56 protein-coding genes and 1 tRNA gene are annotated in these 55305 nt (G+C 64.6%); 21 read left to right on the forward strand and 36 right to left on the reverse strand.

Annotated features, from left to right (window positions below; translation table 11 throughout):
• From AAG821_RS16475 to AAG821_RS16510, 8 genes are all read right to left on the reverse strand, one after another.
• The coding region (locus tag AAG821_RS16475) for a molybdopterin-dependent oxidoreductase (RefSeq protein ID WP_341916346.1) at positions 1–1770 on the reverse strand (1770 nt) is incomplete at its 3' end.
• Position 1771: 1 nt separating this feature from the next.
• Entirely contained in the window at positions 1772–2107 is a 336-nt protein-coding gene (gene nirD, locus AAG821_RS16480) for a nitrite reductase small subunit NirD (RefSeq protein WP_341915898.1), read from the reverse strand.
• Between the two features lie 15 nt (positions 2108–2122).
• The gene (gene nirB / locus AAG821_RS16485) at positions 2123–4570 is read right to left on the reverse strand and encodes a nitrite reductase large subunit NirB (RefSeq protein ID WP_341915883.1); all 2448 of its coding nucleotides are present in this window, start codon (positions 4568–4570) and stop codon (positions 2123–2125) included.
• Between the two features lie 59 nt (positions 4571–4629).
• Positions 4630–5430 (reverse strand): ABC transporter ATP-binding protein, encoded by an 801-nt coding sequence (locus tag AAG821_RS16490; RefSeq protein ID WP_341915884.1) that lies wholly within the window; start codon positions 5428–5430, stop codon positions 4630–4632.
• 14 nt (positions 5431–5444) lie between these two features.
• Positions 5445–6767 (reverse strand): CmpA/NrtA family ABC transporter substrate-binding protein, encoded by a 1323-nt coding sequence (locus AAG821_RS16495; RefSeq protein ID WP_341915886.1) that lies wholly within the window; start codon positions 6765–6767, stop codon positions 5445–5447.
• Positions 6768–6778: 11 nt separating this feature from the next.
• A complete protein-coding gene (ntrB, locus tag AAG821_RS16500; protein WP_341915887.1) occupies positions 6779–7645 on the reverse strand; it encodes a nitrate ABC transporter permease in 867 nt (288 codons plus the stop codon).
• A 31-nt stretch (positions 7646–7676) separates the two neighbouring features.
• On the reverse strand, positions 7677–8966 hold the full coding sequence (locus AAG821_RS16505; RefSeq protein ID WP_341915889.1) for a CmpA/NrtA family ABC transporter substrate-binding protein: 1290 nt from the start codon (positions 8964–8966) through the stop codon (positions 7677–7679).
• Between the two features lie 359 nt (positions 8967–9325).
• Positions 9326–9913 (reverse strand): ANTAR domain-containing protein, encoded by a 588-nt coding sequence (locus tag AAG821_RS16510; RefSeq protein WP_341915891.1) that lies wholly within the window; start codon positions 9911–9913, stop codon positions 9326–9328.
• A 200-nt stretch (positions 9914–10113) separates the two neighbouring features.
• On the opposite strand from AAG821_RS16510, the gene AAG821_RS16515 reads away from it, so the two are divergent.
• The gene (locus AAG821_RS16515; protein ID WP_341915893.1) at positions 10114–11118 is read left to right on the forward strand and encodes a formylglycine-generating enzyme family protein; all 1005 of its coding nucleotides are present in this window, start codon (positions 10114–10116) and stop codon (positions 11116–11118) included.
• Positions 11119–11132: 14 nt separating this feature from the next.
• On the opposite strand, the gene AAG821_RS16520 is transcribed toward AAG821_RS16515, so the two are convergent.
• Positions 11133–11208 (reverse strand) — tRNA-Met (locus AAG821_RS16520).
• A gap of 108 nt (positions 11209–11316) precedes the next feature.
• Positions 11317–12480: a tRNA 2-thiouridine(34) synthase MnmA gene (gene mnmA, locus AAG821_RS16525; RefSeq protein ID WP_341915894.1), complete on the reverse strand. Its 1164-nt coding sequence runs from the start codon at positions 12478–12480 to the stop codon at positions 11317–11319.
• Between the two features lie 370 nt (positions 12481–12850).
• Here mnmA and AAG821_RS16530 point away from each other — a divergent pair, with 370 nt between their 5' ends.
• The 6 genes from AAG821_RS16530 (at position 12851) to AAG821_RS16555 (ending at position 18762) form a co-directional block, all read left to right on the forward strand.
• Complete coding sequence (locus AAG821_RS16530) at positions 12851–13273, forward strand: hypothetical protein (RefSeq protein ID WP_341915895.1); 423 nt, start codon at positions 12851–12853, stop codon at positions 13271–13273.
• Positions 13274–13320: 47 nt separating this feature from the next.
• Entirely contained in the window at positions 13321–15483 is a 2163-nt protein-coding gene (locus tag AAG821_RS16535) for a GNAT family N-acetyltransferase (protein WP_341916348.1), read from the forward strand.
• Positions 15476–15934 carry an ASCH domain-containing protein gene (locus tag AAG821_RS16540; protein WP_341914694.1) on the forward strand — a complete coding sequence of 153 codons (459 nt, stop codon included), beginning with the start codon at positions 15476–15478 and terminating at the stop codon, positions 15932–15934. Before AAG821_RS16535 ends, AAG821_RS16540 begins: the two co-directional genes overlap by 8 nt.
• A gap of 80 nt (positions 15935–16014) precedes the next feature.
• Entirely contained in the window at positions 16015–16470 is a 456-nt protein-coding gene (locus AAG821_RS16545; RefSeq protein WP_341914697.1) for a MarR family transcriptional regulator, read from the forward strand.
• 39 nt (positions 16471–16509) lie between these two features.
• A complete protein-coding gene (locus tag AAG821_RS16550; RefSeq protein WP_341914699.1) occupies positions 16510–17352 on the forward strand; it encodes an SDR family NAD(P)-dependent oxidoreductase in 843 nt (280 codons plus the stop codon).
• Positions 17353–17538: 186 nt separating this feature from the next.
• Positions 17539–18762: an amidohydrolase family protein gene (locus tag AAG821_RS16555; protein WP_341914701.1), complete on the forward strand. Its 1224-nt coding sequence runs from the start codon at positions 17539–17541 to the stop codon at positions 18760–18762.
• Here AAG821_RS16555 and AAG821_RS16560 read toward each other — a convergent pair.
• Positions 18755–19504: a sulfite exporter TauE/SafE family protein gene (locus AAG821_RS16560; protein WP_341914703.1), complete on the reverse strand. Its 750-nt coding sequence runs from the start codon at positions 19502–19504 to the stop codon at positions 18755–18757. The two genes, AAG821_RS16555 and AAG821_RS16560, sit on opposite strands and share 8 nt — an antisense overlap.
• Positions 19505–19736: 232 nt before the next feature.
• On the opposite strand from AAG821_RS16560, the gene AAG821_RS16565 reads away from it, so the two are divergent.
• Positions 19737–21629 carry a tetratricopeptide repeat protein gene (locus AAG821_RS16565; RefSeq protein ID WP_341914705.1) on the forward strand — a complete coding sequence of 631 codons (1893 nt, stop codon included), beginning with the start codon at positions 19737–19739 and terminating at the stop codon, positions 21627–21629.
• On the opposite strand, the gene AAG821_RS16570 is transcribed toward AAG821_RS16565, so the two are convergent.
• The 3 genes from AAG821_RS16570 to AAG821_RS16580 are packed head-to-tail and all read right to left on the reverse strand — an operon-like array spanning position 21626 to position 23058.
• The gene (locus tag AAG821_RS16570; RefSeq protein ID WP_341914706.1) at positions 21626–21988 is read right to left on the reverse strand and encodes a DUF1304 domain-containing protein; all 363 of its coding nucleotides are present in this window, start codon (positions 21986–21988) and stop codon (positions 21626–21628) included. The two genes, AAG821_RS16565 and AAG821_RS16570, sit on opposite strands and share 4 nt — an antisense overlap.
• Positions 21985–22665, reverse strand: a complete 681-nt coding sequence (locus tag AAG821_RS16575; protein WP_341914707.1) for a hypothetical protein — start codon at positions 22663–22665, stop codon at positions 21985–21987. The genes AAG821_RS16570 and AAG821_RS16575 overlap by 4 nt, the downstream gene beginning before the upstream one ends.
• A gap of 33 nt (positions 22666–22698) precedes the next feature.
• Positions 22699–23058: a carboxymuconolactone decarboxylase family protein gene (locus AAG821_RS16580; RefSeq protein ID WP_341914781.1), complete on the reverse strand. Its 360-nt coding sequence runs from the start codon at positions 23056–23058 to the stop codon at positions 22699–22701.
• Between the two features lie 117 nt (positions 23059–23175).
• On the opposite strand from AAG821_RS16580, the gene AAG821_RS16585 reads away from it, so the two are divergent.
• Positions 23176–24417: a DUF4010 domain-containing protein gene (locus AAG821_RS16585; RefSeq protein ID WP_341914709.1), complete on the forward strand. Its 1242-nt coding sequence runs from the start codon at positions 23176–23178 to the stop codon at positions 24415–24417.
• Between the two features lie 6 nt (positions 24418–24423).
• Here the strand turns inward: AAG821_RS16585 and der are convergent, their stop codons facing one another.
• Genes der through AAG821_RS16600 form a run of 3 tightly spaced genes read right to left on the reverse strand, consistent with a single transcriptional unit; the run spans position 24424 to position 27866 of the window.
• Positions 24424–25842 carry a ribosome biogenesis GTPase Der gene (gene der, locus AAG821_RS16590; protein WP_341914711.1) on the reverse strand — a complete coding sequence of 473 codons (1419 nt, stop codon included), beginning with the start codon at positions 25840–25842 and terminating at the stop codon, positions 24424–24426.
• Between the two features lie 10 nt (positions 25843–25852).
• On the reverse strand, positions 25853–27184 hold the full coding sequence (locus tag AAG821_RS16595; protein ID WP_341914712.1) for a PQQ-binding-like beta-propeller repeat protein: 1332 nt from the start codon (positions 27182–27184) through the stop codon (positions 25853–25855).
• Positions 27185–27215: 31 nt separating this feature from the next.
• Entirely contained in the window at positions 27216–27866 is a 651-nt protein-coding gene (locus AAG821_RS16600) for a tetratricopeptide repeat protein (protein ID WP_341914714.1), read from the reverse strand.
• A 244-nt stretch (positions 27867–28110) separates the two neighbouring features.
• Here AAG821_RS16600 and AAG821_RS16605 point away from each other — a divergent pair, with 244 nt between their 5' ends.
• From AAG821_RS16605 to AAG821_RS16620, 4 genes are all read left to right on the forward strand, one after another.
• Positions 28111–28773, forward strand: coding sequence for a hypothetical protein (locus AAG821_RS16605; protein WP_341914717.1), 663 nt, complete (start codon positions 28111–28113; stop codon positions 28771–28773).
• Between the two features lie 27 nt (positions 28774–28800).
• Complete coding sequence (locus AAG821_RS16610; RefSeq protein ID WP_341914718.1) at positions 28801–28971, forward strand: hypothetical protein; 171 nt, start codon at positions 28801–28803, stop codon at positions 28969–28971.
• A 125-nt stretch (positions 28972–29096) separates the two neighbouring features.
• A complete protein-coding gene (locus AAG821_RS16615) occupies positions 29097–29954 on the forward strand; it encodes a dienelactone hydrolase family protein (RefSeq protein ID WP_341914720.1) in 858 nt (285 codons plus the stop codon).
• 56 nt (positions 29955–30010) lie between these two features.
• A complete protein-coding gene (locus tag AAG821_RS16620) occupies positions 30011–30379 on the forward strand; it encodes an SET domain-containing protein-lysine N-methyltransferase (RefSeq protein ID WP_341914721.1) in 369 nt (122 codons plus the stop codon).
• A gap of 58 nt (positions 30380–30437) precedes the next feature.
• Here the strand turns inward: AAG821_RS16620 and AAG821_RS16625 are convergent, their stop codons facing one another.
• Together AAG821_RS16625 and hutH are read right to left on the reverse strand one after the other, a co-directional pair.
• Positions 30438–30707, reverse strand: coding sequence for an HU family DNA-binding protein (locus AAG821_RS16625; protein WP_341897678.1), 270 nt, complete (start codon positions 30705–30707; stop codon positions 30438–30440).
• A 352-nt stretch (positions 30708–31059) separates the two neighbouring features.
• Entirely contained in the window at positions 31060–32583 is a 1524-nt protein-coding gene (gene hutH, locus AAG821_RS16630) for a histidine ammonia-lyase (protein ID WP_341914723.1), read from the reverse strand.
• Between the two features lie 303 nt (positions 32584–32886).
• Here hutH and AAG821_RS16635 point away from each other — a divergent pair, with 303 nt between their 5' ends.
• From AAG821_RS16635 to AAG821_RS16660, 6 genes are all read left to right on the forward strand, one after another.
• A complete protein-coding gene (locus tag AAG821_RS16635; protein WP_341914725.1) occupies positions 32887–33717 on the forward strand; it encodes a phytanoyl-CoA dioxygenase family protein in 831 nt (276 codons plus the stop codon).
• 74 nt (positions 33718–33791) lie between these two features.
• A complete protein-coding gene (locus AAG821_RS16640) occupies positions 33792–34760 on the forward strand; it encodes an ABC transporter substrate-binding protein (RefSeq protein WP_341916350.1) in 969 nt (322 codons plus the stop codon).
• A 55-nt stretch (positions 34761–34815) separates the two neighbouring features.
• Positions 34816–35592: an ABC transporter permease gene (locus AAG821_RS16645; protein ID WP_341914729.1), complete on the forward strand. Its 777-nt coding sequence runs from the start codon at positions 34816–34818 to the stop codon at positions 35590–35592.
• Positions 35589–36368, forward strand: coding sequence for an ABC transporter ATP-binding protein (locus AAG821_RS16650; RefSeq protein WP_341914731.1), 780 nt, complete (start codon positions 35589–35591; stop codon positions 36366–36368). The genes AAG821_RS16645 and AAG821_RS16650 overlap by 4 nt, the downstream gene beginning before the upstream one ends.
• A gap of 21 nt (positions 36369–36389) precedes the next feature.
• The gene (hutC, locus tag AAG821_RS16655; RefSeq protein WP_341914733.1) at positions 36390–37154 is read left to right on the forward strand and encodes a histidine utilization repressor; all 765 of its coding nucleotides are present in this window, start codon (positions 36390–36392) and stop codon (positions 37152–37154) included.
• Positions 37155–37157: 3 nt separating this feature from the next.
• Entirely contained in the window at positions 37158–37574 is a 417-nt protein-coding gene (locus AAG821_RS16660) for a GNAT family acetyltransferase (protein WP_341914735.1), read from the forward strand.
• Here the strand turns inward: AAG821_RS16660 and AAG821_RS16665 are convergent, their stop codons facing one another.
• The 7 genes from AAG821_RS16665 to AAG821_RS16695 all read right to left on the reverse strand — a co-directional run bounded on the left by AAG821_RS16665 (position 37575) and on the right by AAG821_RS16695 (position 42985).
• The gene (locus tag AAG821_RS16665) at positions 37575–38081 is read right to left on the reverse strand and encodes a DUF1993 domain-containing protein (protein WP_341914737.1); all 507 of its coding nucleotides are present in this window, start codon (positions 38079–38081) and stop codon (positions 37575–37577) included. It lies immediately after the preceding gene.
• Positions 38082–38164: 83 nt separating this feature from the next.
• On the reverse strand, positions 38165–38719 hold the full coding sequence (locus AAG821_RS16670) for a PAS domain-containing protein (RefSeq protein WP_341914738.1): 555 nt from the start codon (positions 38717–38719) through the stop codon (positions 38165–38167).
• Positions 38720–38852: 133 nt separating this feature from the next.
• Positions 38853–39239, reverse strand: coding sequence for an ArsC family reductase (locus AAG821_RS16675; RefSeq protein ID WP_341914740.1), 387 nt, complete (start codon positions 39237–39239; stop codon positions 38853–38855).
• Positions 39226–40287, reverse strand: a complete 1062-nt coding sequence (locus tag AAG821_RS16680; protein WP_341914742.1) for a sulfotransferase — start codon at positions 40285–40287, stop codon at positions 39226–39228. The genes AAG821_RS16675 and AAG821_RS16680 overlap by 14 nt, the downstream gene beginning before the upstream one ends.
• A gap of 73 nt (positions 40288–40360) precedes the next feature.
• Positions 40361–40759: a RidA family protein gene (locus tag AAG821_RS16685; RefSeq protein WP_341914744.1), complete on the reverse strand. Its 399-nt coding sequence runs from the start codon at positions 40757–40759 to the stop codon at positions 40361–40363.
• A gap of 14 nt (positions 40760–40773) precedes the next feature.
• Positions 40774–41955, reverse strand: coding sequence for a formate-dependent phosphoribosylglycinamide formyltransferase (purT, locus tag AAG821_RS16690; protein ID WP_341914746.1), 1182 nt, complete (start codon positions 41953–41955; stop codon positions 40774–40776).
• Between the two features lie 118 nt (positions 41956–42073).
• Positions 42074–42985 carry a LysR family transcriptional regulator gene (locus AAG821_RS16695; RefSeq protein WP_341914748.1) on the reverse strand — a complete coding sequence of 304 codons (912 nt, stop codon included), beginning with the start codon at positions 42983–42985 and terminating at the stop codon, positions 42074–42076.
• A gap of 99 nt (positions 42986–43084) precedes the next feature.
• On the opposite strand from AAG821_RS16695, the gene AAG821_RS16700 reads away from it, so the two are divergent.
• Positions 43085–43495, forward strand: a complete 411-nt coding sequence (locus tag AAG821_RS16700; RefSeq protein WP_341914750.1) for a RidA family protein — start codon at positions 43085–43087, stop codon at positions 43493–43495.
• A 7-nt stretch (positions 43496–43502) separates the two neighbouring features.
• Here AAG821_RS16700 and AAG821_RS16705 read toward each other — a convergent pair whose 3' ends face one another.
• The 10 genes from AAG821_RS16705 to AAG821_RS16750 form a co-directional block, all read right to left on the reverse strand.
• The gene (locus AAG821_RS16705) at positions 43503–45131 is read right to left on the reverse strand and encodes an ABC-F family ATP-binding cassette domain-containing protein (protein ID WP_341914752.1); all 1629 of its coding nucleotides are present in this window, start codon (positions 45129–45131) and stop codon (positions 43503–43505) included.
• A gap of 50 nt (positions 45132–45181) precedes the next feature.
• On the reverse strand, positions 45182–46741 hold the full coding sequence (gene guaA / locus AAG821_RS16710) for a glutamine-hydrolyzing GMP synthase (protein ID WP_341914754.1): 1560 nt from the start codon (positions 46739–46741) through the stop codon (positions 45182–45184).
• Positions 46742–46787: 46 nt separating this feature from the next.
• Entirely contained in the window at positions 46788–47291 is a 504-nt protein-coding gene (locus AAG821_RS16715; RefSeq protein ID WP_341914756.1) for a tetratricopeptide repeat protein, read from the reverse strand.
• Between the two features lie 116 nt (positions 47292–47407).
• Positions 47408–47884: a tetratricopeptide repeat protein gene (locus AAG821_RS16720; RefSeq protein ID WP_341914758.1), complete on the reverse strand. Its 477-nt coding sequence runs from the start codon at positions 47882–47884 to the stop codon at positions 47408–47410.
• A gap of 33 nt (positions 47885–47917) precedes the next feature.
• A complete protein-coding gene (locus tag AAG821_RS16725; RefSeq protein WP_341914760.1) occupies positions 47918–49195 on the reverse strand; it encodes an RsmB/NOP family class I SAM-dependent RNA methyltransferase in 1278 nt (425 codons plus the stop codon).
• Between the two features lie 6 nt (positions 49196–49201).
• Positions 49202–50665, reverse strand: a complete 1464-nt coding sequence (gene guaB / locus AAG821_RS16730; RefSeq protein ID WP_341914761.1) for an IMP dehydrogenase — start codon at positions 50663–50665, stop codon at positions 49202–49204.
• A gap of 11 nt (positions 50666–50676) precedes the next feature.
• On the reverse strand, positions 50677–51390 hold the full coding sequence (locus AAG821_RS16735) for a transglutaminase family protein (RefSeq protein WP_341914763.1): 714 nt from the start codon (positions 51388–51390) through the stop codon (positions 50677–50679).
• A 104-nt stretch (positions 51391–51494) separates the two neighbouring features.
• Positions 51495–52184, reverse strand: a complete 690-nt coding sequence (locus AAG821_RS16740; RefSeq protein WP_341914765.1) for an RlmE family RNA methyltransferase — start codon at positions 52182–52184, stop codon at positions 51495–51497.
• Entirely contained in the window at positions 52181–53218 is a 1038-nt protein-coding gene (locus tag AAG821_RS16745; protein ID WP_341914783.1) for a Ppx/GppA phosphatase family protein, read from the reverse strand. Before AAG821_RS16745 ends, AAG821_RS16740 begins: the two co-directional genes overlap by 4 nt.
• A 146-nt stretch (positions 53219–53364) precedes the next feature.
• Complete coding sequence (locus AAG821_RS16750; RefSeq protein ID WP_341914767.1) at positions 53365–54399, reverse strand: Ig-like domain-containing protein; 1035 nt, start codon at positions 54397–54399, stop codon at positions 53365–53367.
• A 146-nt stretch (positions 54400–54545) separates the two neighbouring features.
• Between AAG821_RS16750 and AAG821_RS16755 the strand changes: the two genes are divergently transcribed.
• Positions 54546–55250 carry a cytochrome b/b6 domain-containing protein gene (locus AAG821_RS16755; RefSeq protein ID WP_341914769.1) on the forward strand — a complete coding sequence of 235 codons (705 nt, stop codon included), beginning with the start codon at positions 54546–54548 and terminating at the stop codon, positions 55248–55250.
• The last annotated feature ends 55 nt before the right edge of the window (positions 55251–55305 follow it).

Genomic DNA, 55305 nt, shown 5'->3' on the forward strand with positions numbered 1-55305 from the left:
ATAGTCGTGCGAAATCTGTTCCGCCGGCGCACGCCAGGCCGTGGCGATGAAACGGGCACGGCGGTCCGGCGTATAGAATTGCCCATCGGCAAAGAAGCGGCGCTCGCTGCGCGGCACCTCGCCCTTCGGGCAGGGCCATTGCACCGGCAGCAGCGCGTCATACGCCTCGGCCGTGATATCGGCCAAGGCGGAAATGTCGAAATCGCGTGTACCTGCGTTTTCGACGCCACTCAGAGCGGCGAATTCGCGGAACACCTCCACCGGCGCGGCATAATCAAACGCATCGGCCCAGCCCATGCGTTTGGCCACTTCGGCGAAGATCCACCAGTCGGCGCGCACCTCGCCCGGCCAGGGCTGGAATCTGCGCTGGCGCGAGATGCGGCGCTCGGAGTTTGTCACCGTGCCGTCCTTCTCGCCCCAGGCGGCGGCCGGCAGCAGCACATGGGCATGGCGCGCGGTGTCGGTGACGGCCATGACATCGGAGACCACCACGAAGGGACAGTCTTTCAGGCCGGCTTGCACATCATCGGCATCGGGCAGGCTGTCGACCGGATTGGTGCCGGCGATCCACACCGCCTTGATGCGGCCGTCCTTCACCGCGCGGAACAGATCGACGGCCTTGAGACCCGGCCTGTCGGCGATGCGCGGCGAGCGCCAGAAATCCTGCACGATGCGGCGATGCTCGGGCTCGCCCAGTTCCATATGGCAGGCCAGCTGGTTGGCGAGACCGCCCACTTCACGGCCGCCCATCGCATTGGGCTGGCCGGTGATCGAGAACGGCCCCATGCCCGGATAGCCGATGCGGCCCGTCAGCAGATGGCAGTTGAGGATGGCATTGACCTTGTCGCTGCCCGCGCTCGACTGGTTGACGCCCTGCGAGAAGCCGGTGACGACGCGCTCGGTGCGCGCAAAGAGATCATAGAAGCGGCGCAGCTCGGCCTGGCTCAACCCGGTGATCTCGGCGATCTCGGCCAGCGACAGCGCGCGCGCGGCATGCAGCGCCGCGTCCAGCCCGTTGGTGTGATCCTGCACGAAGGCGGCGTCCAGCTTACCGGCCTCCTGCAGATGCACCAGCAGCCCGTTGAACAGCGCCACATCGGAGCCGGGATTGAGCGCCAGATGCAGGTCGGCCGAACGCGCCGTCATGGTGCGGCGCGGATCGATCACCACGACGGTGAGTTCAGGGCGCGCGGCCTTGGCTGCCGCCAGGCGCTGGAACAGCACCGGATGGCACCAGGCAAGATTGGAACCGACCAGCACGACCAGATCGGCCTGCTCCAGATCCTCGTAGATGCCCGGCACCGTATCGGTGCCGAAGGCGCGCTTGTGGCCGGCCACGGCAGACGCCATGCACAGCCGCGAATTGGTGTCGATGTTGCCCGAGCCGATGAAACCCTTCATCAGCTTGTTGGCGACATAGTAATCCTCGGTCAGCAGCTGGCCCGAGACATAAAAGGCGACCGAGTCCGGGCCATGTTCGGCAATCGTCGCGCTGAACACGGAAGCGACGCGATCCAGCGCCGCATCCCAGCTGACGCGAACGCCATCGACAACCGGGTGCAGCAGGCGGCCTTCGAGGCCGAGCGTTTCGCCCAGCGCCGCCCCCTTCGAGCAGGTGCGGCCGAAATTGGCCGGATGCGCGGTATCGCCCTTCACAGCGACGGCGCCGGTTGCCGCATCGCGTGTCACCTGCAAACCGCAGCCGACGCCGCAGTAAGGACAGGTGGTGCGCGTTGCCCCCGCTTCCTTGCTATGGGCGGCGCCCGTCATGTCATGCCGCCTTGACGGCGAGGCCGGGCCAGGACAGCAGGATGCGATTTTCCTGCAGCTTCACCGCGATGGTGCGGGTGCAGCCCTGATCGGCGCCCTGGGCTTCGCCGGTCTTCAGGCTGATCACCCAGTTGTGCAGCGGACAGGTGACGGAGTCGCCCTGCACGATACCCTGCGACAGCGGCCCGCCCTTATGCGGGCATTTGTCATCCAGCGCGAAGAGCCGATCATCCATGGTGCGGAAGATTGCGATATCGCCGCGCGCCGTCTTCACCACACGGGCGCCGCGCTTCGGGATATCCTCCAGCATGCCGATATCGAGCCAGTCGTTATCCATCTTCATGGTGCGCCCCTACTCTGCCGCACTGGCCAGCCGCAGATCGGCCAGCGGCTTGAACTCATGCCCGAAGGCGCCCTTGACCCGCTCGGCCCAGGGATCGATCTGGGCAAAGACCTGCGCATGCACGAAGCGGTCATACAGCGCACGGCGGCCTGCGGCGTCTTCGACGATCCGCTGCTTCACGCTGTCGAGGCCGACGCGATGCAGCCATTTGTGGATGCGGTCGAGGTAATGCGCCTGCTCGCGATACAGCTGCATCAGCGCGCCGGTATATTCCAGCACCTCGGCCTCGGTCTCCACCTTGCACAGCAGGATGGTCTGCTTGACCTCCAGGCCGGCGGCGCCGGCGATATGGAACTCGTAGCCGGAGTCGACGCAGATGATGCCGATATCCTTGATGGTGGCTTCGGCGCAGTTGCGCGGGCAGCCCGAGACGCCGAGCTTGACCTTGTGCGGCGTCCAGCTGCCCCAGGTGAATTTCTCCAGCTTGATGCCAAGCCCGGTCGAATCCTGGGTGCCGAAGCGGCACCATTCGGTACCCACGCAGGTCTTCACTGTGCGAAGCCCCTTGGCATAGGCATGACCCGAGACCATGCCGGCGGCATTGAGATCGGCCCACACGCCCGGCAGGTCTTCCTTCTTCACGCCCAGCAGATCGATGCGCTGGCCGCCGGTCACCTTCACGGTGGGGATGTTGAACTTGTCGGCCACATCGGCGATGGCGCGCAGTTCCTTGGCGCTGGTGACACCGCCCCACATGCGCGGCACCACGGAGTATGTGCCGTCCTTCTGGATGTTGGCATGGGCGCGTTCGTTGATGAACCGCGACTGGTTGTCGTCGACATATTCGCCGGGCCAGGTGGCCAGCAGGTAGTAGTTCAGGGCCGGGCGGCATTTGCTGCAGCCGCAGGAGGTCTTCCACTCCAGCTCCTGCATCACCGCCGGAATCGACTTCAGTTCCTTGGCCACAATCAGCCGGCGGATATCGTCATGGCTGAGATCGGTGCAGCCGCAGGCAGCCTTGGAGGCCTTGGGCGCGTAAGAATCGCCGAGCGTCAACCCGATCAGCTTCTCGACCAGGCCGGTGCAGGACCCGCAGGAGGCCGAGGCCTTGGTGACGGCCCGCACTTCCTCCAGGCTGGTGAGGCCCTTGGAGGTGATCGCGCCGGTGATCTTGCTCTTGCATACGCCGTTACAGCCGCAGATCTCTGCCTCATCCGGCAAGGCTGCAACGGCCGCCATAGGGTCCAGCGGGGTACCTCCCGCAAAGCCCTGGCCGAAGATCAGCGTTTCGCGCATCTCGGCGATATCGGCATTCTCGCGCAGCAGCTGGAAGAACCAAGCGCCGTCTTCCACTTCGCCATACAGCACGGTGCCGATGATCCTGTTGTCCTTAAGCACCAGCCGCTTGTAGACGCCGCGGGCGGCATCGCGCAGCACGATCTCCTCGCGATCCTTGGCCTCGGCGAAGTCGCCAGCCGAGAACAGGTTGATGCCGGTGACCTTCAGCTTGGTGGCGGTGACCGAACCGTTATAGGCCGCGGGCTCGTCCACCAGCGTCTTGGCCAGCACGCCAGCCATGTCATACAGCGGCGCGACCAGGCCATAGGTGGCGCCACGATGCTCGACACATTCGCCCAGCGCGAAGATATCGGGATCGGAGGTGCGCATCTGGTCATCGACCACGATGCCGCGATTGACCGTAAGGCCGGCCAGCTTGCCAAGCTGGGCATTCGGGCGGATGCCGACGGCCATCACCACCAGAGAAGCCGGGATCACGGTGCCGTCTTCCAGCTCCACACCCTCGACCTTGCCGTTGCCGACGATGGCCTTGGTGTTGGCGCCGGTCATCACCTTGATGCCACGTTCCTCGATGGCCTTTTTCAGCAGATAGCCGGCCGAGGCATCGAGCTGCCGTTCCATCAGCGTCGGCATGATATGCACGACGGTGACATCCATGCCCTGTTCGGACAGGCCGGCTGCGGCCTCCAGGCCGAGCAGGCCGCCGCCGATCACCACGGCGCTGCCACGCGCCTTGGCGGCCAGGATCATGGCGTCGACATCGTCGAGATCGCGATAGCTCAGCACACCGGGCAGATTGTGGCCCGGTACCGGGATGATGAAAGGCACCGAGCCGGTGGCGATCACCAGCTTGTCGTAGGACTCGGTCAGGCCGTTATCGGTGGTGATCGTCTTGGCCGCACGGTCGATGCCGGTCACTTTGGTGCCCTTGTGCAGGGTGATGCCGTTGTTGATGTACCAGCCATCGCCATGGATGACGATTTGTTCGTAGCTTTTCTCACCAGAGAGCACCGGTGACAGCATGATGCGGTCGTAATTCACCCGCGGTTCGGCGTTGAAGATGGTGATGTCATACCGGCCGGGTGCTTTTTCCAGCAGGTTTTCCAGCATGCGCCCGGGTGCCATGCCGTTGCCGACGATCAGCAGTCTCTCAGCCATTGCTCTTACTCCTACTCTCGCGTCGCATGCCCTTCACGACGTCCTCCCGGTTTTTCTTTTTAGGCCGCGTGCACGGCCGGGGCGCGATGCCGCGCATACAGGAACTCCATGATCTCCTTGCGGCAGCGCACATATTCCGCATCGCCGGCCAGCGTCAGGCGGTTGCGCGGGCGCGGCAGATTGACACTGAGAATCTCGCCGATGGTGGCGGCCGGGCCATTGGTCATCATCACCACGCGATCCGACAGCAGCACCGCCTCATCCACGTCATGCGTGATCATGATCACGGTGTTCTTCAGCTTGGCATGCAGCTCCATGACCGTGTCCTGCAGCGTCGCGCGGGTCAGGGCGTCCAGCGCGCCGAAGGGTTCGTCCAGCAGCAGCACCTTCGGCTCCATTGCCAGCGCACGCGCGATACCGACGCGCTGCTTCATGCCACCGGAAATTTCATGCGGCCGCTTTTCCAGCGCATGATCCATGCCGACCAGGGCGAGGTTATGCCGGGTCCATTCATCGCGCTGGGCCTTGGTCTTGGTCTTGGAATGCACCTTGTCGACCGCGAGACGCACGTTGTCGTAAACCGTGAGCCAGGGCAGCAGAGAATGATTCTGGAACACCACGGCGCGATCCGGACCCGGATCGGAGACTTCCTTGCCCTGCAGTAGCACACCGCCGGTGGTGGCGCGCGTCAGGCCGGCCACGATGTTGAGCAGGGTCGACTTGCCGCAGCCGCTGTGGCCGATCAGCGCGACGAATTCGCCGCTGTTGATCTCCAGTTCAATGTCGCGCAGCGCGATGAAGGGGCCATTGGCGCCTTTGAAGGTCATGCCGACATTCGAGATGCTGAGATAAGCGGACATGGCAAACTCCTCGGTTACCGGCGCGCCGTGGCGCGGGATGACGGTGATGTGGTCGCGGCGGCAGCCTTGGCCTCACGCACCGCCGGAATGACAGGACGGGCGGACGAGACATAGGAGCCGTCGAAGAAGAGATCCGGACCCATCGGGATCGGTGCGCTGGCCTGGGCGAGCGTCCAGGGGCCGGCATGCAGGCCTTCAGGCTTGCGGTCGATCAGCGGGAACGGCTTGTCCAGGGCGGCGGCAGCTTCGCGATAGAGATCGGTGCGATAAACCGCGTCGGCAGTGGCCGCGATATCGGTATCGGCATCGATCAGTTTCCAGCGCCGCATCTCGGTGAGATACCATTCGGCCTGGCTGCGCCAGGGGAAGTTGGCGCTGTAGCGGCCGAAGACGAAGAAGTCCGGCATATGCTCTGGCGCGGCATCGAGGCCATAGCGCACCACGCCCAGCATGCCCAGACGAATGGCTTCGGCGGCATGCGGGCCGATATACTCGGGCTTGGCCATGATCTCGACGCCTTCCAGGCGGTTTTCCGGCCGGTCGAGCCATTCGGCGGCCTCGATCAAGGCCATCAGCATATGCTTGTGCGTGAGCGGATTGCGCTCGACCCAGTCGCGGTTGGTGCCGATCACCTTTTCGATGCGGTTGTTCCATATCTCGTAGCCCGAGATCAGGATGCGGCCGACGCCGCGCAGCACGGCCAGCGAATTCCACGGATCACCCACGCAGAAGCCGTCGATCTCGCCCGCAGCGAGCCGGTCGGTCATCTGCGGCGGCGGCACGATCACCAGATTGACGTCGCGGTCCGGATCGATGCCGGCCGAGGCCAGCCAGTAGCGCAGCTGGATCTGGTGCGATGAATAGTTGAACACGGTGGCAAAGGTGAGCGTCGGCCGCCCGGCCTTGCGGTCGGCGGCAATCACGCGGCGCAGCACATTGCCGGCTTCATGGCGATTCTGCAGCAGGGCCGGCTCGGCCTCGAGCAGGCGGTCCCAGAGTTTCGATGAAATCGTGACGGCATTGCCGTTGAGATTGAGCACGAAGGAGGTGATCTGCGGCTTCTTCCAGCCGCCGGCCCCCAGCGTTGCCGCCAGTGGCATCGGCGCCAGCATATGGGCGGCATCCAGCGCGCCCAGCGCCACCTTGTCGCGCATATTGGCCCAGCTGGGTTCGCGCACCAGCGTGACATCCAGGCCGTGGCGTTCGAAGAAGCCCTTCTCTTTGGCCACGATCAGCGGCGCGCAGTCGGTCAGGGCGATGAACCCGATACGCATGGCCGTGAGGGTCGCCGGCGTGGCGGCCCTCACGGTCTTGGCTTTGGTGGTGCGACGCGGCATGCTGCTGCTTCCTACTGCGACGAATAGCCGCCGACGCGGTTGCCGATGAAGCCGATTAGGCGATCGAGCATGAAGCCGACCAGACCGACATAGATCAGCGCCAGGATGATCTCGCTGATCAGCGAGCTGTTCCAGGCATCCCAGATGAAGAAGCCGATGCCGACACCGCCGATCAGCATCTCGGCCGCGACGATGGCAAGCCAGCTGAGGCCGATGCCGATCTTCAGGCCGGTGAACATGAACGGCACGGTGGCCGGCAGCATCACCTTGAAGAAGAATTCAAGGCCGTTGAGCCGCAGCACCCGCGAGACGTTGCGGTAATCCTGCGGGATATTGCGGATACCGACCGCGGTGTTGAGGATGATCGGCCACACCGCCGTAATGGCGATGACGAAGATGGCCGAGGGATCGGCATGGCGGAAGGCGGCCAGCGACAGCGGCAGCCAGGCCAGCGGCGGCACCGTGCGCAGCACCTGGAAGATCGGATCGAGGCCGCGGAAGGCCAGCGTCGACTGGCCGATCAGCACACCAAGACCGATACCCACTGCGGCAGCAATGGCAAAGCCGACCGCCACGCGCTTCAGGCTGGAGGCCAGATGCCAGAACATGCCCTTGTTGAGGCCGCCCTTGTCGAAGAAGGGATCGACGATCAGTTCCCAGGTATCGGCCACCACCTTGGACGGCGGCGGCAGCGTCGCCTTGGGGCTGGAGCAGGCGATCTCCCAGATCACGCCAGCCAGCAGCAGGAACAGCAGCGGCGGCAGGATGCGGGTGGCGACGAACATGAGTCCGCTCATCACGCGCGGAGCCAGGGCGGCGAGAATGCTCTCGCCGCCCCCCAGTTCCGCCTTGCTCAGGACATCGGTCTTGACTGCCATGGACAGCTCCTTGTCGTGGGCCGACATTGGCTTACACGCGGGTGATCGCCAGGCTCTTCAGATACGCGGCCGGATCGGCCGGATCGAAGACCTTGCCATCGAAGAAGGTTTCCTTGCCGCGCGAAGTCGACTTCGGAATGTCGGCATCGGCAACGCCGATCGCCTTGGCGGCCTCGCGCCACAGGTCTTCGCGATTGGTGGCGGCGATCAGCGCCTTGGTGTCGGTATCCGCCGGCAGATAGCCCCAGCGGATATCCTCGGTGAGGAACCACAGCTCGTGGCTCTGGAACGGATAGGAGGCGAAGTCGCGCCAGAACTTCATCACCAGCGGGCTTTCCGGACCCACCGTGACTTTGCGGCCGAGACCGTAATCGATGCGGCCCTGCTGGCGATCGAGGATGTCTTCCACCGGCACCTTGAACCAGTCGCGGCCGCCGACGATCTTGCACAGCTCCGCCTTGTTCTCCTGCTTGTCGGCCCACTGCTGGGCTTCCAGCACGGCCATCAGCATGGCGCGGGTCGCCTTCGGATTCTTCTCGGCCCAGTCGGCGCGGATCGACAGCGATTTCTCCGGATGATCCTTCCACAGCTCACCGGTGGTCAGCGCGGTGTAGCCGATATCCTGGTGCACCAGCTGCGACGGCCAGGGCTCGCCGACGCAGAAGGCCTCCATGGTGTTGACCTTCATGTTGGCCACCATCTGCGGAGGCGGCACGGTGATGGTCGAGACATCCTTCTCGGGATCGATGCCGTTGGCGGCGAGCCAGTAGCGGATCCACAGGTCATGGGTGCCGCCCGGGAAGGTCATCGCGCATTTGATGTCCTTGCCGGCAGCCTTGGCCTTGCGGAAGGCATCGCCCAGCGACTTCGCATCGGAGGTGACCTTCAGATCGGCATAGGCCTTCGACACCGAGATGGCCTGGCCATTGGTGTTGAGGCGGGCCAGCATGGCCATCGGAATCTTGGTCTTGGTGATCTTGCCCGCCGCGATCAGATAGGGCATCGGCGTCAGGATATGCGCACCGGTGATGCCGCCGCCGGCCTCGCCCAGTTCAATATTGTCGCGCGTCGCGCCCCAGGAGGCCTGCTTGTCGATCACCATGTCGGGCAGGCCGTATTTGGCGAACAGGCCCTTCTCCTTGGCGATGATCAGCGGCGAGGAATCGGTCAGCGCGATATAGCCGAGCTTGGTGCCCTTCACTTCCGGGCCGGCGGCCTGCGCAAACGCGCCGGCGGGCAGCTGGATACGGGCGGCGGCGAGCAAAGCGGCGGTGCCGGCGGCACCCTTGAACAGCTGGCGACGATTGAACTTCTTCTGCATGGTCGACCCCTCTTCCCTGTTTGACCGACGTTGCGGCCATAAAAAAAGCGCCCCTCAATGCTGGGTCTCGAGCCGAGACCGCATTGCGGGACGCCATTGTCCATTCCGGAGACCGGGATCAGCGCGGGCCTGGGGAGGCTTTCAGCCGGGAGCCGGTCAAACCCGCTGCGCCATTGCAGCGGGAGGTTCGCTTCCTATCTAGCAGGAAGCGTGCCAGCCCCCGCCGCAGTGCAACAATCCGGATTCTGGAAATCTTTTCAATGATATGAGGGTGATGCCCGATTCGAGGCAGAAATGCTGCGCTGCACATAATTCGGGCGGATGCCCCGGAAGGCTGCGCAGCCGGTAATCAGGCCCGCCTATTTCTTCTTCAGCACATCGGCAAAGGCGAGCAGCGCTTCGGCCACATCGACCAGGCGCTGCTGGCGGTCCATGGCGAGCTTGCGCAGCGCCGCATAGGCCTCGTCCTCGCTGATGTTGCGCTCGCGCATGAGAAGCCCCTTGGCGCGCTCGATCAGCTTGCGTTCAGATAGGGTGGCCTTGGTCTTTTTCAACTCGTCGCGCAGCGCCTGGAACTCGCGGAAGCGCGCGATGGCGACATCGAGGATCGGCTTCACGCGCTTCACGTTCATGCCGTCGATGATGTAGGCGGAAACCCCGGCCTGCATGGCTTCCTGGATCATCGTCTCGTCGCTCTGGTCGACGAACATGACGATCGGGCGCGGCTGGTCGGCATTGATCTGGCGCATGCTGTCGATGGTGTCGCGCGACGGGCTTTCCATGTCGACGATGATGACGTCGGGCGCGATCTCCTGCACGCGTTTGGCCGACAACTCGCGCGGCGCCAGCTGCGCCACCAGCGAATAGCCCTTGCCCTGCAGCGCCTCGGCCAGCACCACGGCGCGTTCGGGGTCTTCGTCGATCAGCAGGATACGGATTACGGGCAATGGGGGCTCATGTGATGCTGGCGGACAGGTCTTTACCCCATCCCGAAGCAAGATGCGTACCGAAACTATGGCCGAAGCACTGCGCGCGGGAAAAGTTAAGCTTCGGCAATGTCGGTCGCCCACAGGGCCTGCATTTTCCAGCCCGTATGGCTTGCCTGCCGGCGCCTTGTTGCGCAATACCGGAGTTGCAGGAGAATGAGATGAATAGCTCAGAGCGAGTGCCGTTGCGTGAACGTGAAACTGCCACTCCGACCCGGGTCGACCGCCCACGGTTGAAGTTAAAATGGCTTGCGGCTGCAGCCGTCGCCGTGATCGCCGTCATCAGCCTCGGCCTGTGGTCGGCCTATACGCCCGCCGGCTTCAAGCCCGCCGCACCGACCGGCTTCCGGGACTGTCCGGACTGCCCGCTGATGGTGGCAATGCCCGCCGGGGTGTTCGATCGCGGCTCGCCCAAGTCCGAACAGCCGCGCCGCACCAACGAAAACCCCGTCATCACCGTACGCATCTTCAAGCCCTATGCCATCGGGGCGTTCGAAATCACCCGCGCAGACTGGGCAATCTATGCCAAGGACACCGGCTATGCCGCGGCAACCACCTGCGTGCTGCACCATGGCAGCCAGCAGGCCTATCCTGCCGGCGATGCCTGGCGCAATCCCGGCATCCAGCAGACCGAACAGGATCCGGTGGTCTGCGTCAGCTGGCAGGAGGCCCGTGCCTATGCCGACTGGCTGTCCAAGCGCACCGGGCAGGTCTATCGCCTGCCGACGGAAAGTGAATGGGAATACGCGGCCCGCGCCGGCACCAAGTCGCCCTATGGGTGGGGCGACGCGCTGGGCACCAACCGGGCAAACTGCCGTGGCTGCGGCAGCCGCTGGGACAATGTGAGCACCGCGCCGGTCGGCTCCTTCCCGCCCAACCGCGCCGGGCTGCATGACATGGCTGGCAATGTCTGGGAAATGGTCGAGGACTGCTACCTGGAGAATCTCTACACGGCGCCGGTCTATGGCAATGCCGCCCGGGTGACCGGCTGCCAGAACGCCACCCTGCGCGGCGGCTCATGGGATGTCGAACCGCTGTTCGTGCGCTCGGCCGCCCGCGCCGCCATCCCGATGACGGCCCGCATGAGCTATGTCGGCTTCCGGCTGGTGCGCGAAATCGATCCCGCCGACAGCGCGATCGTCATTCCGCAATGGCGCAATTCATAGGCTGAGGGGGCGGATGGTGGCTGGAGGCGGATTTGAACCGCCGACCCAGGGCTTATGAGTCCCTTGCTCTACCAACTGAGCTATCCAGCCACACCCGGACTTCCCGCCGCCGAAGATGCCGGCGCCGGGAGGCGCATGAAATACGGGCAGCGCCCCGATCTGTCAAGCGGCCCACCGCTGCCGCACAAGCCTTTGTTTCTATGCGGCTAATCCGGCGGTTTGAGCCGTGTCAGCACTGCCCTCAGTCCTGGCGATCCAGCCGCCGCCGAGCAGGCGTTCGCCGGCATAGACCACGCCGGCCTGGCCCGGCGCCACGCCATATTCGGCGCTGTAGAGCTCCAGCCGCGCGCTGCCGGCTTCACTGGCGAAAATCCGCGCCGCGACCGCCGGCTGCGCCGAACGCAGCTTCACCATCACATCGAGGCCATCGGTGGGGATCGCCTCGCCCAGCCAGTTCAGCTCGCGCAGGCCCACGGCCTTGCGCGCCAGCGCCTCACGCGGGCCGACGATCACACGGCGCGCCTCGGCGTCCAGCCGCACGACATAGAGCGGCTCGGCGGCCGCAATGCCGATGCCCTTGCGCTGGCCGACGGTGAAATGGATCACGCCGTCATGGCGGCCGAGCACGCTGCCATCCACATGCACGATCTCGCCCGGCTCGGCGGCCTCGGGCCGCAGCTTGGCCACCACGCCGGCATAATCGCCATTGGGCACGAAGCAGATGTCCTGGGAGTCCGGCTTGTCGGCCACGATGAGGCCGAAGTCTTCGGCAAGCTGGCGCACGGCGGGCTTTTCCATGCCGCCCAGCGGGAAGCGCAGATACTCCAGCTGCTCCTGCGTGGTGGTGTAGAGGAAATAGCTCTGGTCGCGGCGCGGATCGCTGCCGCGCAGCAGCCGGGCGCGGCCAGTCTCGGCATCGACGGTGCGCTGCACGTAATGGCCGGTGGCGAGGCAATCGGCCTGCAGGTCGCGCGCGGTTTCCAGCAGGTCGCGGAACTTGACGCGCTGGTTGCAGCGGATGCAGGGGATCGGCGTTTCGCCGCGCACGTAACTGTCGGCGAATTCGTCCATCACCGCCTGGCGGAAACGGCTTTCGTAATCGAGCACGTAATGCGGGATGCTTAAGCGCTCGGCCACCATGCGCGCATCATGGATATCCTGGCCGGCGCAGCAGGCGCCTTTTTTCGCAATCGCCGCGCCATGATCGTAAAGCTGCAGCGTGATGCCGATGACATCGTAGCCTTCGCGCTTCAGCAGGCCGGCGACCACGGAGGAATCGACGCCGCCCGACATCGCCACCACCACGCGGGTGTCGGCGGGCGCCTTGGGGAAACCGAGGGAATTGAGGGCGGTGTCGGTCATGGTCACGGGGTTTGCGGGCAACGCTTTTCGCGCGGGGCGGACTATAGCGCCCGGCGGCAGGGGGGCAAGGACAGATCGGGGTCGGTTCGGGTCGGTTCAGGTCCGTTGGGGTTCGTTGAGGTTCATTCGGGTTCGCTGGAGTTCGCTATGCTTCGCTGGGGTTCGTGGCGCTTCGCCAGTGTTCGCTGGGCTTCGCTGGTGTTCGCCACGCTTCGCTGGCCTTCGCGCGCGGGCCAAGCCCTTGATATTCCTCGCGCGGGTTTTGAATACAGGACTATGCAGGCCGGACGCCTGCAGACAAACCATTGGACAGGCCGGCCGCCATATAAGAACATACCATGAACTCTGCAACTTGGCAAGGAGATTGCCCATGCCTGCCGCCGCCAGCCCGCGCGCCCCACTGCCCTGCAAGCATCTGTCAGTGACCATCCAGCAGCCGGCGGCAGCGGTTTACGCCTTCCTGAAAGACCCGGCCAACTGGACACACTGGGCCAGTGGCCTGGGCGAGTTGCAGCAGGATGCGGCGACCGGCACCTGGACGACGCGGCAGATCGCGGGCGTGATGACGATGGCATTCACCCCGCCGAATGAGTTTGGCATTCTCGATCACAGCGTGACGACGCCGGAGGGCACGGTGATCCATGTGCCGCTGCGCGTGATCGCCAATGGCGATGGCGCCGAGGTGATCCTCACGCTGTTCCGTCAGCCGACGATGGATGACGCGACGTGGACGAGAGATGAGGAATGGGTGTGGAGGGATTTGGAGAAACTAAAACAAATACTTGGGGATTGATCATGTTTGCTATGCTAGCCCCAAGAATTCCGGGGGAATACATGCGCATGTCGATTGAAATCAAGTCAGCGCTTGCTGAAGTTGCTCCCTTTATTGATGAGGTCATTGCAAGAGCGGACAGCGATAAGAATGCACTAGGCTTTCTCCCCCACACCATCTACCTAGAGGCCGCCTACTTAGGAAAATTATTGGTCGCCACTTATAAAGATGGTGATCAAGAACATTATGCTGGACACTTGTTGTTTGGTGGTGTCTTCCCCCAAGCGCGAATATTTCAGTTGTATGTTGGGCCCTCGCATCGAGGCCGAGGAATTGCCCGTGAACTCTTAAAATTCCTTACAACGCGCCTATCGGAGAAATCTTGGCTGAGCGTAACGGCGAAGGTAGCTTCCGACCTTCCTGCTAATAAAGTTTGGGAGAAATTAGGCTTCGTCATAGCTCTTGTAAAAGCGGGCGGCATTACGCGCGGTCGAATGATTAATGTTCGCGTCCTCGATTTAAAAACCCCTAGCTTATTCGACTATCTGCAACCACAAATCCCCGCAGAGTTCAGGCTGGCTCATAAACTGTCGCCCAACAAGCCGCTATATCTATTGGATCTGAATGTCTTCTTTGATGTCATAAAGCAAAGGCCGATGGGCCCAGAATCAGGCAACGTTTTTCGCGCTGGATTTGAAAATAATGTCCGATTAATGGTCGCGGAAGAATTTGTCGAGGAACTGAAGAAAACCAGCTATGACCCGACAAACGATCCAATTCTAACCATTGCCCTCCAACAAGGCCGCCTACCTCACCCACCAGAATCTTTTCTTAGGCCCACATCTGATGAGCTACTCGGGATAATCTTCAAAGAGAGGCGTTCAATTAGCGCGCTCACTTCGCAAGATAAATCCGATGCAATTCATATTGCCACTGCGATTTACCACAAAGCTTCGGGCTTCATAACAAATGAAGTCGCAATACTAAGAGCCGCCCCAATTCTTCTAAAAAAATATCAGATAGAAATTCTTGGGGCGGCCGAATTTTCCGGTCTCACCACGGATAAGGAAAATCCACAGAATATCCACGTCATCAGCAGCGATGACGAGGGATTCCTTATCAAGAAAACTGTGAAAACTGAAAACATCAAGGATATTGAGACGTTTCTTTCCGGAAAGAACGTCTCGCAGTCTCATTTAGAAGAGGCGCGAATTACAGGCCACGATGCTCCGGAGAAGGTCTCTGTATATGAAACCGATAGAGTCATATTTTACGCACATTGGTACTCTAACCGTGGCCCACAACCTACAGCAGATGTTTTTATATGCGCTGATGAATCGCATCACGATATAGAGGCTGTGGTTGAGCATATTCTAACATCTACCGCAGACAATTTGAGCCGAAGCCAACCGTGCTTAGTGCGCCTGTATGTTAATGAAGGGCAGAGCACGACAAGGCAGCTTGCAATCTCTCACGGCTTCACGTTGCCAGAGGGCGAAGCAAACAGTAGCCACAAACTGCAAAGGCTATGTGTAAGGAGAGCCATTACTGAGAAAAATTGGGAATCCACCCGTCACCAAATAGAAACACGATCTGGCATTCAGTTGCCAGAGAACATGCCGAACTACACTTCTCATTCCCAACTCATTGAAATCCTGCTGCCGGGAAAGAGGAGCACACAGATCAGTCTGTCTGACCTCGAGAGGTATTTTTCTCCTGCTATCTTTATGCTCCCTGGCAGGGACGGCGTTATCGTATCCATTAAACATGATTTCTCTGAAGACATGTTCCGGTCTGGCCCACAGTCATCTCTATTAAGCCCACCTCAAGCTATTCTGCGTCGAGAGCGCGTGTATGTTAGCAGCGGCAGAACTAGAAATGTCTTCACCGAGGGCGCCCCTATACTCTTTTACGAGTCACTTGATGGGCGCGGCAGGGGCAGCGTTATTGCCATCGGACGCATTACCCAAGTCCGAGTAATGAAGAAACATGAGGCCGAGCCCTCAATCAAAGCTCGGGGTGTACTAAACTCACGCTTATTGGACCTTATCAGTTCCGATCCTCACGTTACGGAAGTCACGTTCGACAACATCCTTGTACTTGATAAGCCAGTTGAATTGCCGACGTTGAGAAGAATTGGCGTCGCCGACGGCGCCAACTTAGTTAGGGCCAAAAAAGTGGCGTTTACCAAAATTTTGGAAATACTGAACGAAAGTACGAGTCATGACTGACTATCACGACATTCTGATATCACTGCATCCGGAATATACCGATGCCATGCTTGCTGGCGTAAAGACGGTGGAGTTGCGCCGCCGTCCCGTCCGTGTAGCGCAGGGCGGCAGGGTTTGGATTTATACGACAACCCCTCGAGCAATCGTGGAAGCCGTTGGCATAGTTAAACAGGTAGTAGTCGCACATCCCTCTCGAATTTGGTCTCGCTATAGAGAAGAAACTGCGATATCAAAAAAAGACTTCGACAAATATTTCATTGGAGCAGGCGTTGGATGTGGGATCGTATTTGAATCAATTTACAGTTTGAATCAGAGCGTTTCGTTGGCTGAACTTCGTCGAAGGTTTAAATCATTTCATCCGCCTCAGTTTTATAAGTCTTTGACTTCAAATTCTGCCGAACTCCGATATCTTGAGAATCTACAAAATCTTCCTACTCGGAAAGCAGCTTAGCCCTCATCAATGTTATGAGTTATTAATCACCATTAAATTAATACTTGCATCCGGAAGCAGTTCGGCATATACCCTGCCGCATGTCCACCGATGATCCCGCCCTCCCCGCCCTGCTGCGGCTGTTCCGTGCCCAGGCCTATCTGGAATCGCGCCTCTCGCCCGAGCTGGGCTCGGTGCATGGCCTGGCGCTGAACGAGCTGCTGTTCCTGCTGCAGATTGCGCGCGCGCCGTTGCAGCGGCTGCGCCGCGTCGACCTGGCGCAGCGGCTGCACACCAGCCAGTCCACCATCACGCGCATGGCCCTGCCGCTGGAGAAATCCGGCCTGGTCAAGCGCGAGGCCGATCCGCGCGATGCCCGCGTCGCCTATGTGACGCTGACGCGCACCGGCCGCACCCGCATCAATGAAGCCGAAGCCACCTTCCGCCGCATGGCAGACGACGTGTTCCGCGACCGCTGGAGCGAGAAGGATATCGCGCAGCTGTCATCCCTGCTCGGCCGCTTCACGGCTGCCTTGCCCGGCGATATCGCCGAATAGACCAGACCGCCGAACAGACCAGACAGAAGGACCCGCCCCATGAAACTCATCCCCGATCAGGTGGCCGTCATCACTGGCGGCGCCAGCGGCATCGGCTATGCGCTGGCCGCCACTCTCGGCCGGCGCGGCCTGCGCATCGCGCTGCTGGATGTGGAACAGGCGGCGCTGGATACGGCCGCCGACCAGCTGCGCCAGGCCGGCATCCGCGTCGAGGCCCTGGCCTGCGATGTGAGCGATGCCGCCGCCATGCAGGCCGCCGCCCATGAGATTGCCGCCCGCTGCAACCGCGTCGACCTGCTGGTCAACAATGCCGGCGTCGGCGGCGCCCTGGGGCCGCAATGGCTGAGCCAGCCGCAGGACTGGCAGTGGGTGTTCAACGTCAATGTGTTTGGCGTCGCCAACGGCATCCGCGCCTTCGTCCCCGAGATGCTGAAACAGCAGGGCCGGCCCGGCCATGTGGTGAATGTGGCCTCCATCGCCGGCCTCACCGCGCCGCCCTTCCTGTCGCCCTATGTGGCGGCCAAGCATGCGGTGGTGGGCATGAGCGAGAGCCTGGCGGTGGAGCTGCAGTATATGGCGCCGCAGATCCGCGTCTCGGTGCTCTGCCCCGGCGGCGTGCAGACCCGCATCCTGCAGTCGGAGCGCAACCGCCCGGCCGAGCTGGCGGTGGAGTCGCGTGTGCCAAGCGCCACGCTGGGCCGCATCAAGGCCACCTTCGAGGCGCTGATGGCCAATCCGATGCCGGCGGACGAACTGGCGGCGATTGCCGTGGCCGGCATCGAGCGCGACGACTTCTACATCCTCAGCCATGCCGAGCATGCCAACGACGCCCTGGCGCGGCTGGCGAATGTGGAAAAGGCCGTGCGCGCCATCGCGGCGTAAGGGGGCTGCGCAGACGGGCGGCGCAGGCGGGCGGCGCCGCTGTCTTCGCATCCCAGACGATAGCGCCGCGATACCATCGCCCCTGCCCCTTGCCTTCCGCCGCGCGGTGGCGCCAGCATTGGTTTGCCGGCGGCCGCGAGGCCTTTGAGTCGCCGGCGTGAGGATTCTGTCGGGGGAAGATCATCCATGCTGCGTCTGTTGTCGTCCGCCGCGCGCTGCGCGGCGCTGCTCTGTGTTGCCGCTCTGCTGGTATCCTCCATCGCCGAGGCGCAGCCGATGCGCCGCCAGGGCGGCGGCATGCCGCCGGGCGAGGCGCCGGCGGGACCGCCGGGCGGCATGCCACGCGGCCCCGAAGGCCAGAGGCCGCCCGAAGCGCCGCGCGGCGATGTACCGCGCTGGATCGACACCCATGTGCATCTGGTCAGCGGCGTCACCAACACCACCGGCGACTGGGTCGGCGCCGTGCGCGTCGCGATTGCCGACATGGACAAGAACAACATCGGCACCGCCATCGTGATGCCGACGCCGCAGCCGCCCGACCGCGACCTCTACGACATCGCCGACTTCGCCGATGCGGTGCGCAAGCATCCCGGCCGCTTCGCCTTCCTCGGCGGCGGCGGCACGCTGAACCCGATGATCCACATGAGCCCCGATGCCGAAACGGTGGACGAGGCGACGAAGAAGAAATTCGCCGACATCGCCAACGGCATCATCGATGCCGGCGCGCTGGGCTTCGGCGAGATGTCGGCCAACCACCTGTCGGTCGCCGACGCGCATTCCTATCACCGCTCGCGCCCCGACCACCCGCTGTACCTGCTGCTGGTCGAGATTGCGGCCAAGCGCAACGTGGTGATCGACTTCCACATGGACGTGGTGCACGAACCGATACCGACGCCGCAAAAGCTCAAGGACATGTCGCAGCGCAATCCGGCAACCCTGGAACCCAATCTGGCACAGTTCGAAACGCTGCTGGCGCATGAGCGCGGCGCCCGCATCGTCTGGGCCCATGCCGGCGTCGACCATACCGGCGTGCTGAGCGTCGAGCTGATCCGCCGCATGATGACCACGCATCCCAACCTCTACATGAGCATCAAGGCGCTGCCGCAGTCGCCGGAGCCGAATGCGGCGCTGGCGCGCGAAGGCCGGCTGCGGCCGGACTGGCGCAAGCTGATTGCCGAATTCCCCGACCGCTTCGTGATGGGCACCGACCGTTTCTACGGCTCCTCGGCCACCGGCATGGCACCGGGCGGCCGCAGCATCGGCCAGAAGGCCTCGGCCGGCAGCATCTTCATGGAACGCACCGTGCCGATGACGCAGGCGGCGCAGACCCTGCTGTCGCAGCTGCCGCCGCAGCTGGCGCAGCGCGTGGCGGTGGAGAATGTGAAGGCGATCTACCGCCTGCCTAACTGAGCAGCCAGCGCAGCACGATATAGCCGCCGAGCAGCAGCAGCGCGCCGTAGAAGGCGCGCTTGAAGCCGGCCTCCGACAGATGCTGGCGCAGGCGGCGGCCCAGCCCCATGCCGAGCAGCGCCGGCAGCACGGCGGCGAGCGACAGCCACAGCAGCTCGCCGGTCAGCAGGCTGCGGCCGCCCAAGCTGGCGCCGAGCGCGATGGTGGAGGCCATGAACAGCATACCCATCGCCTGCACCAGCTGGTCGCGGCTCAGGCCCAGCGCCTGCAGATAGGGCACGCCGGGCACCACGAAGCTGCCGGTCAGGCCAGTGAGCACGCCATTGGCCACACCCACCAGCGGCCCGGCCCAGACTTCATGCCGCGCCGGCAGGCTGAGCGGCGGCCGCGTCAGGCCGATCAGCGCATAGATCGCCAGCAGCAGGCCGAGCAGCGCGGCGAGCAGCCGCGTATCCACCGCGATCAGCCCGGCGCTGCCGAGCCAGATCGCGCCGGCGGCGCAGAGCAGGAACAGCCAGAGCCGGCGCAGCAGCAAGGTGAAATGCCCGCCGGTGCAGGCTTGCCACAGGTTGGTGACCAGGTTGGGCGCCAGCAGCAGGATCATCGCCACGCGCAGATCCAGCGTGGCGGCCAGCAGGCCGAGCGAGATGCTGGGCAGGCCAAGCCCGATGGTGCCCTTCACCGTACCCGCGAGCAGGAAGACGGCGCCGATCCAGGCAAGGGTGAGCAGATCAAAGGTCATCGGGGACTCCGGCATGGGGGGGGCAATTGGTCGTGATGATTCGTTGCCGCAGCATGCCCGAAGCCGGGGCAGAAATGCTTCGGTGAATACCGAAGTATTCGCCGCCGTGCATGCGTGGCGTTTTTGATGCCAACACCGTCACAAAATCGCCGTCTCCCGCGTAGCGGGGCTTGCGAGACAAATGCGGACTTGGCAAACCCGGCGCACAATCTCTAAAGCACAAGCCGCCATCATGAGCGAAAACACCGCTGAGTCCGCCAAGGCCCGTTTCATGCAGGGCCTGGAGGCCCTGAGCCGCGAGGATTTCACCACCGCTGCCGATCATCTGCGCGCCGCGCTGGCGCTGATGCCCGACCGGCCGTCGATCCTCACCAACCTGTCTGGCGCATTGCTGCGGCTCGGCGGTGCTGTCGAGGCCACCGCCCTGGCCGAACGCGCCGTGGCGCTGGAACCCGGCCTCGCCGAGGCCTGGCTCAATCTCGCCAATGGCCGCGAGCAGCTGCGGCAAATTGCAGACGCGATGACCGCCTGCGACCGCGCGCTCGGCCTGAAACCCGACTATGCCGATGCCTGGTGCACGCGCGGCAATCTGCTGGCGGCGCAGCGGCGGCCGGGCGAGGCCATCCTGGCCTATGATCGCGCCTTCGGCCTCAGGCCGGGCTTCGCCGAAGCCCATGCCAATCGCGGCCATGCGCACCACGACCTGCAGCGCTTCGATGCGGCGCTGGCGGATTACACAGCGGCGCTGCGGCTGCGCCCCACCCTGCCCGGTCTCGCCGGCCGCCGGCTGCAGACCCGCATGCAGCTCTGCGACTGGGACGGGCTGGAGCAGGATACCGCCGCCGTCCTGCAGCAGGTGGCCGCCGTCAAGCCGGCCGCCACGCCGCTCGCCCTGCTGGCGACGCCGGCAACGCCGGCACAGCAGCTGGCCTGCGCTGCGGTGCATGCGCGCACCGCCTGGCCGCAGCCGGCGCAGGCCCTGCCGGGTTATCCCGGCCATGACCGCATCCGGCTCGGCTATTTCTCCGCCGATCTGCATGGTCATGCCACCGCCTGGCTGATGGCCGAACTGTTCGAACTGCATGACCGCAGCGCTTTCGAGGTCTTCGCCTTTTCCTACGGACCGCAAAGCCAGGACGCGATGCGCCAGCGCCTGCGCGCCGGCTTCGACCACTTCATCGAGATCGGCGCGCTGGACGATGCCGCAGCCGCCACGCTGGCGCGGCAGCATGAGATCGACATCGCGATCGACCTGAAAGGCTTCACCCAGGAAGCGCGGCCCGGCATTTTCGCGCAACGCGCCGCGCCAGTGCAGGTCAGCTATATCGGCTATCCCGGCAGCATGGGTGCCGGCTGGATCGATTATATCCTTGCCGATGCGGTGACCGTGCCGCAACAGCAGCGCCCGCATTACAGCGAGGCGGTCGTGCGCCTGCCGCACAGCTACCAGGTCAACGACCGCCAGCGCGCCATCGACAGCGCGACGCCGACGCGGGCGCAGGCCGGCCTGCCGGCCACAGGCTTTGTGTTCTGCTGCTTCAACAACAGCTTCAAGATCACGCCCGATGTCTTTGCCCTGTGGATGCGGCTGCTGCGCGCCGTACCGGGCAGCGTGCTGTGGCTGCTCGCCAGCCATGAGATCACGATGGGCAACCTGCGCAAGGCGGCACAAGGTCATGGCATCGATCCAGCCCGGCTGATTTTCGCGCAACCGCTGCCGCTGCCGCAGCATCTGGCACGCCACCGGCTGGCCGATCTTTTCCTCGACACGCTGCATTACAACGCGCATACCACAGCGAGCGACGCGCTCTGGGCCGGCCTGCCGGTGCTGACCCTGCCCGGTGAGAGCTTCGCCAGCCGCGTCGGTGCCAGCCTGCTCGGCGCTATCGGCCTGCCGGAGCTGATCGCCGGCAGCCTGGCGGATTACGAAGCCCTGGCCCTACGGCTCGCCACGCATCCATCCGCACTGGCCAGCATCAAGGCGAAGCTGGCGGCCCAGCGCGATACGGCGCCGCTGTTCGACACACCGCGCTTCACCCGCCATGTCGAAGCCGCCTTCCGCCAGATGCAGGCGCACCAGCGCGCCGGCCGCGTGCCGGAAGATTTTTCAGTGCCCGCCGACTAGGCGAGCCAGAGCAGCGCCAGCGTGATGGCGGCGGGCACCGCCTGGATATAGAGGATCTTGCGCGCCGCCGTGGCCGCACCATAGACACCCGCCACCATGATGCAGGCGAGGAAGAAGCTCTTGATATGCAGCGCGGCAGGCTCGGCCGGATAGAGCAGGCCGAAGATGAGCCCGGCGGCGAGGAAGCCGTTATAGAGCCCCTGGTTGGCGGCGAGCACCGCGGTGTCGCGCGCCTTCTCGGGCGTGTTGCGGAAGGCGCGCAGGCCGGCCGGCTTGGTCCAGAGCACCATCTCCAGCACCAGGATCCAGACATGTAGCAGCGCCACCAGCGCCGTCATCACCGTGCCGAGCAGGCTCATGCCGTATCCTTTTCAAGAAACCATTGCGAAACCGGTTTGAACCAGCCGAGCCCGGCCTGCTGGGCCAGCGCCGCTTCGGCCGGGGTGCTGCCGAGCCAGAAGCATTCCTGGCGCGGCGCGTTATGCTGTTTCAGCAGGCGCCGTAGACGCTGGGCGCGCGCCGCATCGCCCTCGCTCAGCCTGAACGGCAGCGCCAGGATCGCCGCGATCCGCCCGTCCAAATCGGCATTGAGCTGTGCCAGCAGGCGCTGGCGCGCCGCCGGCTTGCATGCGGCGAGCATCATCTCGTCCAGCACCAGCAGCAGGCGGCCTTCGAAGCGGCGCACGGCTGCTGCCACCGCCGGATGATAACCGGCATCTCCCGCCAGCAGGTGATGCAGCGGCAGCACCGCGGTGGAAAGATTGGTGCCGCTATCGAGCAGCACGGCAGTGTAGTCGCGATAGCTCAGCCCCAGCCGTTCGGCGCGCTGCAGCCGGCGCAGCGCCACCTCGCGCGGCGGCGTTGCCCAGGCCTTCTGTACCGCCTTGCGCCAAGTCCAGGCGCTCCACGACATGTCGAGCAGCGGCGGGCCGCCGTTATGGCCCATGCCGGCAATCGGGCCGGGGAGAACGCCATCCGCACGCCGGAGCATGAACTCCAGATTGGGATGACGGAGATCGAAAAAGCGGTCGCCCATGGCGTGCAGTTTCCGGCGAGACTCTGCCGGCTGTCAATCAGCTGCCGGGGGCTGGTTGCTGGGATGCACCGCATAGGCGTCCAGCACGCGGTTGGAATAGACCAGCGCGGCACCGGCGCTGATGGTGATGGCGACATTCAGCGCCTCGGCGATCTCTTCCTTGGCGGCACCATGGCGGATCGCGGCATCGGTATGCACCGCGATGCAGCCGTCGCAGCGGAGCGCCACGGCGACCGCGATCGCCATCAGCTCGCGCGTCTTGGCATCGAGCCGGCCACCCTCTTTATGGGCGGTGGCCAGGCCCTGGTAGCCCTGGATGGTGCCAGGGCTGAGCCGGTTCAGTTCGCCGGTGGCGGATTTGAGCTGGCGGCGGTAGTCGTTCCAGTCGAGCATCATGACGGTGGTCTCCCTTGCATCGGCAGAAGGCTCGACGGAGTGCGTCGCACTGTCAACTGCCACGCTCGCCTGCGCCGGCCATGCAGGCTAGATTGACCGCCTGCGAGGAGCGCCATGATCGATCCGGTCATCATCAACTTTGCCGCTGCCCTGGGGATCGGCCTGCTGATCGGCGCCGAGCGCGAACGTCGCAAGGGTGATGGCCCGGCACGGGCGTCTGCCGGCATCCGCACCTTCAGCCTCGCTGCACTGGCCGGTGCCGCTGCGCAGAGTGTCGGCGGCATGCCGCTGCTCGGTATTGTTGTTGCCGGCACGGCCGTGCTTTGTGCCTTCGCCTATCAGCGCGCCGCCGCCAAGCCGGATCACGACCCGGGCCTGACTTCGGAAATCGCCCTGGTGCTGACCCCGTTGCTCGGCGGTCTGTGCATGCAGCGGCCGGCCCTGGCTGCCGGCATCGGCGTGACCGTCGCCGTGCTGCTGGCAGCGCGCACGCCGATGCATGCCTTCGTGCGTCATGCGCTGACCGAGGCGGAACTGCGCGATGCATTGATGTTTGCCGGCGCGACGCTGGTGATCCTGCCACTACTGCCTGACCGCGCGATGGGGCCATTCGAAGCATTCAACCCGGCAAAAATATGGATCGTGGTGATCCTGGTTATGGCCATCGGCGGCATCGGCCATGTTGCGGTCCGCGTGCTGGGCGTTCGCTACGGCCTGCCACTGGCAGGCTTTGCCGGCGGCTTCATTTCGAGCACCGCCACCATCGGCGCCATGGGCCACCGTGCGAAAAGTGCCGCCACCCGTAACGCCCCGGTCGCGGGCGCGGTGGCGGGCGCCGTCCTATCCACGGTGGCGACCGTGCTGCAGCTGGCGCTGGTACTGGCTGCCACCAATCTGCCGGTGCTGCAGCATCTGACAGTGCCACTGATCTTCGCCGGACTGGTCGCAGTCGCCTATGGTGCAGCCTTCACCATCTCGGCGCTCCACCAGGCGGAAGACAGCGACGAGAAGCCGGGCCGCGCCTTCCGGCTGACCGGCGCACTGGTCTTCGCCGCCATGCTGGCCGTCATCCTGCTGGCATCGGCAGCGCTGCAGCATTTCTACGGCACTGCCGGCGTGCTGGCCGCCGCGACTCTCGCCGGCTTTGCCGATGCGCATGCTGCGGCAATTTCGGTGGCATCACTGCAGTTGGACGCTCAGGCGGCTGCAGTGCCGATCCTGGCCGGCTTCACCGCCAATGCACTGAGCAAGGCGGTGTTTGCCTGGGTCGGCGGCGGCAGGGCCTATGCGTTGCGGGTCATTCCTGGCCTGGTGCTGGTGGCTGTCGCCGCCTGGGCCGGCCTGCTGCTCGTGTGAGCGGCGTTAGTCGTCGTCCTTGTCGACGTAGGGATTCTTGCCCTTGCGCAGATGCATGCGCACCGGCACGCCATGCAGGTCGAACACCTCGCGCAGGCCGCTGATCAGGTAGCGCAGGTATGATTCCGGGATGTATTCGGCGCGCGGCGCGAACAGCGCGATCGTCGGCGGCCGGGCCTTCACCTGGGTCGCATAGCGGATGCGCACGCTCCGCCCGCCGGCCAGCGGCGGCGCATTGCGCTGGGTCATCTCTTCGAGCCAGCGGTTGAGCTGCGCGGTGGGAATGCGGCGGGTCCAGCGCTGGTATTGCAGCATCACGGCGGGCAGCAGGCGGTCGAGATGACGGCCTGTCAATGCAGAGAGCGTCACGACCGGAACACCGCGCGCCTGCGGCAGCGAGCGTTCCAGCCGGTCCTCGATCTCCTTCAGCGCCAGCGCGCGATCCTCGACGGCATCCCATTTATTAACCGCAAGCACCAGCGCGCGGCCTTCCTGCAGCACGTGGTCGGCGATGGTGAGATCCTGCTTGTCGAAGCCGAGGACGCCGTCGATCACCAGCACAACGACCTGGGCCATGCGGATGGTGCGAAGTGAGTCGGCGACCGACAACTTTTCCAGCTTCTGCTCGACGCGCGCCTTGCGCCGCATGCCGGCGGTATCGACCAGCTTGACGCTGCGACCCTCGTATTCCCACTGGATGGCGATGGCATCGCGCGTCAGCCCCGGCTCCGGGCCAGTCAGCAGGCGATCGCTGCCGATCAGCGCATTCACCAGCGTCGACTTGCCGGCATTGGGCCGGCCAACGATGGCAAGCTGGATCGGCCGCGCCGGATCGTCGGGCAGCGGCGCCTCGTTCTCAGGGTCGAGATCGATATCGACCTCGACCGGTTCCAGCTCGTCGCCCCCATCGCCCAGCGCGCCATCGACGTGACCGCCGATATGCTCGATCAGCGCGACGGCGAGATCATACATGCCTTCGCCATGTTCGGCCGAAACCGGCAGCGGATCGCCAAAGCCCAGCGCATAGGCCTCGCCCACGCCGGTCTTGCCCGCACCGCCCTCGCATTTGTTGGCGAGCAGCAGCACCGGAGTCTTCTGCTTGCGCAGCCAGTTGGCGAAATGCTTGTCGACCGGGGTGACGCCGGCGCGGCCGTCGATGACGAACAGCACCGCATCGGCCTCGCGCACGGCCGCCTCGGTCTGCAGCCGCATGCGGCCGGTCATGCTGTCGACGTCGGAATCTTCCAGGCCGGCGGTGTCGATGGCGGTGAATTCCAGATCGCCCAGATGCGCCGCACCCTCGCGCCGGTCGCGCGTGACGCCCGGCGTGTCATCGACGATGGCAACGCGCCTGCCGACCAGACGATTGAACAGCGTCGATTTGCCGACATTGGGCCGGCCGACGATAGCGACTTTGGCTGACATGACCTTCCGTTCAGCGCAGCGCTGTGAGGCGCGCGTCTTCCGTCACGATATAAACCGTGCCATCGGCAACCACCGGCGGCAAGGCTGCCTTGTCTGACAGCTCGATCTGGCCGATCAGATCGCCGGTATAGGGCGAGATCGCCAGCATGCGCTCATCGGTGGATGCCACCAGCAGGCGGTCGCCGGCCAGCACCGGGCCCCACCAGGTGATGACGCCCTTGTTGGTCTTGGCCTTGGGATCGAGATAGCGGCGCAGCTGGCGGATCCACTTCACCTTGCCGTCGCGGCGCGACAGGCAGATGATCTCGGCGTCGATGGTGATGGCATAGATGTAGTCGCCGGCCACCCAGGGTGTCTGGATGCTGGCGATCACGCGCTCCCAGACGCGCTCGCCGGTGCGCAGGTCGATGGCGACGAAGCGGCCAGACTGGCTGACCGCATAGACACGGCCACGATCGATCACCGGGCGGCCATTGATGTCGTTGAGTGCGCCGGCCTGGCTGACGCGACCGCTGGCGCGCACCAGCTGTTCGCCCCAGGCGACCACGCCGGTATCGGCACGCAGGGCCAGCAGCTCGCCCGAGGAATAGGGCACCACCACGATGTTGCCCTCGGCGGCCGGATTGGCGGCACCGAGGAAACCGGCCGGCTCGACGATGCCGGTATGGGTCCACTGCACTTCACCGCGCTCGATATCCAGCGCATGCATCTGGTTGTCATAGGTGATGACGAATACGCGGCTGCCGATGGCGGTCGGTGCGCCGCGGATCGGCTGCTGCAGCTGCGTCGCCCAGAAGGCGCGGCCGGTGGCGGGCTCGAGTGCCACGACGTCGCCATAACCAGTGGCGACGAACAGCTTGTCGGCATGCCAGGCGAGGCCGCCGCCGGTGGCGCCGCTGTCTTCCTTGCGCGGCGTCAGGTTGACACGCCACAGGCGCCGACCGCTGGCGGCATCAAAGGCGCTCACCTGCGCTGCCGCATCCATGGCAAACACACGGCCGCCGGCGATCACCGGCTGGGCCAGGATCTTCTGCTCTTCATCGGCCGCAGCGCCGAGGTCGCCGGTCCAGGCGGTGCGCAGGCGATCGGGCAGGTCGAGATGCTGCATGGCATGGCTGGGATAGCCGCCGGCCTGCGGCCATTCCGGATTGCGCCACGGCTTGGGCAAAGCCACCGGCGTTTCGGCCAGTTGCGGATCGGGATCGAGCTGGCTGTCGAAGGCGATCACCGAGATGCGCTCGCCGGTCGCGACCGGCTTTGCCTCTTCCTCGAATATCGAGGTGATGGTGTCGCAGGCTGCGACGCTCAGCACCGCAACCGCCAGTAATGCAAAGCGCTGCATGGCCATCCCGTTCCTCGGCCTTTTCTGCCGGTTACTGTACTGGGCCGCCGAGGGCGGCGAGCAATTCGGTGGCGCGGCCACGCAGGCCGGTCGGCACCAGCGGGTCGTCGGCCAGTGCCGTCAGCTGGCGCCGGGCCTCGTCGACATTGCCGGCCTTCAGCTCTGCCACGGCACTGAGTTCACGGGCATTGCCATACCAGGCGCTGCTGCTGCCAATATTGGCCAGCCGCTGCTTGATCTGGTCCGAGGTCAGCTGCTCCATGCCATGGAAGGCGGCGAGATAGCGGGCCAGATCGCGGAAGCGTGCATCCAGCTTGGCATCGCCGGCGATCGCATCATACACGGCAATGGCGCCGGTGACGTCCTTGGCTTCGATCAGATTGGCCGCCTGCTGAAAACGGGCCAGCATGGCATAGCCACCGGCATCGGCCTTCGACAGATCGGCAAAGGCCGTGGCGGCCTCGGCAGGCTTGCCGGCCTGAGCCAGACCCAGCGCGGCACTGAAACGGGCACCGGCGGCAGCGGCCTTGTCGGCTTCCCAGCCCTTCCAGACCTGATGCCCGGCGACACCCGCCAGCAGCAGGACGACGGCGCCGATGGCGACGGGGCTCCAGCGTTTCCAGAGCTTTTCCGCCCGCTCGCGGCGGACTTCCTCGTCGACTTCCTCGATGAAATTGGCCACACCGCACTCCGCAAGCACACAGACAGTGGATTCCGACCCGGCTGCCGGGTCTGAAAGCGGCGCGTACCTTACCCGGATCGCCCCCCGATGGCAAAGCCCGGAAGACTCCCATTTTTTCAGGTAACCTTTTGATAACCCTTAGAGTCTTGGCAAGCCGGGTAAAATCGATTAGTCTGCGCCCGCATTGGAAGATCAAGGGCAGTGCCAAGCATCGCCAACGGGCGACCGCCAAAGGGGGAACCTGATGCGTCGATTTTGGATTGCGGCGATCACTGTTGTGATCTGCGCCAGCGTTACCGGAGTCGCTTTCGCCCAGGCGAAACGCGCGGCCAAGCCAACCGCCCTCATTCCCTTCGAGACCGAACGCGCCAAGGAGCGCGGCGAGCGCGGCGCGCATGGCCTAATCCGGCTGAATGACGACGTTGCCCGCATGTCGTCGGCGCGCATCATCGAAATGCCTGTCGTGGATGGCCGCATGGGCGAGCATGCCCGTCTCGACGGCGTGGAACTGTTCTTCCCCTATGGCAGCGTGGTAACCGCCACCGCCGAATTCCACAAATACCGCCCGGCCCTGCTGGCCTCGAGCGACAACACCGTACCCGAATTCAATCCCGATCCGCATTACGACCGGGTCAAGGCCTTCGACCACCATCTCGGCAAGGTCTGCGCCAGCGAGAAGCTGGCGGAAGGCCAGCGCATCGAGATGCGCATCAGCCCCGACCGCGTGATGTCGGTGGTGCATGTGATGCCGGCCAAATATGCCGGCCCGACCGCGCAGGACCATCCGTCCTACAAGGTGATCAGCGGCCTGGAGATGCGCTTCCTGTCGTTCAAGGAACCCGACGCGGACCGCCTCTACCGCCAGTGCCAGCGGCCCGGCGGCACCAAGGTTTCCTCGGCTGATTAAGCCCGGCCCCCAGCGGGGCAGCATCGCATGAGCCAGAATGACTGGCTGCAGCTCGCCGCCGTGCTCCTGGCCGCCCTGCTCATCCTGCCGGCCGCCCTGCGCCTGCCCTGGCGCAGCAGCCGTATCCTGATGTATCTGGCGATCTGGCTGGCGATCTTCGCCGCCGTGGCCTTTGCCTACCGGCTGCTGCAGGAATAATAGCCGTTCTCACGGAATTTTTATCGACGCCCGGTCGTGGCGACCCATATCCTGCGCCGTCCGGTCGCCTCGCGCCGGCAGCGACCCATTCTGCACAACTCCATATCTGCAAACCGGAGAGTCCAATGAACGCCGACCTGCTCAGCCTCATGCCGAAGGTGGATTTTTCCCGCCGCGGCTTCATGGCCACCAGCCTGATCACGGGTTTCACCGTTGCCGCCGGCCCGGTGATGGGCCAGACCGCCATCAAGACCGATGAGACCGGGCTGACCGCCGGCGAAGTGAACATCCCGGTGCCGGGCGGCACCATGAAGGCCTATCGCGCCCAGCCGGCGGGCACCGGCCCCTTCCCCACCATCCTGGTGGTGCAGGAAATCTTCGGCGTGCATGAATATATCAAGGATACCTGCCGCCGCTTTGCCAAGCAGGGCTTCCAGGCGATCGCCGGCGACCTCTATGCGCGCCAGGGCGACATGAGCAAGGTGACCGACATGCAGGGCGCCGTTGCCGTCGCCGGCAAGGTGCCGGATGCGCAGGTGATGGCCGATCTGGACGCGACAGCGGCCTGGGCGGCGAAGAATGGCGGCAACCCGAACAAGCTGGGCATCACCGGCTTCTGCTGGGGCGGCCGCATCACCTGGCTGTACAGCGCGCATAACCCGAAGGTGAAGGCCGGTGTGGCCTGGTATGGCCGCCTGGTTGGCCAGGCCAGCGAGCTGACGCCGAAGCATCCGGTCGATATCGCCAAGGATCTGAAGGCGCCGGTGCTGGGCCTGTATGGCGGCGCCGACCAGGGCATTCCGAATGCCACCGTCGATCAGATGAAGGCGGCGCTGGATGCGGCGAAGAAGTTCAACGTCTTCTACGTCTATCCCGACACGCCGCATGCCTTCCATGCCGACTACCGCCCGAGCTATCGCAAGGAGCAGGCCGAGGACGGCTTTGCCAAGGCGGTGGCCTTCTTCAAGATGCATATGGGTTGAGGTGTATTGAACGGGAGGCATGCTAGGCTGGCGCCGCTGATAGCGGAGTCGCCTGCATGCTTCTCGTTCCCACCTATGCTGCCGCCAGCAGCATCCAGGGCGTCGGCCTGTTTGCCGCGGCCCCCATTGCCCGGGGTACCCTGATCTGGCGTTTCGAGCCGGTCTTCGACCGCATCATCCCGCAAGCCGATTTCGAGATGCTGCCGCCGGTGGCGCGCGCCTTCGTCGAGCGCTATGGCTACACCACGCCGCAGATTCCGGGCGGCTGGGTGGTCAGCTTGGACAACACCCGCTTCATCAACCACAGCACGGCGCCGAATACCGACAACACGCAGCCCGATACCTTTGCCGCGCGCGACATCGCGCAGGATGAGGAAATCACCTGCGACTATGGCGAGTTCTGCGACAGTTTCGCGCTGGACTGAGCAACAAGAAAAAGGCCCGCCGATGAGCGGGCCTTTTGAATGCTGAGGTGCGCTAGGCTTACAGCCGGTCCTTCAGCTGCTTCGAGGCCTTGAAGCGCACGCCCTTGGAGGCAGCGATCTTGATCGCTTCGCCGGTCTGCGGATTGCGGCCCTTGCGCGCCGCGCGCTTGGATACCTTGAAGGTGCCGAAGCCGACGATGGTGAAGCCGCCTTCCTTCTTCAGCGACTTGGCCATTGCCTCGAACACCGCATCGACCGCGTCGCCGGCCGCGGCCTTGGTGGCGCCGGCGGTCTCACGCACGATCTCGATCAAATCAGCCTTGTTCATTTTTCCCTCCAGGAATCCGCGGATCACCCCCGCCATACAGACTCGGATGATCCGCAGCGGGTGATAGCAGTTACCCATATCCAAACCGGCAGACAAGCCATCGGCACAGCCCAAGGCTGCTTGATTTCCACGGCGAATCGCCGGTTCAGCGATTCGGGGCCTGGTTGACCGAGATCAAAGTTGCGTGGGCTGCGTGGCGCTAGCGTCCGCCCTGACTGCACGACAACCAGGGACGTTCATCATGCCGTTCGCTCAGACTCTGTTTTTGGTCGCTACGATTGCTGCCTTCTCGATCTTCGGCATCACGCTGGCCTATTGCCGCGCCGTATCAAAAGACCTGCCGAAGTAAACCCTAGCCGAACAGCGCAGCCGGCAGCAGGCGGCGCAGGGCGCCCGCCTGCACCAGCGCTTTCGCCGCAGCCAGATCGGGCGCCAGGTAGCGATCCTGCGCCATGAACGGTACCTGCGCCCGCAGCAAGGCCTGCGCCGCCAGCAATTTTTGCGATGTGACGAGCGGCGCGCGCAGATCGACGCCCTGCGCCGCACAGAGCCATTCGACCGCCACGATACCGGCCGCATTCTCCGCCATCGCCAGCAGGCGATAGCCGGCATGGGCCGCCATCGAGACATGGTCTTCCTGGTTGGCCGAGGTGGGGATGGTGTCGATGCTGGCCGGATGGGCGCGCTGCTTGTTTTCGGAGGCCAGCGCCGCGGCCGTCACCTGGGCGATCATGAAGCCGGAATTGATGCCGGGATCGGGCGCCAGGAAAGCCGGCAGGCCGCTCAGCACCGGATCGACCAGCAAGGAAATGCGCCGCTCGGCGATGTTGCCGGTTTCGGCCAGCGCCATGGCGATGATGTCGGCGGCAAAGGCCACCGGCTCGGCATGGAAGTTGCCGCCTGAAAGAATCTCACCTTCACCGAAAACCAGCGGATTGTCGGAAACGCCATTGGCCTCCACCGCCAGGGTGGCGGCGGCATTGCGCAGGATATCCAGCACCGCGCCCATCACCTGCGGCTGGCAGCGCAGGCAGTAGGGATCCTGCACGCGCTCGTCGCCCTCACGATGCGAAGCGCGGATCTGCGATCCGTCCAGCAGATGCAGCAGCAGGTCGGCCACCACGGTCTGGCCGGGCTGGCCGCGTGCTGCATGGATGCGCGGATCGAACGGCGTGTCGCTGCCGGCGGCGGCATCGGTGCTGAGCGCGCCGCAGACGAGCGCCGCGGCCACCACATCCTCCGTGGCGAACAGGCCGGCCAGCGCGAGTGCTGTGGAAACCTGGGTGCCATTGAGCAGCGCCAGGCCTTCCTTGGCGCCCAGCGTCAGCGGCTGCAGCCCGGCTTTCGCCAGGCCCTCGGCGGCCGGGCATTCACGGCCGTCCATGCGCACGGTCCCCTCGCCGATCAGCGGCAGCACCAGATGCGCCAGCGGCGCCAGATCGCCCGAGGCGCCGACCGACCCTTGAGCCGGCACGCAGGGCAGCACATCGGCGTTGAGCAGCGCCAGCAGCGCCTGGATGGTGTCCCAGCGCACGCCGGAGAGGCCCTGGGCCAGGGAATTGATCTTGAGCAGCAGGATCAGCCGCACGATGGCATCGGGCAGCAGCGGCCCGGTGCCGACGGCATGGCTGAGCACCAGGCGGCGCTGCAGGTCCGCCACCCTGTCAGACGGGATGCGCACCCGGGCCAATTTGCCGAAGCCGGTGTTGATGCCATAGACCGGCGCGTCGCCAGCCGCGGCGCCAGCGACCACGGCCGCCGCGTTATCCACAGCCGCACGCGCGGCGGGATCGAGGTCGACCATGATGACGCCGGCGCGATAGAGCCCGGCAAGATCGCGCAGCGGCAGTTTTCCGGGCTGCAATTGATAGCGCATCGATAAATCTCCCCGCGGCTGTGCGGTCAGGGTAAATCCGGCTCAGCCAAGTTGTCTATACATGATTATTTGACTTGCCGGATTTCGCGCCACGGCCTTAATCTGTGCAACATCGGGGGTGTGCGAAGGCGACCGGCGGCGAACAGGTGGGGCTTTTGGGGATGGCCCGGAAAATGGGCAATCTGCTGGAGATCGGGGCCTGATCGGATGCATGGCACGCGCGGCTGATCCAGCGATACCGGCCAACTTGCATGGCATGGTTCGTGCTTTCTGACCTGTATAGACCATTCTAGAGGGGTGGGGATGAGTGCCGCAAACCAGATACCAGCCGCTGCCGCGGTGCCAGTTGGGGACGCCGACATCGCGGCCTACCAGACAGACGGCGTGATCGTGCTGCGCGGCGTGTTCGCCGACTGGGTCGAACCACTGCGCACCGGCATCGCGACACTGATGGCCGATCCGAGCCCGCTGGAACGCACTGTGAAGCCGGAGGACGGTTCCGCCCCCTTCTTCCAGGACCTGTGCAACTGGCAGCGCATTCCCGAATTCCAGCGCTTCGTCGAGCAATCACCGGCCGCGCAGATTGCCGCCGCACTGATGCGCTCCAAGACCGGCCGCTTCTTCCATGACCATGTGCTGGTGAAACAGCCCGGCGGCAGCACGGTAACGCCCTGGCACCAGGATCAGCCCTATTACTGCGTCGACGGCAAGCAGAGTGTCAGCTTCTGGATCCCGCTCGATCCGGTCGGCCGCGACATGGTGATGGAATGCGTGCGCGGCTCGCATCGCTGGGGCAAGGATTTCCGCCCGATGCGCTTCAATGGCACACGCCTCTATGAAAACGACAATTTCGAGGTGATGCCCGACATCGAGGCGATGCGCAGCGAACTGGATATCGCCGGCTGGGAGATGCAGCCCGGCGATGCCATCGCCTTCAACTTCCGCACCGTGCATGGCGCGCCCGCCAATCATTCCACCCGCATGCGCCGGGTGTTTTCCGCCCGCTGGGTCGGCGACGACGCCGTTTATGCCCAGCGTGCCGGCAAGGGTTCGCCACCGTTCACCGGCCTGACCATGGCCGATGGCGATCCTTTCGATGCGCCGATCTTTCCTGTCATTCACCGCAGTCCATAAGTCTGTTGAGTCCCACGCCACGGCCGGTTCCGGTCGCGGTATCCCTTCCACTTCTGTCACTCACGGAGATCACGATGTTTCGTTCCATGCATAAACCGCTTAGCCTGATGCTCGGCGCCGCCTTCGCGCTCGGTGCCACCCTGGCCCAGGCGCAGGACACCAAGGTCGGCATCGGCATCTCGGGCTGGACCGGCTTCGCGCCGATCACGCTGGCGAAGGAAGCCGGCATCTACAAGAAGAACGGCCTCGACGTCACCATCGCCAAGATCCCGCAAAAGGATCGCCACCTGGCGCTGGCCTCAGGCGACATCCAGTGCGCCGCCACCACGGTGGAAACCTGGATCGTGTGGAATGCCAACGGCATCGCCACCACCCAGCTGTTCAAGATGGACCAGGGCATGGGTTCGGACGGTATCGTGGCCAAGCCGGGCATCGAGAAGGTCACCGACCTGAAGGGCAAGACTGTGGCAGCCTCGGCGCCGGGCACCAACCCGCATTTCACCCTGTCGTGGATCCTGAAGAAGAACGGCATGAAGCTGAGCGACGTCACCCTGGTGACGCTGGAGCCGGCACCGGCCGCCAATGCCTTTGTCGCCGGCACCAGTGGCCTGGATGCCGCCGTGACCTACGAGCCTTACCTGAGCCTGGTGCGCAACAAGCCGGAATCCGGCAAGCTGATCGCCGACTCGCTGCAGTATCCGATGGTGTTCGACAGCTTCGGCTGCACCCCGAAGTTCATCAAGGAGAACCCGAAGGCGGTGAAGGCGCTGGTGGAGAGCTACTTTGAATCGCTCGACATGATCGCCAAGGACAAGACCAAGGCCTTCACCATCATGGGCGCCGACGTGAAGCAGACTGCCGAGCAGTTCGAGAAGTCGCAGTCCATGATCAAGTGGGCGGACCGCGCGGCGAACAAGAAGTTCTTCAGCGGTGAAATCCAGGCCTTCAACAAGGAAGCCGCCACCCTGCTGCTGGAAATCGGCGTCATCAAGGCGATCCCTGCCAATATGGATGCCCTGTTCGACACCAGCTTCCTGAACTGATCGCCAGTACTGCAGCCCCACAGAGTCCGATGATGAACATTATGCCGAGGTTCGTATGAAACTGCTCGTCCCCGTGACGCGCGAGAGCCGTATCGTGCTTGGCATTGCGTTCTTTATCGGATTTGTGGGGCTGTGGGGCCTGGTCACCTGGGCCGGCCTGGTGCCGCCGCATTTCCTGGCGAGCCCATGGCAGACCGTGGCATCGGGCTTCAAACTGTTTGTCGACCAGAAGTTCAGCTTCGACGTCGGCATGACGATCTGGCGCGTGGTCGGCGGTTTCCTGATCGCTGCCGTCATCGCCGTGCCGCTCGGCATTGCCATGGGGGCCTACAAGCCGATCGAAGCCTTTTTCGAGCCGTTCATTTCCTTCGCCCGCTACCTGCCGGCCTCGGCCTTCATTCCGTTGCTGATCCTGTGGGTCGGCATCGGCGAGAGCCAGAAGCTGACCGTCATCTTTCTCGGGTGTTTCTTCCAGCTCACCCTGATGATCACCATGATCGTCAGCGCCACGCGCCGCGATCTGGTCGAAGCCGCCTATACGCTGGGCTGCACCGATACCGGCGTGATCCGCCGCGTGCTGCTGCCCGGCGCCGCCCCGGAAATCGCCGAGGCACTGCGCCAGGTGCTGGGCCTGGGCTGGACCTATATCATCGTCGCCGAACTGATCGGCGCCTCGTCGGGCATCGGCCATATGATCACCGACAGCCAGGCGCTGATGGCAACCGACCATATCATCGCCGGCATCGTAGTGATCGGCCTGGTCGGCCTGGTATCCGACCTGGCCTTCAAGAAAGCCAATCAGCATCTCTTCTCCTGGAGTCTCCTGCGGTGAGCCGCCTCTCGATCCGTAACGTCGGCAAAACCTTCCCCGGGGTACAGGGTGGTCCGCCGACCCAGGCACTGCAGCCGGTCAGCCTGGATGTCGCCGATAACGACTTCATCACCGTTCTGGGCCCTTCGGGTTGCGGCAAGTCCACCCTGCTGCGCCTGGTTGCCGGTCTGGAGACGCCGAGCACCGGCGACATCCTGCTGGACGGCGAACCGGTCACCGGCCCCGGTGCCGACCGCGGTGTGGTGTTCCAGAGCTATACCCTGTTCCCCTGGCTGAACGTGCGGCAGAACATCTGCTTCGGCCTTCGTGAAAAAGGCATGCCGCTCAAGCAGCAGCGCGAGATCAGCGAGCGTTTTATCGCCCAGGTCGGCCTGCGTGGTTTCGAAGAGCATTTTCCAAAGCAGCTGTCCGGTGGCATGCAGCAGCGCGTGGCCATCGCCCGCGCCCTGGCCAACGATCCGAAAATCCTGCTGCTGGACGAGCCCTTCGGTGCGCTGGACAATCAGACCCGCGTGCTGATGCAGGAACTGCTGCTCGGCATCTGGGAACAGGCGCAGAAGACCGTGCTGTTCGTCACCCACGATATCGACGAGGCGATCTTCATGGCCAACCGCGTGGTGGTATTCACGGCCAGGCCGGGTCGTATCAAAACCGAAGTGGCGACCGATTTCCCGCATCCGCGCCCCTACACAATCAAGACCTCCCCGGAATTCATGGCCATCAAAGCCCGTTTGACCGAGGAAATCCGCGCCGAGGCGATTGCCGCCGATCACTGACGCCGCCAGGAAAAGCTGCCGATGACCGCCGCGCCTGCCAACCGACTCCATCCCGGAACCGCGCCAACACTGGCGCTGTATGAGCGCATCAAGGACTACATCCAGCGCAAGATCCAGGACGGCAGCTGGCCCCCCGGCCATCGTCTGCCGTCGGAGCAGGATCTGGTCGACGAATTCGGCACCTCGCGCATGACCGTCAACCGTGCGCTGCGCGAACTGGTGGAACAGGGGCGCATCGTGCGCGTGGTCGGTGTCGGCAGTTTCGTCGCCGAGGACAAGCCGCAGTCCACCCTGCTGCAGATCGCCAATATCGCCAGTGAAATCCGGCAGCGCGGCCACGATTACCGCTGCGAACTGCAACTGGCCGAGCGCATCGCCGTGCCGCCCGATATCGGTGCCTGGCTCGATCTGCGGCCGGGCGAGTCCGTGTTTCACATCGTCTGCCTGCATCTGGAAAACGATGTGCCGGTGCAGCTGGAAGACCGTTATGTCAATCCGCGCATGGCCCCGGATTTCCTCGGCCAGGATTTCACCGCCATGCCGCCGAGCGAATACCTGGTCCGCAACGTGCCTTGCGACCAGATCGAACATGTTGTGGATGCCGCCCTGCCCAGTGCCGAGCAAGCGGCACGACTGGCCATGCCGGCGAGCGAGCCCTGCCTGCTGCTGATGCGGCGTACCTGGAACCGCGGCAATGCCGTCACCCTGGTGCGCTTCCTGCACCCCTCCTCACGCTATCGCCTTGGCTGCCGCTTCCCGGTCAACGGCAACCAGCATTTCGGCTGAACCATGCAGATCCGATCATTCCAGAATGCCGACCGCGCCGCCGTCATCGCGCTGTGGCAGGCCTGCGGCCTGACCCGGCCGTGGAACGACCCCGACAGCGATATCAGCTTCTGCATCGCCAAACCGGAATCGACCATCCTGGTCGGCGACGACAACGGCAAGATCGTGGCCAGCGTGATGACCGGCCATGACGGCCATCGCGGCTGGCTGTATTACCTCGCGGTCGATCCCACCCTGCAGAAGGCCGGCCATGGCCGCGCCATGGTGCAGGCCGCCGAAGCCTGGCTGTCTGCGCGCGGCGTGCCCAAGGTGATGCTGATGGTGCGGCCGGAGAATACCCAGGTGCGCGCCTTCTACGATGCGCTGGGCTACACGGAAGAACCGCGTGTGATCTTCAGCCGCCGGCTGGACGGGAAATAGTCAGCCCAGATTGAGGAAGTCGCGCTTGGCCAGCGGCACGCCCTTGTGGCGCAGGATGTCGTAGGCCGTGGTGGCGTGGAAAAAGAAATTCGGCAGCGCGAAGGTCAGCAGATAGCTCTGGCCGGTGAAATTCAGCTCGATGCTGCCGGCCTTCACCACCACGGGGCGCTCTTCGGCGCCGGCAAAGGCGGCTTCGCCGATGCCGTTGATGAAATCCAGCACGGCGGTGATACGGACCTGCAGCTCGGCAAAGCCCTGCTCGGTATCGGGATGGCTCGGCGGTGTGACGCCGGCGGGGCGCGCGGCGCCGAATTTGGCGGCATCGCAGGCGGCCTGGATCTGCCGCGTCAGCGTATACATATCAGGCGCCAGCCGGGCATCCAGCAGGTCGGCCGCTGTCACGCCCTGGGCCGCGGCATGGGCCTCGCCCTTGGCCAGGATCTTGGACAGCGCACCCAGCGTGCGGGCGAAAACCGGCACCGAGGCCTGGTACATCGATAGCGACATGCGATTGATCTCCGGATGGAATGAAGGCCGTCCCGATGCGGCCCGGCTACAGCTAGGGAGCCGGATGGAAATGGCAAGCCCCGTCAGCGCCCGCCGCTACGCGCCTCGTCAAAATACTTGCGCAGCAGCGGCAGCGCATTGCCATGGTCCTGCACCACCATCACCATGTCCAGCGTCTTGCCATCGCTGCTGAGCGGCAGGCGCAACACGCGGTAGGACAGCGGTTCGCCGGCACGGGTGATGACGCTGACCTGCACATATTGCGGCTGGCATTCGCGCTGCATTTCGCACAGGTCATTCCACAGCATCACGCCATGTTGCGCCGGCACCAGCGCCAGCACCGACTGGCCGGTGATCTCGACGCCCCGCAAGTCGCGGCTGAGCGTGCCAGCAAGGCGATAGCGGAAATCCGGCGGGTCGGTGATGACATCGATCAGGATCAGCTGCGGCAGGATCGGCTTGAGTTCAAGCGGATCGAAATCGGCACGCGCCGGCATCAGGCGTCCGGCCCGCTTGGCCTGCCACAGGTCAAAGGCAAAGCGGCTGGCATCGTCCGCCACAACATCGGTCGGCGGCAGGCGCGTGTACTGCACGCGCATGTCACGGCTGTCGATCGCCACCGGTTCGTGGTTCGCCACGCTGCTGATCCTCCCCGGCCCCGGCCGGGATGCGGCCAAAGCGGGCGCAGGATAGCCCCTGCGGGTGGCGGCTCAAAGCATGAGCGCCCGGAATACAGGTCCAGCCGTCGCTTCGCGGCACGAAAACCGGCGTTTAGGAGGCTTTTGCCTGCAGCGCGGCCGCATACAGCTCGGGCTTGAAGCCGGCCATCAGCTTGCCCGCGCCAAAGGCAAGCATGGGCCGCTTGATCATGGAGGGCTGTGCCAGCATCAGCGCAATGGCCTTTTTCTCGGTCAGGTCTGCGCGCTCGGCCTCGGGCAATTTGCGAAACGTGGTGCCGGCGCGGTTGAGCACGGTCTCCCAGCCCAGCGCCTTGCACCAGGTCTCGAGATGCGCGCGGTCGATGCCCGCGGCCTTGTAGTCATGGAAAACATACGTGACGCCATGATCGCTCAGCCAGGTGAAGGCCTTCTTCATGGTGTCACAATTCTTGATGCCGTAGATGGTGATGGTCATGCCGGCAAGTTTACGCATAACCATGCAACTGCATCCAGTCTTCCAGCTCGCGCCGCAGCTCGGCGGGAACCGCTGGATCGAAGCCCTTGTGGCCGCGGCCGATATGGGCGCCGCCTGGCGAGACGATGCCGCCATCGAAGCGGTTGTCGACATCAAGGAAACCGGCGATCCGCTCCAGCGTCGCGTCCTTGCGGTGGACCAGATCCTCCAGCCTGACCTCGATGAGGCGGTCGGCCGGGATGTTGTCCTTCAGCGCGCGATACGACCGGATCATGGCGGCGCAGGCGGAAACCGCGAGCAGTTCATCGGAGGGAAACCAGACCTGCTGGGCGAAGGACGAGACCACATCGCGCGGGTCGCGCACCATGTGGATGAACTTCATCTTCGGATACAGGTCATGGAGAAAATCGATAGAGAGGAAATTCTGCGGCGTGTCGTCAATCCAGCGTGACGCGCCGGCGTTGCGCACCACCCCGCCATAGAGACGCTCCAGCAGCCGGCGGCATTCAGCCAGCATCTCGGCGCGCGAGAAAACCCTGGCGACAAAGAAAGGCTTCAGAAGGCCTTCGCTGTTGACGATGCCTTCGCTCACCACATGCGCGGTCAGCCGGTTGACGAATTCGGTGACGCAGGCTTCGTAATGGATCGCGCCGAAATACTGCCCCACAGCATGCATCGCGCCCTTGGCATCGGGATTGTCGCGCTGGATGATCTCAAAGGCCTGCTGGAACGGCAGGTTCCGCTCCTTGCCGATCCGCTCCATCTGCTCGTTGAGCTGGCGATCACGGAAGCCGAAGCGGCGCAACTGAAGCGCACGGTTGACGAAATCATGGATGACCGTGTGATTGCGCACCAGGTCGTAACGCCCGCCCAGCTGCTGCACCAGGTCCTTGAGGCCGGCGCGCTCGACGATCAGCTTGTTCTCATGGCCGGGCAGGCAGAAGTCGGGATGGCTGTGTAACAGCTCCGCCATGACCGACGTGCCCGAGCGTCCGGTTCCGCCGATGAATACGGGACGGTCCAATTCCATTGTGCTGTCCGATGTCTGCATGGCGACTGGCTCAGCCTCCATTGGTTGCAGACCCGGCCTAAATGAACCGTAAACAGGGCGGCACAAAGCCGGGCCGGGCGGCCCGGCCGGACGTTCAGTCCAGCGCGGCGATCACTTCGATTTCGATCAGGAAATCCGGATTGACCAGCGCGGTGACGCCGACCAGCGTGCTGGCCGGATACGGGCCATCGCCGAACACCTTGCCGCGTGCGCCGCGCACCGCCGGCAGCTTGTCGGGCGAGAGATCCACCACATAGGTGACCATCTTGAACACATGGCTGAAATCGGCGCCGGCAGAGGCGAGCGCGGTTTTCAGATTCTTCAGCACCTGCTCGGTCTGCGCGCCCAGATCGCCCTTGCCGACCAGGTTGCCATCGGCATCGAGCGCCACCTGGCCCGAGATGTGAACCTGGCGGCCAGCGGGGACGACCGTGACATGGGTATAGCCGGTCGGCTTCGACAGGCCCGGCGGATTGCTGCGTGCGATGGTCATGGTCCCTGCCCTTTTCAAGCCTTGTAGACGATCTTCACCTTGTCGGCGGCGGCTTTTGCTGCCTTGCGCGCTGCATCGGTATCGCCATCCTTCACCAGCGCCAGCGCCACGCCCATGCGGCGATAGGGCCGCGTGGTCGGTTTGCTGAAAATGCGCAGGTCGATATCGGTGCCGGGCGCCGGCGACTGCAAGGCATCGGCCAGGCCTGTGATGGAAAATTCGGTGGCGTCGCGGTCGGCGAGGATGACGGCCGAGGCGCTGGCGCCATGCTGGGTGATGCTGGGGATCGGCAGGCCGAGAATGGCGCGCGCATGCAGGTCGAATTCGGTCAGGTTCTGCGAGATCAGCGTCACCATGCCGGTGTCATGCGGGCGCGGCGACAGTTCGGAGAAGATCACCGCGTCGTCCTTGATGAAGAATTCGACGCCGAACAGGCCATAGCCGCCGAGATTGTCGACCACCGCCTTGGCCTGGCGCTGCGCCTCGGCAATCGCCTTGTCCGACATCGGCGTCGGCTGCCAGCTTTCCTGATAGTCGCCGCGCTCCTGCCGGTGGCCGATCGGCGGGCAGAAGAGCACGCCGTCGCGGGTGCGGATGGTGAGCAGCGTGATCTCGTAGTCGAAGGCGATGAAAGCCTCGACGATCACGCGCTTGCGGTCGCCGCGCATGCCGGCCACGGCATAGTCCCAGGCCTTGTCGATATCGGCCGGGGCCTTCACCGTGCTCTGGCCCTTGCCCGACGACGACATCACCGGCTTGACCACGCAGGGGATGCCGACGCTGGCGACCGCGGCGCGCATCTCGTCCAGGCTTTCGGCATAGAGGAATTTCGATGTCGGCAGGCCGAGTTCATTGGCCGCCACATCGCGGATGCGGTCGCGGTTCATGGTCATCAGCGTGGCGCGCGCCGACGGCACCACCTTCTGGCCGCGATCCTCATACTCCTTCAGCACCTCGGTGCGGATCGCTTCCACTTCCGGCACCACGAAATCCGGCTTGTGTTTGTCGATGGCCGCGCCCAAGGCGGCGCCATCCAGCATCGAGAAAACCTCGAAACCATCGGCCACCTGCATGGCGGGCGCGCCGGCATAGCTGTCGCAGGCGATCACCTGGGCGCCGAGCCGCTTGGCGGAGATGACGAATTCGCGGCCCAGCTCGCCCGAGCCGAGGAGAAGGATTTTGGCAGTGGGGGTCATGATCTTTTTTCAATCGGTTGAAGCATGCGCCGATCATACAACGGCGGGAAATCGCCCGGCCAGCTTCGGAGGCACCGGCATGACGGCCCGCCCTGTAAAAAAAACCTGACCGGAAGGCCTATCCCCTCACCGTTTCCCGCACGACATCGAGGAAGGCCCGCAACGCCGGCGGCACGGCGCGGTGGCCGGGATAATAGACCGCCATCGTTTCCGCCGCCGGCATCCAGGCCGACAGCACCTTGCGCAACTGCCCCGCCTCAAGTGCCGGCGCGGCGGCCAGGTCGACAACATAGGCGATGCCCAGCCCCTGCACGGCGGCATCGACCATGAGTTCCTCATCGTCGAGCACCACGGCACCGGCGGTATCGACCGTCATGCCCTGCCCGGCGCGCGCGAAGTCCCAGCGATAGAGCTTGCCGCCCGGCAGGCGATGCCCGATGCAGCGATGCCGCGTCAGCTCGTCCGGCGTTTTCGGTATGCCCGCGCGCGCGAGATAGTCCGGCGCCGCGACGCAGATGAACCGCACCGGCTGCGCCAGCGGCACCGCGATCATGTCTTTGGGGATCGAGTCCACCAGCCGCACGCCGGCATCGAAGCCGCCGGAAACGATATCGACCAGCCGCCCCTCGACGACGATATCCACCGCCACATCGGGAAAGCGCTGCGCCATCAGCGGCAGCACGGCGCGCACCAGCAGCGCGGCCGCCAGCCGCGGCGCATTCACCCGCACGGTGCCGGCGACATGGCCACGAAAGCCGGCGACGCTGTCGAGCGCATCGTCCAGCGCGGCCAGCGCCGGCTGCAGCTGGTCGAGCAACTGGAATCCCGCTTCGGTCGGCGACACGCTGCGCGTCGTGCGGTTCAGCAGGCGCAGACCCATGCGCTCCTCCAGCGCCCGCATCGCATGGCTCAGCGTCGACGGCGCCATGCCCAGCTCATCCGCCGCGCGCCGGAAGCTGCGATGGGTGGCGACCGCCACGAAAGCGGTGAGATCGGTGAGCGAGGGCCGGGAATGTGAGGGATGGGTCATTGCTGGGGATTTTGCATCAACCCATGCCGAATTCAATGACTAATCCGAACAATGCCGATCCGCTATCTGGTGCCCGGAACAGATTGAAAGGATCATCCCATGCCCAACCCTCCGACGTCCGGCCGCGACGCCATCTTCCCCGCCGACCGCCATGCGCTCTACGACCTGCATCAGTATTCGCCGGCGATCCGCGCCGGCGACCTGCTGTTCGTCTCCGGCCAGGTCGGCAGCCGCGCCGACGGCTCGCCCGAGCCGGACTTCGCCAAACAGGTGAAGCTTGCCTTCACCAACCTGAAAGCCGTGCTGGCGGCGGCGGGCGGCAGCTTCGACGACGTGGTGGATGTGACGAGTTTCCACACCGATCCGGAACAGCAGCTTGAGACGGTGATGGCGATCCGCGCGGCGGAAATCGGCGCAGCCCCCTGGCCGACCTGGACCGCGGTGGGCGTCACCTGGCTGGCGGGATTCGATTTCGAGCTCAAGGTCGTTGCGCGAATCCCGAGCCGCTAAGCCCTTCTCAACCGCCCGGATGCAGGCCCGGCGCTTCCTGGCCGGTGCGTGTCACATATTCGGTATAGCCGCCGGTGAACTGGTGCACGCCCTCGGGTGTCAGCTCCAGCACGCGGTTGGACAACGCGGCGAGGAAATGGCGGTCATGCGACACGAACAGCATGGTGCCCTCGAAATCCGCCAGCGCCGCCACCAGCATCTCTTTCGTGGCCATGTCGAGATGGTTGGTCGGTTCGTCGAGCACCAGGAAGTTCGGCGGGTCGTACAGCATCTTGGCCATCACCAGACGCGCCTTCTCGCCGCCCGACAGCACCCGGCAGGTCTTCTCGATATCGTCGCCGGAAAAACCGAAGCAGCCGGCCAGCGTGCGCAACGCCGGCTGTCCGGCCTGCGGGAATGATTTATCCAGCGTTTCGAAAATCGTGTCGTCGCCGTCCAGCAGGTCCATCGAATGCTGGGCGAAATAGCCCATCTTCACGCTGCTGCCGAGGCTCACCGTGCCCTCGTCGGGTTTGGTATCGCCGGCGATCAGCTTGAGCAGGGTGGATTTGCCCGCGCCGTTGGCGCCCAGCACGCACCAGCGCTCCTTGCGCCGCACCTGGAAATCCAGCCCGGTATAGATCGGCTGGCTGCCATAGCCCTTGTGAACATTGCGGAAGCTCGCCACGTCCTCACCCGAGCGCGGCGGCACCCGGAATTCAAACTGCACCGCCTGGCGCCGGCGCGGCGGCTCGACGCGCTCGATCTTGTCCAGTTTCTTCACCCGGCTCTGCACCTGCGCGGCATGCGAGGCGCGCGCCTTGAAGCGCTCGATGAACTTGATCTCCTTGGCCAGCATCGCCTGCTGGCGCTCGAACTGCGCCTGGCGATGCTTCTCGTTCAGCGCCCGCTGCTGGTCGTAGAAATCGTAATTGCCGGAATAGGTGGTGAGCGAGCCGCCGTCGATCTCGACGATCTTGCCGACGATGCGGTTCATGAACTCGCGGTCATGCGAGGTCATCAGCAGCGCGCCCTCGTAATTCTTGAGGAAAGCCTCCAGCCAGATCAGGCTTTCGAGATCCAGATGGTTGCTCGGCTCGTCCAGCAGCATGCCATCGGGCCGCATCAGCAGAATCCGGGCCAGCGCCACGCGCATCTTCCAGCCGCCTGACAGCAGGCCGACATCGCCATCCATGCGCTCCTGGCTGAAGCTCAGGCCCGCCAGCACCTCGCGCGCCTTGGCCTCCAGCGCATAGCCGTCCAGCTCCTGGAAGCGGCCCTGCACCTCACCATAGCGCTCGATGATGGCCTCCATGTTGTCGGCCTGGTCCGGATCGACCATCGCAGCTTCCAGCTGTGCCATCTCAGCGGCCAGCGCGCTCACCGGGCCGACGCCGTCCATCACGGCGGCAACCGCGCTCTGGCCCGACATCTCGCCGACATCCTGGTTGAAATAGCCGATGGTCATGCCGGTATCGATCGCCACCTGGCCATCGTCGGGCTTTTCCTCGCCGACGATCATGCGGAACAGCGTCGACTTGCCGGCGCCATTCGGCCCGACCAGCCCCGCCTTCTCGCCTTTCTGGAGACTCATCGACGCGTCGATGAACAGGATCTGGTGGCCGTGCTGCTTGCTGACGTTATCGAGACGAATCATGGGGTCTGCACTAACTGAAAATTTCGAAACCGCTCATTCCCACGCGTGGATTATTCCCACTCAATCGTGCCGGGCGGCTTCGAGGTGATGTCGTAGGTCACGCGGTTGATGCCGCGCACCTCGTTGATGATGCGGGTGGCGACGCGGCCAAGGAAGTCATGCGGGAACGGGTAGTAATCCGCCGTCATGCCGTCGGTCGAGGTCACCGCGCGCAGTGCACAGGCCTGGTCATAGGTGCGGCCATCGCCCATTACGCCCACCGTGCGCACCGGCAGCAGCACGGCAAAGGCCTGCCAGATCTGGTCATAGAGGCCCGAACGGCGGATCTCATCCAGATAGACCGCATCCACCTCGCGCAGCAGGTCAAGCTTTTCTTTCGTGATGTCGCCCGGAATGCGGATGGCGAGGCCCGGCCCCGGGAAAGGATGCCGGCCCACGAGAGATTCCGGCAGGCCGAGCTCGCGGCCCAGCATGCGGACTTCATCCTTGAACAATTCGCGCAGCGGTTCGACCAGCTGCATGTTCATGCGCGCCGGCAGGCCGCCGACATTGTGATGCGACTTGATGGTCACGCTCGGCCCGCCGGAGAAGCTGATGCTCTCGATCACGTCCGGATACAGGGTGCCCTGCGCCAGGAACTGGGCGCCGCCGATCTTCTTGGCCTCGGCCTCGAACACATCGATGAACAGCCCACCGATGGTCTTGCGCTTGGTCTCCGGGTCGCTGATGCCGGCCAGCTTGGTCAGGAACAACTCGGAGGCATCGTTGTGGATCAGCGGGATGTTGTAATGGTCGCGGAACAGGCGGACCACTTCTTCCGCCTCGCCCTTGCGCAGCAGGCCGTGATCGACAAACACGCAGGTGAGCTGGTCGCCGATGGCTTCGTGGATCAGCACGGCGGCAACAGAAGAATCCACGCCGCCGGAGAGGCCGCAGATCACCCGGCCCTTGCCGACCTGCTCGCGGATCTTGGCAATCGCTTCAGCGCGGAAGCCCTTCATGGTCCATTCGCCGCTGCAGCCTGCCACCTTGCGCACGAAATTGTGCAGCAGCCTGGCGCCATCCAGCGTGTGCATCACTTCGGGGTGGAACTGCACGGCGTAGATCTTGCGCACGTCATCGGCGATGGCGGCATAGGGCGAACCATCGCTGGTGCCGACGGCGCGGAAACCAGTCGGGATCTCGGTGATCTTGTCGCCGTGGCTCATCCAGACCTGGTGCTTCTCGCCCTTCTTCCACACGCCGTCGAACAGGCCGCAATCGTCCTTGATCTCGAGGAAGGCGCGGCCGAATTCGCGGTGATGGCCGGTCTCGACCTGACCGCCGAGCTGCATGCAGATGGTCTGTTCGCCATAGCAGATGCCGAAGATCGGCAGGCCGAGCTTGAAGGCGCCTTCGGGCGCGCGCGGCGAAAATGCCTCGGTGGTCGATGCCGGGCCGCCGGAAAAGATGATGCCCTTCAGCGTGCCGTGGTCGTTGACCAGGTCGAGGCACTTGTCGGCCTTCTGGAACGGCACGATCTCGCAATACACGCCGGCCTCGCGCACGCGGCGGGCGATCAGCTGGGTGACCTGCGATCCGAAATCGATAATAAGAATGCGCTCCGCCATCGGCGTTTTTAAACTCCTGTGCTGATGAAAAGCCGGGCTGAGGCGTTCAGCTCGGCTTGGCCGCCTTGTAGGCGGCGATCTTGGTTTTCAGTTCGGTCAGTTCGGCGCAGCCGAAGGTGCAGATGCTGTCGAGGCGCTTGAGGTGTTCCTCGGCCTTCTCGACATTGTTCACCTTCAGATAGGCTTCGCCGATATATTCATGGGCGCCCTTGTGGCGCGGATCGATGCTGAGCGCCTTGCCATAGGCGGCAAAGGCCTTGTCATAGTCGCCCTGGTTGCGCTGGGCATAGCCGAGCCAGTTGAAGGCATCGGCATTCTTGTCGTTCTTGGCCACCACCAGGGAAAACAGCTCGATGGCTTTCGGCCAGTCCTTGGCATCGATCGCCTTGCGCCCTTCGGCGAAATTGGGATCGGCGACCTTGGGCATGCCGGCGGAGGGATCGTTGCTGCCCATGGCGAAAACGGCCGGCGCCGGAAGCGCGAAGGCCAGTCCGGTCAGCAGGGCGAAAACGGCAAGGAAACGATGGGAAAAACGCGGCAATGCGGCCATGACGGGCTCCCTGGATGTGGCTCCTCGGATGCCCGCCAGTATAGGCCGGACCGGCCTGCCGGGGCCACCCTCCCGCGGCGGCAGGAGGGTGGCGGCGGCCGGTAAAATCGAACCGGTCAGCTCGGCTTGGCGGCCTTGTAGGCGGCGATCTTGCCCTTCAGCTCGGTGTATTCGGCGCAGCCGAAGGTGCAGATGCTGTCCAGGCGCTTCAGATGTTCCTCGGCCTTCTGCAGGTTGTTCACCTTCAGATACGCCTCGCCGATATATTCGTGGGCGCCGCGATGACTCGGCTGGATCGCCAGGGCCTTGGTGTAATGCGCAAAGGACTGATCGTAGTTGCCCTGGTTGCGGAAGGCATAGCCCAGCCAGTTGAAGGCATCGGCATTCTGCGCGTCCTTGGCCACCACCTGCTCGAACAGCGGGATCGCCTTCGCCCAGTCCTTGGCGTCGATGGCCTTCTTGCCCTCGGTGAAGTTCGGATCGACCGGCGCGGCCTTCGGCGCCGGATCGCTGCCACCGGCAGCCATAGCGGGTGTCATGCCCAGCATCAGCAGGGTGAGGCACAGGGTGAAGACGGCAGAGAGACGCGACATTGGCAAACTCCTCGTTATAGCGTGCCGGCCGGCTCATGCCTGTCTCCGGAAGGCGGCGGCGAAAAAGCCGTCGGTGCCATGCCGGTAGGGTGTGAGGATCAGGCGATCGCCGGACCGGATACGCTGATCGGTTACACCCGCCGGCCACGCCTCGGCCAGAGGCAAAGCCGTAAACTCCGCGTGATGCGCCAGGAACCAGTCGGCCTGGTCGCCATTCTCGGCCGGCAGAATCGAGCAGGTCGCATACACCAGTCGCCCGCCGGGCCGCACCAGCCGCGCACCATCCTCCAGCAGCCCGCGCTGGCGCCGCAACACCTCGTCCAGGCTTGCAGGATCATAGCGCCAACGCGCTTCGGGATTGCGCCGCCAAGTGCCGCTGCCCGAGCAGGGCACATCCAGCAGCACGCGGTCGGCCTTGCCTTCCAGTTCATTCAGCAGCGCCGGCATCGTATCGGCATCGCGGATCACAATGTTGCGAGCGCCGGCGCGTTCCAGTCGCGGCACCAGCCGCGCCAGCCGGCGCGCATCGTTGTCGCAGGCATGCAACACGCCCTGATTGCGCATGCAGGCGGCCAATAACAGCGTCTTGCCGCCGGCGCCGGCGCAGAGATCGACCACGGTTTCATCGGGCTTCGCATCGACCAGCAGGCCGGCCAGCTGCGCGGCTTCATCCTGCGGTTCGATCAGGCCGTCGCGATAGAGCGAATTCATGTCGAGCCGCACGCGCTCGGGAATGCGGATGCCGATCGGCGACAGCGGTGTCGCGGCAGCCGCGATGCTATCGGCGCGCAGTTGTTCCAGCACGGTCTCGCGGTTTGCCTGCAGGGTATTCACCCGGATATCCAGCGGCGCGCGGCCGTTCAGCGCCGCCAGTTCCATCTCGGTATGCACGCCGAAGGTGGCCTGCACCATCTCGGCCACGCTGGGCGGCAGATTGGCGCGGGCCCAGAGCGGCGCATCCTCGTCGCTCGGCAGCTTCGACAGCGCGGCGATCTCGGTGTCATCCAGCGGCGGCGGGCCATAGCCGCCGGCTGCGCACAGCTCCTTCCACACATGCAGCGGCGTGGCCGCATCGGCAAACACCAGCAGGCGCGGCGTCAGGGTGGCACCCGCGGCTTCGACGCGCCAGCGCCGCATGCCCTGCTCGCGCAGCACGGCATAGACGGTTTCGCTCACCGCACGGCGATCCTTGGCACCGGCAAAACGGCTGCGCCGCTGCCATTCGGTGACCACACGGTCAGCGGCAGCGGCGCGTTCCAGGATTTCGGTGATGATCTCGATGCTGGCGGCGAGCCGCGCCGCAGGGGTCATGCGACCTCAGCTCTCCTGCCGGTAATTCGGCGCTTCACGGGTGATCGCCACGTCATGCACATGGCTTTCGCGCAGGCCGGCCGAGGTGATGCGCAGGAAGCGGCAGTTGCTGCGCATCTCTTCCAGCGTCGCATTGCCGGTATAGCCCATGGCGGCACGCAGGCCGCCGACCAGCTGGTGCAGGATGGTGCCGACCGGACCCTTGTAGGCGACGCGGCCCTCGATGCCTTCCGGCACCAGCTTCAGCTTGTCGCCGACTTCCTGCTGGAAGTAGCGGTCGGCCGAGCCGCGGCCCATGGCACCCAGCGAGCCCATGCCGCGATAGGATTTGTACGAGCGGCCCTGGTAGAGGAACACCTCGCCCGGTGCCTCGTCGGTGCCGGCCAGCAGCGAGCCGATCATGCAGGCGCTGGCGCCAGCGGCAATCGCCTTGGCCAGATCGCCGGAGAACTTGATGCCGCCATCGGCGATCACCGGCACGCCGGCCTTGTTGGCCACCGATACCGCATCGGCAACGGCGGTGAGCTGCGGCACGCCGACACCGGCAACGATGCGCGTGGTGCAGATCGAACCCGGGCCGATGCCGACCTTGACAGCATCGACGCCGGCATCGATCAGCGCCTTGGTGCCTTCGGCGGTGGCGACATTGCCGCCGATCACCTGGGTGAGATTGGAGCGCTTCTTGATCGCGGCGATGGTTTCCAGCACGCGGCTGGAATGGCCATGCGCGGTATCGACGATCACGATATCCACACCGGCATCGATCAGTGCCTGGGCACGTTCCAGGCCGTCGGCGCCGGTGGAGACGGCGGCGGCGCAGCGCAGGCGGCCCTGCTCGTCCTTGCTGGCATTGGGATGCAGGCGGGCCTTTTCGATATCCTTCACCGTGATCAGACCGACGCAGCGATAGGCCTCGTCCACCACCAGCAGCTTCTCGATGCGATGCTGGTGCAGCAGGCGCTTGGCTTCCCCGCTGGAGACGCCCTCACGCACGGTGATCAGCGGGCTCTTGGTCATCAGCTCATGCACCGGCTGCTGCATGTTGGTGGCAAAGCGCACATCGCGGTTGGTCAGGATGCCGACCAGCTTGCCGCCATGACCTTCGGTGACCGGGATGCCGTGGATGCCGTAACGTTCCATCAGCGCCAGCGCATCGGCCAGCGTCGCATTCGGTTCGATGGTCAGCGGATTGACCACCATGCCGGATTCAAACTTCTTCACCGCGGTGACTTCGCGGGCCTGTTCCTCGATGGTCATGTTCTTGTGCAGCACGCCGATGGCGCCGGCCTGGGCCATGGCAATCGCCATCTTGGCCTCGGTGACGGTGTCCATCGCCGCCGAGATCAGCGGGATGCCGAGTTCGATGCTGCGGGTGATGCGCGTGCGGGTGTCGACTTCGGTGGGCAGCACGCTGGAGGCTGCCGGCTCGAGCAGAACGTCATCGAATGTATAGGCTTCACGAAACTGCATCGGGTGGCTCCTTACGCGTTTTTATTCTGGGGTGTATTTGCTTCAGCGGCGGCCTCGGCGGCGAAATCGCCAGCCGGCAGGTCTTCCCGCATCAGGTCGGGGTAATATTTCAACATGGCATCGCGCCATTCGCCGAATGGCAGGTCAGCGAAGCTGCCGCGATCGGCGACATATTCCATATGGCGGCGGTTGTCGGCATCGAAGGGATGGAACACCGAGTCCGTCTCGCCATCGAAATCGAGCGGCAGCACGCGGAATTTCTCGCAGAGTTCCAGATTGAAGGCCGGCGTGGCCTTGACCCACTTCCCGTCGAGGAACAGCTCGGTGAAGCCGTGATAGTAGAAAACATCCGTGCCCATCTGGGACCGCAACCGCGCGGTGGCAAGATGATTCTTCACATCGGCCAGGCCGATCCGCGACGGAATGCCCTCGGCACGGGCCACGGCGGCCAGCAGGATCGCCTTGTTGACGCAGAAGCCCTTGCCGCGCTCGATCACGCCCGACGCCCGCATGCCATCCGGGCTGACCTTGACGCTGTAGGGGTCGTAAAGAAAACGGTCGCGGACGGCGTAATAGAGCCGGATCGCCTTGGCCTTGTTGTCCGTCTCATCCCCGACTGCCTCGCGCGCCAGGGCGCGCACGGCCGCATGATCGCTGTCGATGTAGGGGGTGGCGGCAAGGTATGCCGGGTCCACCGCGGGCTCGGAAAGCTCCGGCGCGGTCATTGGCAAGGCGGCTCCTGACTGGGAGGAAGGTATCCTTGCCGCGGAGGATATAGACCGTCTTTCCGGCGCGGTCCAGCCTCAAGAAACGCAGGAATTCAGGCTATTTAGCCGCGGAAGCCGGTGGCAATCACGTAACTCTCGGCCGAATCCGCCCGGCTGGCCGGCGGTTTGACATGCCGGACGGTGCGGAAATCCCGCTTCATGGTGGCAAGCAGCTCGTTTTCGGTGCCGCCGCGCAGCACCTTGGCGAGGAAGCCGCCGCCCGGATTAAGCACCCGGATGGCGAAGTCGAGCGCCACCTCGCACAGCGCCATGATGCGGATATGGTCGGTCTGGCGATGGCCGGTGGCGGGTGCAGCCATGTCGGAGAACACGAAGTCCGCCTTGCCGCCCAGTGCATCGATCACCTTCTGGTCGGCGCCCTCGGCGAGGAAATCCTGAAGCAGCAGCGTGGCGCCGGGGATCGGATCGACCGGATTGATATCGACGCCGAGCACGAAGCCACCGCCGGCACCGGGGCCCTTGTCGAGCGACTTCACGCGCTTCACCGCCACCTGGGTCCAGCCACCGGGCGCCGCACCCAGATCGACGATGCGCATGCCGGGCTTGAGCAGTTTGTACTTGTCGTCCAGCTCGATCAGCTTGTAGGCGGCGCGGCTGCGCCAGCCTTCGGACTTTGCCGCGGCGACATAGGGATCATTCAACTGGCGCAGCAGCCATTTCGCCTGGCCGACACTGCGGCCACGCGCGGTTTTCACTTTCACCTTGGGGCCGGGTTTGCGCGGCGCGTTCATGACCGTCTCCCATGCTGCTGCCGGCGCCGCTGGCGCATCAGTTCGACCAGTACACCTTCGCGCACGCCGCGATCGGCCACGCGCAGGCGTGTCGCCGGCCAGAAGCGATACAGCGCTTCCAGAATGGCACAGCCCGCCACCACCAGATCGGCACGTTCCTCGCCGATGCAGGGATGCAAGGCGCGGTCCGGGACACTGAGCGAGGCCAGTCGCCGCGACTGCTCGATCACGGTGGGGAATTCCAGCCAGCAGCCATCGACATGGCGACGCTCGTAGCGCGGCAGGTTGAGATGCACGCCGGCCAGCGTCGTCACCGTACCCGATGTGCCCAGCACCTGGATGAAGCCGGTCTTCAGCTGCGGACCCAATTCATGCTTGGTCTCGAAAGGCTGCAGCGCTTCGGCCACCATGTCGATCATCTGGCCATAGCTGCCGCTGTGGCTGTCGCCGGGGCCGAAGCGTTCGGTCAGGTTGACCACGCCAAACGGCAACGAAATCCAGTCAATCACTTCGGTGCGGCCACCGCTGAGCAGGCGGGCCCACAGGATTTCTGTCGAGCCGCCGCCGATATCGAAAACGATGGCCTGGCGATGCGGCGGTTCCAGCAGCGGCGCACAGCCGGCCAGCGCCAGACGCGCCTCCTCCTGCGTGGAAATGATGTCGAGGTCGATGCCGGTGGCGGTTTTGACTTCGTGCAGGAATTCGGCGCCGTTGGCGGCGCGGCGGCAGGCCTCGGTGGCAACCGCGCGCGCAATCGCCACGTTGCGCCGCGCCATCTTCTCGGAGCAGATCTTCAGCGCCTCGATGGTGCGCGCCATCGCCGCTTCGGACAGGCGACCGGATGCACTGAGCCCCTCGCCCAGCCGGACGATGCGGGAGAACGCCTCGATGACGCGGAAATTCTCGCGCAACGGCCGCGCGATCAGCAGCCGGCAGTTGTTGGTGCCGAGATCGATGGCGGCAAAGACCGGCGCAGGCGCGCCCGGCGCAGCCGCCGCCCCGGCAGGCCCCTGCCGGGCAACGGGGGAATCCATGCTCACGAAACCGGTCCTCGATGCGCCTGGCGGGGTCCGACCGGCCGGCGCAATTGGAATTGCAAATCGGGAGGAGTGTAGCGCGCCGGGGCCGGCGGGGTAAGGGATGACAGCCGGCCCGGAAGGCCCGGGACCGGCTGATCCGCTCAGTTCGACTTGCCGCCGGGCTGGGCGCCAGCCGGCTGCCCGGCGGGCCGCGGCACGGCAAAGACCTGGCCCGGATAGATCAGATCGGGGTCCTGAATCTGGGCCTGATTGGCCCGGTAGATCTCGGTATAGCGCGGGCCCAGGCCGTAAATCTGGCGGGCAATGCGCCACAGGCTGTTGCCGGGCTGCACGATGATGCTGTTGCCACTGGCGTCGAATTTGACATCCTCGGGCCGGGCACGGGCAAACGGCATTTCCAGCCTTGAGGCGACCCTGCCGCCGGCCTGTTCGACCTGGTCAACACGCAGCGAATAGATGCCCGGATCGACCGCCTTGTCGGGCCGCAGGGTCCAGCGGCCGTTGTTGTCGGCGGTGGCAACGCCGATCGGCTCGTTGTTCAGGTAAATCTGTACGGTCGAGCCCGGCTGGGCGCGACCCGATAGGATCAGGTTGCCGGTCTGGTCGTATTCGATGGCATCCAGTGCCAGGCCCTTGCGGGCCGGATCAAGCGGACCGTCGGGACGCTGCAGCAGACGGCTGGCGCCCTTCAGCGGGGTGAGCACGGCAATCGCCTGCTCGCCACCCTCGCCTGGCTGGCATTCCGGCACCACGGCAACCACCGAGGCCTCGGCCTTGATCGGCTCCTGGCCCTGCATCTGGGACTCGAGCGTGAATTCCTGGTTGCCCCGCTCCAGCGGCAGATCGGGCACCAGCACCCATTCGCCGCGGGTATCGGCGGTGACACGGCCAAGCTCGCGCTGGCCGGCCTTGATCACCACCACCGAGCCGGCCATGGCGCGGCCGGCGAAAACAGAGGTGCAGTTGCGGCTGATGCGCACGACATCGAAGCTGGGCGGCGCCTTGGCCACGCTGTCGGGCGCTGGCGCGACTGGCGCGGCCGGCACCGGCGGCGGCGGGATATTGGCGGTGGGCGTCATGCCGCGCTTGTTGGCGTCGGCGCCGAAAAAGATCACGGCCAGGATGCCCAGGACCGCGACGGCGAGAAGAATGAAGAAGAAGCGACTGCCCCGCACCCGATTGTCCCGGCTAGCAAAATTGTGAACGACGCGTGAGATTAAGTCCTCGCCAGAGGCGACACAACACCCCTACCTTGCCCAAGGTTTGCAATTCCTTACAATTGCACTGCAAAACGCTGCCCCTCCCTTCATGCAAGTGGTTCATGACTGAAACGCCCCACCCCGCCACCGGTTCAGCCGGCACCGCTTCGATCCAGACCCAGATCAGGGTCTGGGATCTGCCGACCCGCCTGTTCCACTGGGCCCTGGTCGGGCTGGTCATCGTCATGGTCGCCACGGCCTGGAGAGGCAAGCTGGACCTGCATATGACGCTCGGCCAGGTGGTTCTCAGCCTGGTGCTGTTCCGGCTGATTTGGGGCTTTACCGGCAACCGCTATGCCCGTTTTGCCGATTTCGTCACCGGGCCGATGACCGGGTTGCGCTATCTCGGCACCCTGTTCGGCCGGCCCGGCCCGAAATACATCGGCCATAACCCGATCGGCGGCTACGCCGTGCTGGCCATGCTGGGGCTGCTGCTGCTGCAGGCCTGCACCGGCCTGTTCACCAGCGACGATATTTTCACCGACGGGCCGCTGTTCTCAAAGGTTTCCGGCAGCACCGCCGCCCTGCTCAGCACCATTCATCGCAAGGCGGTCTGGCTGCTGCTGGCGGTGATCGCGGTGCATCTGCTCGCCACCGTCTTCTACCTGACGGTCAAGAAAGAAAACCTGGTGACGCCGATGGTCACCGGCCGCAAAAAGGATGCCCCGGCTGCGGCCGATGCCGCCGGCGGTCATCCGCTGCTGGCGCTGGTGATCTTTGCGCTCTGCCTCGCCGCGGTCTTCGGCGGCATCGCCCTGATCAAGTAACCACAAAAAAGGCGCAGCCCTCGCGGGCTGCGCCTGGTCTGCACCCCGAGAGATC

The organism is Ferrovibrio terrae (assembly GCF_943372915.1).
In the GTDB taxonomy this organism is placed as follows: domain Bacteria; phylum Pseudomonadota; class Alphaproteobacteria; order Ferrovibrionales; family Ferrovibrionaceae; genus Ferrovibrio; species Ferrovibrio terrae_A.

What these genes read in the sequence shown, in the direction of transcription:
- AAG821_RS16530 (WP_341915895.1), top strand. Translation starts at nt 12,851, where the DNA reads ATGCCTGCCGCCGCCAGCCCGCGCGCCCCACTGCCCTGCAAGCATCTG.
- AAG821_RS16545 (WP_341914697.1), top strand. Translation starts at nt 16,015, where the DNA reads ATGTCCACCGATGATCCCGCCCTCCCCGCCCTGCTGCGGCTGTTCCGT.
- AAG821_RS16580 (WP_341914781.1), bottom strand. Translation starts at nt 23,058, where the DNA reads ATGCTCGACTGGAACGACTACCGCCGCCAGCTCAAATCCGCCACCGGC.
- AAG821_RS16605 (WP_341914717.1), top strand. Translation starts at nt 28,111, where the DNA reads ATGCGTCGATTTTGGATTGCGGCGATCACTGTTGTGATCTGCGCCAGC.
- AAG821_RS16610 (WP_341914718.1), top strand. Translation starts at nt 28,801, where the DNA reads ATGAGCCAGAATGACTGGCTGCAGCTCGCCGCCGTGCTCCTGGCCGCC.
- purT (WP_341914746.1), bottom strand. Translation starts at nt 41,955, where the DNA reads ATGACCCCCACTGCCAAAATCCTTCTCCTCGGCTCGGGCGAGCTGGGC.
- AAG821_RS16575 (WP_341914707.1), bottom strand. Translation starts at nt 22,665, where the DNA reads ATGGGCGACCGCTTTTTCGATCTCCGTCATCCCAATCTGGAGTTCATG.
- AAG821_RS16720 (WP_341914758.1), bottom strand. Translation starts at nt 47,884, where the DNA reads ATGTCGCGTCTCTCTGCCGTCTTCACCCTGTGCCTCACCCTGCTGATG.
- AAG821_RS16495 (WP_341915886.1), bottom strand. Translation starts at nt 6,767, where the DNA reads ATGCCGCGTCGCACCACCAAAGCCAAGACCGTGAGGGCCGCCACGCCG.
- AAG821_RS16635 (WP_341914725.1), top strand. Translation starts at nt 32,887, where the DNA reads ATGAGTGCCGCAAACCAGATACCAGCCGCTGCCGCGGTGCCAGTTGGG.
- AAG821_RS16640 (WP_341916350.1), top strand. Translation starts at nt 33,792, where the DNA reads ATGTTTCGTTCCATGCATAAACCGCTTAGCCTGATGCTCGGCGCCGCC.
- AAG821_RS16560 (WP_341914703.1), bottom strand. Translation starts at nt 19,504, where the DNA reads ATGACCTTTGATCTGCTCACCCTTGCCTGGATCGGCGCCGTCTTCCTG.
- guaA (WP_341914754.1), bottom strand. Translation starts at nt 46,741, where the DNA reads ATGGCGGAGCGCATTCTTATTATCGATTTCGGATCGCAGGTCACCCAG.
- AAG821_RS16625 (WP_341897678.1), bottom strand. Translation starts at nt 30,707, where the DNA reads ATGAACAAGGCTGATTTGATCGAGATCGTGCGTGAGACCGCCGGCGCC.
- AAG821_RS16505 (WP_341915889.1), bottom strand. Translation starts at nt 8,966, where the DNA reads ATGCAGAAGAAGTTCAATCGTCGCCAGCTGTTCAAGGGTGCCGCCGGC.
- AAG821_RS16725 (WP_341914760.1), bottom strand. Translation starts at nt 49,195, where the DNA reads ATGACCCCTGCGGCGCGGCTCGCCGCCAGCATCGAGATCATCACCGAA.
- AAG821_RS16660 (WP_341914735.1), top strand. Translation starts at nt 37,158, where the DNA reads ATGCAGATCCGATCATTCCAGAATGCCGACCGCGCCGCCGTCATCGCG.
- AAG821_RS16540 (WP_341914694.1), top strand. Translation starts at nt 15,476, where the DNA reads ATGACTGACTATCACGACATTCTGATATCACTGCATCCGGAATATACC.
- AAG821_RS16565 (WP_341914705.1), top strand. Translation starts at nt 19,737, where the DNA reads ATGAGCGAAAACACCGCTGAGTCCGCCAAGGCCCGTTTCATGCAGGGC.
- AAG821_RS16745 (WP_341914783.1), bottom strand. Translation starts at nt 53,218, where the DNA reads ATGGATTCCCCCGTTGCCCGGCAGGGGCCTGCCGGGGCGGCGGCTGCG.
- AAG821_RS16715 (WP_341914756.1), bottom strand. Translation starts at nt 47,291, where the DNA reads ATGGCCGCATTGCCGCGTTTTTCCCATCGTTTCCTTGCCGTTTTCGCC.
- AAG821_RS16555 (WP_341914701.1), top strand. Translation starts at nt 17,539, where the DNA reads ATGCTGCGTCTGTTGTCGTCCGCCGCGCGCTGCGCGGCGCTGCTCTGT.
- guaB (WP_341914761.1), bottom strand. Translation starts at nt 50,665, where the DNA reads ATGCAGTTTCGTGAAGCCTATACATTCGATGACGTTCTGCTCGAGCCG.
- AAG821_RS16675 (WP_341914740.1), bottom strand. Translation starts at nt 39,239, where the DNA reads ATGGTTATGCGTAAACTTGCCGGCATGACCATCACCATCTACGGCATC.
- AAG821_RS16585 (WP_341914709.1), top strand. Translation starts at nt 23,176, where the DNA reads ATGATCGATCCGGTCATCATCAACTTTGCCGCTGCCCTGGGGATCGGC.
- AAG821_RS16570 (WP_341914706.1), bottom strand. Translation starts at nt 21,988, where the DNA reads ATGAGCCTGCTCGGCACGGTGATGACGGCGCTGGTGGCGCTGCTACAT.
- hutH (WP_341914723.1), bottom strand. Translation starts at nt 32,583, where the DNA reads ATGCGCTATCAATTGCAGCCCGGAAAACTGCCGCTGCGCGATCTTGCC.
- AAG821_RS16550 (WP_341914699.1), top strand. Translation starts at nt 16,510, where the DNA reads ATGAAACTCATCCCCGATCAGGTGGCCGTCATCACTGGCGGCGCCAGC.
- AAG821_RS16620 (WP_341914721.1), top strand. Translation starts at nt 30,011, where the DNA reads ATGCTTCTCGTTCCCACCTATGCTGCCGCCAGCAGCATCCAGGGCGTC.
- AAG821_RS16595 (WP_341914712.1), bottom strand. Translation starts at nt 27,184, where the DNA reads ATGCAGCGCTTTGCATTACTGGCGGTTGCGGTGCTGAGCGTCGCAGCC.
- der (WP_341914711.1), bottom strand. Translation starts at nt 25,842, where the DNA reads ATGTCAGCCAAAGTCGCTATCGTCGGCCGGCCCAATGTCGGCAAATCG.
- AAG821_RS16515 (WP_341915893.1), top strand. Translation starts at nt 10,114, where the DNA reads ATGAATAGCTCAGAGCGAGTGCCGTTGCGTGAACGTGAAACTGCCACT.
- nirB (WP_341915883.1), bottom strand. Translation starts at nt 4,570, where the DNA reads ATGGCTGAGAGACTGCTGATCGTCGGCAACGGCATGGCACCCGGGCGC.
- AAG821_RS16645 (WP_341914729.1), top strand. Translation starts at nt 34,816, where the DNA reads ATGAAACTGCTCGTCCCCGTGACGCGCGAGAGCCGTATCGTGCTTGGC.
- AAG821_RS16685 (WP_341914744.1), bottom strand. Translation starts at nt 40,759, where the DNA reads ATGACCATCGCACGCAGCAATCCGCCGGGCCTGTCGAAGCCGACCGGC.
- nirD (WP_341915898.1), bottom strand. Translation starts at nt 2,107, where the DNA reads ATGGATAACGACTGGCTCGATATCGGCATGCTGGAGGATATCCCGAAG.
- AAG821_RS16665 (WP_341914737.1), bottom strand. Translation starts at nt 38,081, where the DNA reads ATGTCGCTATCGATGTACCAGGCCTCGGTGCCGGTTTTCGCCCGCACG.
- AAG821_RS16680 (WP_341914742.1), bottom strand. Translation starts at nt 40,287, where the DNA reads ATGGAGGCTGAGCCAGTCGCCATGCAGACATCGGACAGCACAATGGAA.
- AAG821_RS16535 (WP_341916348.1), top strand. Translation starts at nt 13,321, where the DNA reads ATGTCGATTGAAATCAAGTCAGCGCTTGCTGAAGTTGCTCCCTTTATT.
- AAG821_RS16740 (WP_341914765.1), bottom strand. Translation starts at nt 52,184, where the DNA reads ATGAACGCGCCGCGCAAACCCGGCCCCAAGGTGAAAGTGAAAACCGCG.
- mnmA (WP_341915894.1), bottom strand. Translation starts at nt 12,480, where the DNA reads ATGACCGACACCGCCCTCAATTCCCTCGGTTTCCCCAAGGCGCCCGCC.
- AAG821_RS16705 (WP_341914752.1), bottom strand. Translation starts at nt 45,131, where the DNA reads ATGATTCGTCTCGATAACGTCAGCAAGCAGCACGGCCACCAGATCCTG.
- AAG821_RS16755 (WP_341914769.1), top strand. Translation starts at nt 54,546, where the DNA reads ATGACTGAAACGCCCCACCCCGCCACCGGTTCAGCCGGCACCGCTTCG.
- AAG821_RS16695 (WP_341914748.1), bottom strand. Translation starts at nt 42,985, where the DNA reads ATGACCCATCCCTCACATTCCCGGCCCTCGCTCACCGATCTCACCGCT.
- AAG821_RS16700 (WP_341914750.1), top strand. Translation starts at nt 43,085, where the DNA reads ATGCCCAACCCTCCGACGTCCGGCCGCGACGCCATCTTCCCCGCCGAC.
- hutC (WP_341914733.1), top strand. Translation starts at nt 36,390, where the DNA reads ATGACCGCCGCGCCTGCCAACCGACTCCATCCCGGAACCGCGCCAACA.
- AAG821_RS16490 (WP_341915884.1), bottom strand. Translation starts at nt 5,430, where the DNA reads ATGTCCGCTTATCTCAGCATCTCGAATGTCGGCATGACCTTCAAAGGC.
- ntrB (WP_341915887.1), bottom strand. Translation starts at nt 7,645, where the DNA reads ATGGCAGTCAAGACCGATGTCCTGAGCAAGGCGGAACTGGGGGGCGGC.
- AAG821_RS16615 (WP_341914720.1), top strand. Translation starts at nt 29,097, where the DNA reads ATGAACGCCGACCTGCTCAGCCTCATGCCGAAGGTGGATTTTTCCCGC.
- AAG821_RS16735 (WP_341914763.1), bottom strand. Translation starts at nt 51,390, where the DNA reads ATGACCGCGCCGGAGCTTTCCGAGCCCGCGGTGGACCCGGCATACCTT.